Source organism: Streptomyces sp. NRRL F-2580 (genome assembly GCF_000720115.1).
Taxonomy (GTDB): Bacteria; Actinomycetota; Actinomycetes; order Streptomycetales; family Streptomycetaceae; genus Streptomyces.
Genome location: NZ_JOIR01000019.1, coordinates 1 through 57,671 on the forward strand (window position 1 = coordinate 1; position 57,671 = coordinate 57,671).

Below are 57,671 nucleotides of genomic sequence, written 5' to 3' on the forward strand. Positions count from 1 at the left end.
TCTCCGCCCCCCCGTCACGTTCGGCGCCCGAGGAGACGCCCCGGCGCCCGCCCGCCCCCGGCACAACCGGCCCCCACCCGACCCCGCACGAGCGGCGCAGCCAACCCGCGCAACCGGCCCCCGCCGACCCCGCCCGAGCGGCGCAGCCAAGCGGCCCGAGCGGCGCAGCCGACCGCAGCCGACCGCGGCCGACCCGGGGTCAGGACGGGGTGGGGCGGGGGGTGCCGGGGTGGAGGCGGGTCAGCCAGTTGCGGAGGGCGCCGCGCCGGACGCGGCCCCCCTCGTCGCGGGGCAGCGCGCCGACGATCTCCAACCGCGTCGGCAGGAAGGCCTCCGCGACGCCCAGCGCGACGAGGTGCACGCGCAGTTCGGCCGGCCCCGGCGGCCGGTCCAGGGCCGTCGGGACCACGACGGCGCAGGGCAGCTCCCCGTGCTCGGGATCGGTGTAGGCGACGACCGCCGCCTCCCGCACCCGGGGGTGCGCCAGCAGCCGCTCCTCCACCTCGGCGACCGGGACCATGAAGATGGCGCCGGTCCGCGTGCCGGCCCGGGCCAGGACCCGTATCCCGCCGTGCCGGTCGGCGGTCGCCAGGTCACCCGTGTCGAGCCAGCCGTCCCCCCGCTCCCAGGTGGCCACCGGCGCAGGGGCGCCGTGGCGCCAGGTGGCCAGGCAGACCGACGGGCCGCGCACCTCCAGCGGAGACATCGCGTCCGCGGCCGACACCTCCAGCCCCCGCAGCGGGTGGACGCCGTCTCCGCGGACGCCGTCACCGCCCTGCGGGGTGTCCACGGAGAGCGCGCCCATGCCGAGTTCCGGCGCCCCCCACACGGACAGCACGGGTACGCCGAACACCTCGCGGAGCTCGGCGGCGAGCGGCGCCGGGGTGCTGGTGCGGCCCCCCGACAGCACCAGCCGCAGCCGGTCCGTCTCCCGCGGGCGCCGGCGCTGCGCGGTGACCAGCTCGGAGAGGTAGGCCGGCTCCGCGTAGACCTGGTCGACCCCGGCCGTGGCCATCAGGTCCAGGCACCGGCCCGGATCCCACACGTCCTGGAAGACCCCCGTCCCGCCGACCGCCAGCGGCCAGCACACGGTGTAGAGCAGCGAGGCCAGCGAGGTGAGCGGCAGTGTGCTGAGGAAAACCTCGCCGGGCCGCCGCCCCGGGCCGTCGGGCCCGCTCTGGGCCGAGATGTTGGCGTACAGGGTGTTGGGGGAGTGCAGCACCGAGGTGTACGCGTCCCGCAGGCCCATGACGCTGATCAGCAGCGCGGGCCGGTCGGCCTGCCCGCCGCGCGGCCGGCTGCGCAGGCCCGCCTCGGTGCGCTCGTGGGCGGTGCGCCGGAAGTACGCGGCGAAATCGATCGCTCCGGTCGCCGCCGCGTCCCCCAGGACGACCCGGTGGCGCAGCCACGGCAGCCGCCCGGCGAGGTCCGCGAGGGCCTCGGCGTGCGCGAAGCCCTCCCAGACGTCCGGCACCACGCAGATCCGGGCCCGGGTGCCGTCCAGGATCCGGTGGAGCCCGTGGGCCCGTACCGTCGGCAGTACAGGAACGGCGACCGCGCCGACCCTCAGACAGGCGAGGGTGAGGGCCGCGGTCTCCCACCAGTTGGGCAGCTGGAAGGCGACCGGATCGCCGGGGGAGACCCCGAGCGAGGTCAGGGCGCCGGCGAACCGGTCGACGTACCGGGCGAGCTGGGCGTAGCTGAGGGTGACCCGGCGCAGGCCTTCGGGCCGGTGCGCGCGCTCCGAGATGATGGCGGGGCGCCCGGGCGCGCGGGCGGCCGTACGGTACAGGTCGTCGAGGAAGGTCTGCAGGCGCCACCAGCCGGCCCCCCGGAACCGGTCCGCGACCTCGGCGGGCGGGACCAGGTCCAGCGGCCGGGCCGGGGTGGGCCCGGGGCGCGTGCCCGCCGTGCCGTGCGCGGTGGAGCCGGTCAGGCCCATCGGCCCACCGCCCCGGCCACCTGCACGCGCGAACTGCACCCGAGGCGGCGCATCACGTGCCGGACGTGATTGACGACGGTCCACTCGGAGATGTCCAGCCTGGCGGCTATCTGACGGTTCGTCATGCCTTCGGAGACCAGCAGGGCCACCTGGACCTGCCGCGGGGTGAGCGACTGCGCCTCGGGGGCCGCCCCGCCCGCGGCGCGCCGCGAGGGCGCGGGCGCCGAAAGGGCCTCCGCCACCGCGGCGGGCACGGTCATCCGCACGCCCTCCGCCCAGGCCACGGCGAAGTCCGTCCAGCCGAGGCGCGCACTCAGCTCCGTACGGGCCCGCTCGGCCGCGGACCGCCACTCGTCCGGCACCTGCGCGCCCGTCTCGCCGCGCAGGGTGTCGGCCGCCGCCAGCAGCCGTACCGCACGCGGCTGCTGGGCGGGCGCGGTGCGGAGCAACAGCAGGGAGAACTCCTCCAGTACGCCCGGCAGTTCGGTCCGCTCGCCGAACGCCCCGTACAGCCGCAGGCTCTCCCGCAGCGCCCGGTCCGCCGCGTCCGACTCGTCGCCCTCCAGGGCGAGCGCGGCCGCGGTCCGCAGGGCGCCCGCGAGCCCCCGCCCGTCGCGGATCCGCCGGAACGTCTCCACGGACCGGTCCAGCAGCTCCCGCGCCCTGCGCCGGTCGCCCTCGGCGCGCAGGACGGCGGCGAGCGAGCCCGCCGCCTCGGCCGCGCCCCTAGTGACGCCCATCGACTCCAGCGCGGTGAGGGCGGTCACCAGGACCGCCCGCGCGCCCGCCGGATCGCCGGCCCGCAGCAGGGCCGCGCCGAGCCGGGCGGAGACGAGCGCGTTCTGCCGGCGGTCGCCGACGCCCTTGCCCAGGGCCAGCGCGTGCCGGTGGCGGCGGACGGCTTCCTGGGGATCGCCCAGGGCGAGCGCGAACACGCCGGACGTGTCGGCGAGCCGGGCCCGTACGGCCTCCGGCAGTGCCGGCCCGCCCGCCTCGGCGGTGTCGTCGCACCACTCCAGGCCCTCCCGCAGCCGCCCCTGCGCCAGCCACGGGAGGCGGCAGCCGAGCACCAGGGCGGCTGCCGTCTCGCTGTCGCCGCGCTCGCGCAGCCGCCGCAGGGCGCCGCTCACATTGGCGCCCTCGGCCGCCAGCTCCCGCAGCAACCGGTCCTGTCCGGTGCCCCGCAGTCCCGGCAGCGCGGCGGTGACCAGCAGCCGGTAGCGCTCCGCGTGCGCGTCGAGCGCCGCCTCCTCGCCGCCCGAATCCGCCAGCTCGGCGCGGCAGTGGGACCGTACGGGCTCGGGCACGGCCAGCCGCAGCTCCCCCTGCTCCTCGCCCACCACGGCGAGCAGCCCGCGGTCCAGCAGGGTCTCGACGGCCGCCTCGGCCGACAGCCCGGCCGCCGACAGGCCGAAGCCGGGCTCGTACACGGAGAGCCGGCCCAGCAGCGCGCGGGCGCCGTCGTCCAGGCCGCGGCAGCTCCACTCGGCGAGCGCGGCGAGCGAGCGGTGCCGTTCGGGCGCGTTCGCCGGGCCGCCGGACAGGACGGTAGTGCGGCCGCGCAGCCGCCCGGGCAGCAGGTGCGCGGGGAACAGCCGCAGCCGCCGCGCGGCGAGTTCGACGGCCAGCGGCAGGCCGTCCAGCAGCGTGCAGATCTCGGCGACGGCCCCGGCGTTCTCCAGGGTGAGGGCGAAGGAGGGGTCGGCCTCGCGGGCCCGGCGAACGAACAGCGCGACCGAGGCCGCCTCCTGCACCTCGTGCGGATCGGCGGCGCCGCCCACCGGTCCCCGCCGGGGCCCCGGCACGGGCAGCGGCGCCAGCGGCAGCAGCTGCTCCCCGTAGACCCCGAGCGGCTCCACGGCGGTGGCCAGCACCACCACCCGCGGATCGCCGGCGAGGGCCTCCACGGCCGCGGCGGCGGCCGGGCGCGCCTCGTGGTCGCAGCCGTCGAGCACGACCAGGATCCGGCCGGCCGGGCCGTGCGGGGCGGCCGAGCCGTGGGGGGCGGCCGGATCGTGCGGGCCTGACGGACCGTGCGGGCCTGACGGACCGTGCGGCTCCGGCAGGTCCGGGCGCGCGACCGCGGGGTCCGGGTGCTCCACGCGGGCGAACTCCCCGCCGATCTCCCGTACGACCTCCACGGCCAGCCGGCTCTTGCCCACACCGGCCCGCCCGGTCACCGTCACCAGCCGCACCGCCGGGTCCCGCAGCCGCTCCCGCAGCGCCGCGGCTTCGAGCTCACGGCCGACGAGCTCCGTCACCGGACCCAGCGGGTGCCTCACCGACTCCTGCCTCCCGCTCATGCGCCGACCCCGGCCGGATGGATCCGCCACAGCCCCGGACGGATCTCCACGGCACGCGTCGCCGCAGGACGGGAAGCGGAACCGGGACCCGAACCGGGACCGGAGTCCGCGCCCGGCCCGGACGGGGTGCTCAGCGCGCGCAGCGAGCGCAAGGCGTACACCTCCAGCCGGTGGTCGCGCAGCGCGCCCGCCAGCTCCAGGCACTCGCCGAACCAGGCCCGGGCGCCCTCCGGCCCGTCCTGCGCCAGCGCCAGCAGCGCCCGGGCGCGGCTCGCCTCGTACCGGCCCCGCGTGCGGCCGGGCTCCGACAGGGCGGCGAGAGCCGGCTCCAGCAGGGCGGCCGCCTCCGCCGACTCCCCGGCGTCCAGTCGCAGTTCGGCCAGTCCCACCAGGGCGCGCGCCGCCTCCTCCTCGTCGTCCGCCGCCCGGGCGAGGGCCAGCGCCCCGGAGAACAGCTCGTGGGCGCGCTCCACGCGCCGGAACTGCCAGGCGAGATCGCCGAGCGAGCGCAGCATCCGCGCCTGGGCCGAGCGGTCCGCGCACCGCTCGGCGGCGTCCAGGGCCAGCGTGTAGGCCGCCTCGCCCTCGTCCTGCACCCACGCGCCGGCCAGGGCGTCCGTCAGCCGCACCGTCAGCGCCCACAGCCCGGCCTCGTACGCGGTCCTGGCCAGGCGTACGAGCCCGCGCGCGCCGGAGTCCGGTGCGTGACCGGGCTCCGCGGCGGCGGCGACGTACGCCCGGCACACCCGCTCGGCCCCCGCACGCACCGCCCCGGGCGGCTCCTCCAGGGCCAGCCGTTCCACCGCCAGCAGCCGCAGCAGTTCCGGGAGGTGCCAGCCGTCCCGGTCCACCGCCACCAGCCGCTCGTCGGCCAGGGCCTCCAGAGCAGCCGAAGCCCGCGGCGCGGTCACGTCCAGCGCGGCGGCGGCCTGCACGGCGCCGAACCGGCCCGGCGGCAGCAGGGACAGCAGCCGGAAGGCCCGCCGCTGCTCGTCGGGGCACGCCGCGTACACCTCCAGCAGGCGGGCCCGTACGTCCACGTCGCCACTGCGCAGCGCGTCCAGGCGGCCGCTCTCGTCCCGCAGCCGTTCCGCCAGGGTGGCGGCCGACCAGTGCGGCCGGGCCGCGAGCTGCGCGGCGGCGGTCCGCACGGCGAGCGGCAGCCGTCCGCACAGTTCGGCGATCTCGGCGACCGTGCCCGGATCGGGGCCGGGGCCGGGATCGACGACGGGAGTGCCGCCGCGCGTCACCGCGCGGGTCCCGGCGCGGCCGGTGAACAGCCCGACGAGGCGCCTGGTCTCCTCGGGGCGCCATGGTCCGAGCACCATCGACCGCAGTCCGGGGAGCCCGGCGGGCACGCGGCGCGCGGTGAGCAGCACCACGGCGCCCCGCAGCGCGGGCAGCAGGGCCCGCACCTGGGTCTCGGAGGTGACCCCGTCCAGGACCAGCAGCACCCGGGGGGCCGCCGGGGGGCCGTCCGCCGGTCCGGCGGGCCCGCCGCTTCCGCGCAGCAGCCGGTCCAGGGCCTGCGCCCGCTCCGCCTGCGGCCCGTCCGCCGGCGCGTCGGTGGACTCCCGCAGGTCCACGAAGATCCGTCCTTCGGGGAAGGCGTCCGCCACTCGGTGCGCGGCCTCGACGGCGAGGGCCGTCTTGCCGGCGCCCGGCATGCCCGTCACGGCGACGCAGCCGCCCGCCGGGGCGCCGCGCAGCATCCGCTCCAGTGCGGTGAGTTCGTCGGCCCGGCCGGTGAAACAGGGGTCGGCGGCGGGCAGCGCGCCGAGCGCGGCGGACCAGCCGCCCGCGGCAGCCCCCGCGCCGGTACCCGACGCCTTCCCGCCGTACGCGACTTCGGCCCCGGCCCCGGCCCCGGCCCCGGCCGCCGCGCCGGCCGTGCCCGCGCCGTCGCGGTGCGCGGCCCGGCCCGGTCCGGCCGGCGCCACGCCGGCGCCCGCCTCCGTCCCGCCCGCCTCCGTCCCGCCCACGTCCGTCCCGGTCCCCGCGGGCCCGGTCCCGGTCCCGGCCCCGGGACCGGGCCCCGTCTTCGTCCCGGCCGCCGCCCTGGCCCGCGTCCCGGCGCCCGACCGCGACAGCGCGGGGTCGCCCTCCAGGATGCGCCGCTGGAGCCGGCTCGACCCCGGACCCGGCTCGATCCCGAGCTCCTCGACGAGGGTCTCGCGCAGCAGCGCGAACACCCGTAAGGCCTCGGCCTGCCGCCCGCACCGGTACAGCGCCACCATCAGATGGGTGTGGAACTCCTCGTGCATCCGGTGCTCGGCCACCAGCTCCTGGAGTTCGGCGACGAGTTCACGGTGCAGCCCCAGGTGGAGCTCGGCCCGGATGCGCTCGTCGAGCGCCGTCGTGCGCGCCTCCGCCAGGCGCACGGCCGTGCCCTCCAGGACGGGACCGTGCGGGGTGTCCGACAGCACCGGCCCCCGCCACAGTGCGAGCGCCCGCCGCTGCAGATCGGCCGCCGCGGCGAAGTCGGCCGTCTGCAAGGCCTGGTGGCCGCGCCGGGACAGCGCCTCGAAGGCCGCGCTGTCGACCGCGTCCGCGCCGACCCGCAGCAGATAGCCCGGACGGCGGGTGACCAGCGCCTCCCGGCCGTTCTCCGGATCGGCGCTCTGCAGGGTCTTGCGCAGGTGGGAGACGTACACCTGGAGCGTCGTCGTTGCGGTGCGCGGCGGCGCGTCCGGCCAGAGCTCGTCGATGAGGCTCTCCACCGACACGACCTCGTTGGCCCGGACCAGCAACGTGCCGAGGACGACCCGCAGTTTGGCGGCCTGCGGGGCGTACGAGGTCGCCTGGCCGGTGCCCGTGGGGCACGTACCGCCGGTGACCTCCAGCGGGCCCAGAATCCCGAAGCGCATGGTGCTCAGTAGTCCTGCACCACGGAGGTGCGGGCCTCGGCGACGGCCCGGCGGCGCTGCGTCAGCGTGAGCGTGACGGGAACGGTGGGCCGTCCCTCGTCGTCCCGCCCCAGCGGCCCGGCCACTGCCACGCAGCGCAGCGGCAGATCGCGCTCCGCCGGCCCGCGGAAGTGCACCTGGCAGGCGCCCAGCGTGCTGCGCGCGGGGTTGAGGCCGTGCGCGCGGCCCGAGGCGAGCAGCGAGGTCTGGCGCAGTGCCTCCATCAGGTGCAGACCGGAGTACTGGCCGTCCTCGCCGGTGAAGACGGGGCTGACCCGGGTGGAGAGCAGCCACGTGCTGAGCCGGCCGCGCGAGAGGTCGGTCGGCTCGCTGATCACGATGTTCTCGGGGGCGTAGCGGCCCGCCTCGGCGGAGTCGACCGGACGCAGCGGGCCGTCCGGGGCGTCGTCGAGCTCGGGCGCGGCCTGCAGGGCCTGCCGGGAGTGCTCCACGTGCTTGCGGTACAGCTTCGGCATGAGGAAGACCAGGCCGGCGGCGCCCGTCGCGCAGGGGCGGCCGTCGATGGTGACCTGGAGGTGGAAGTCGAGCCCGCGCGGCACCTCGGCCACCACGTTCGCCGGACGGGCCGTGATGTGGGTGGCCAGCGGGACGGGGCCGGCGGCGCCCGCGTCCGTGCGCCAGGCGGAGAGGTCGGTGAAGTCGAGGGCGAAGCGGTAGAAGAGGCCCGGCCGCTCGTCCGGCACGCCGAAGTAGCGGTGCCCGACGAACTCGCCGATCTCGCGCACCGTCTCGGTGGCGATCTGCAGGTCGTGGAAGTGCCCCGGGCCGTCGTTGAAGAGCGGGTGGGTGACGGGAGTCGCGCCGACGAGGGTGAAGTGCTCCTCACCCAGGCTGGGTGCGTCCAGGGCGTAGTACGCCCGGGTGGGCGGACGGTGGATCAGGTGCTGGGTGCCCGCGGTCGCGTGTCCATGGATGGTGGGGGGCGAGGTCGTGCCGTGGTCGACTGTCATGTCCCTCTCCTTCTCTGCCCGCCATGGTGGAGCGGTGGTGGACCGGGCGGCCACTCGGCGCCGGTGTCAGCAAGGTGCATGGCAGGAACTCGTCCCGCCCCGCACGCCCTCTGCGGGCCCCGGGCTTTAGTGACCTCCATGCGGCGGGACGCACTGTTCGTTCCGAGGCCCCGCCCCCCGGGACATCCCCCAGCCCTTCGGGCGGGGCCTTCGCACCGTCGCTCTCCCGCTCTCCCCGATCCCGGAAGGGACCCCCGATGGCCACCACGAGGTCCGCGCGCACCCCCCGCGCCGTACCGGACGCCGCGGAGCCGGCGGGAGCACCGGAGGCACCGACGGCGCCCGGCGCACCGGGACCGGCGGGAGCACCGGGCCCGTCCGCCCCCGCGGGACCGCCGCACCGGCCGCCGGCCGCCCTGCCCGCCCGGCTCCGGTTCGGCTACGCCTCCGGCTCCCTCGTCACCGGTACCTTCACCACCCTCCCGGGCCTGCTCCTGCTCCCGTACCTCACGGACACCCTGGGCGTGGGCGCCGCGTTGGCCGGCGCGATCGTCTTCGTCCCCAAGGCGTGGGACGCGCTGCTCAACCCGCTGGTCGGGCGGGCCAGCGACCGCACCCGTACCCGCTGGGGCGCCCGCCGCCCGTACGTCCTCGGCGGCGGCTTCGCGATGGCCCTGGCCTTCGCACTGACCTTCGCCGGCCCGCTGCCGGGCACCGCCGGCGCCTGGTTCACCGCGGCCGGCTACCTGCTCACCGCCACCGCTTTCGCCTTCTTCCAAGTGCCGTACGTCGCCATGCCCGCCGAGCTCGCCGACCGCGACCAGGACCGGATGCGGCTGGTCGGCGGGCGGGTCGCGGTCATCGGGGTGGCGGCCCTCGTCACCGGCGCCGCCGCACCCGCCCTCGTCGACGCCGGTGGCGGCGGCCTCGCCGGGCACCGCTGGGTCGGCCTGTTCGGCGCGGCGGTCATCGCCCTGGGCACGCTCTGGGTGTTCGCCGGCACCTCCGGCGCCGGCCGCGGCGCCCCCGTCCTGGAGAGCGAACCCAGCCTGCGCCGCCAGTTCGCCGCCGCCCGCGGCAACCCCGCCTTCACGGCGCTGCTGCGGTGCGCGGTCGTCCAGTCCGTCGCGACCGGGATCCTCCTCGCGGGCGCCCCGTACTTCGCCGACCACGTGCTGCACGACTCCGCCGGCGTCGGCCCCATGGTGGCCGCGTTCGTCGCTCCCAACCTGCTGACCCTCCCGCTCTGGTCACGGCTGCGCGGTCGCCGCGGACACGCCTTCGCCTCCGCCCTCTTCGCCACCGGCTGCCTGCTCTTCCTCGCGGCCCCGCTGCTGCCCCCGGCGGCGGTGCTCGTCACCATGGCGCTCGCGGGCACCGGCCACGCGGGCCAGCTGCTCTTCCTGTACGCGATGCTGCCGGACTGCATCGCCCGTGACTCCGCCCGCACCGAGCGCCGCCAGGCGGGCGTCCTGTCCGGCCTGTTCACCACGGGCGAGGGGCTGGGCGTCGCCCTCGGCCCCTTCCTCTACGGCCTCGTGCTCCAGTTCTCCGGCTACGTCCCCTCCGGCACCGGCCGCGCCGCCGAACAGAGCGCGACCGCCGAACTCGGCATGCTGGCAGGTTTCGCGCTGCTCCCGGCCCTGGCCACCGTGGCCGCCGTAGTCCTGCTGCGCGGCTACGGACGTCCGGGCCGCCGCCCCTACTGACCCCTCATCCGTCGCCGTACGGCCGAAACGGGTATGCGGGGCCCGGTGGGCGCAGGATGATGGGGCGATCATGACTCGCGGGCATCGGGGGATGGCGTGACGTACGCACAGGGGTGGGACGCGGCCCAGGTCGGTTTCGGTCCGGGGGCACGGGCCCTGATCGAGGAAGAGCTCCTGCCGGACCGGAGCGTCGTCGTCCGCACCGGTACGTACGTCGTCGACCCACCCTTCTTCGGCAACGGCGACATCGGCCGGGTGGCCGTCTGCGGCGCCGTCAACGAACTGGCCGTCACCGGCGCCGAACCCCGGCACATCGCCCTCGGCATCGTGCTGGAGGCCGGGCTCCCGCTGGAACTGGTGCGCAGGCTGACCGCCTCGGTACGCTCCGCCGCCGCCGAGGCCGGGGTCACGATCGCCGCCGTCGACACCCAGGTCGTCCGCGCCGGCGAGGCCGACCGGGTCTTCGTCACCGCTACCGCCTTCGGGGTGCTCGGCCCCGGCGCACCGGCCCTGGACCTCGACTCGGTCCGGCCGGGCGACCGCATCGTGGTGACCGGGCCGCTCGGCAGCCACGCCGCCCACCTGGTCTCCCTGCGCGACGGCCTCGGCTACGAGCACCACGTCCCCAGCGACTGCGCTCCCCTCGGCGGCATGCTGCGGGAGGTGGGCGCCGACCTCCACCACGCCCGCACCGTGGTCGCGGGAGGCCTCGCGGAGGTGCTGCGCCAGTGCGCCGCGGGCCGCGGCCTGACGCTGTGCGTCGACGAGGCCGCCCTGCCCGTACGGTACGAGGCCCGGGTGGCCCTCGGCGCCCGCGGCCTGGCCCCCCTGGACGCGGCCTGCGCGGGCTGCCTGTGCCTGTTCGTCCCGCCGGAGCACACCGGGCGGGTCCTGACGGCGCTGCGCGCCCACCCCCACGGCCGGCAGGCCGCCGTCGTCGGCGAGGTCACGGCCGACCCGATGGGCGACGTGGAGTTCCGGGCCCCCGACGGCCGCCTCCACACCCGCACCCTCCCGGCCGGCCCGGTCCCCGAGCGCCTCCTGTGAACCAGGGAGCGAAACCGGCCAAATCCTTGGCGGGGGCGGTGGGTTGATCCACACGTGGGGTGTCCCGTCGACGCATATGCTCGGCTCGTACGGACGTGCGTCCGCATGTCCGCATGTCCGCATGTCCGTATGTCTCGCGAACCGTAAGGGGACCGCGCCGTGAGCGTCCGCATCCAACCCTCCTCCCAGGTCGACGAGAGCGCCGAGCTCGGTGAGGGGACCACGATCTGGGATCTGGCGCAGATACGGGAGGAGGCCCGGCTCGGGCGCGGGTGCATCGTGGGGCGCGGGGCGTACGTCGGACCCGGCGTACGGATCGGGGACCACGTGAAGCTCCAGAACTACGCGCTCGTGTACGAGCCGGCCGAGCTCGGTGACGGGGTGTTCATCGGTCCGGCGGCCGTCCTCACCAACGACTTCTACCCGCGCGCCGTCGAACCCGACGGCCGGCTCAAGCGCGACGGCGACTGGGAGCCCGCCGGGGTCGTGGTCGCCGAGGGGGCCTCGCTGGGGGCCCGTTCGGTGTGCGTGGCCGGGGTGCGGGTCGGGCGCTGGGCGCTCGTGGCGGCCGGCGCGGTGGTGTCCAAGGACGTACCGGACTTCGCGCTCGTGGCGGGTGTGCCGGCGCGGCGAATCGGCTGGGTGGGCCGGGCGGGCGTCCGGCTGGTGGAGCGCGCGGACGAGCCCGGCGTATGGGAGTGCCCGCGCACCGGCGCGCTGCACGACGAGAAGGACGGCACGCTCCTGGAGCGAACCTGACGGAACGTCGGCAAACTGCGTCACCGGCATTTCCTCAAAACCGCAATCAACGAACATCCGTGGGCATACCTTGTCCCTGTATACGGGATCTGAGCACGCAACAGGCCGTGCTCAGTGGGGGGTTGTAACACGACGAGGGCATCGCCGGCAGTGTGACGGCGGGCGCGCACACCACGCGCCCACCCGCACTGCCGATCACGCATGCTCCAGTCCGGGGCATCGCTGGGGGGTCCAGACGCAGCCTTCGGACGGCTCGTGACGCCGGTGGGACGACACCGGCGGCACGGGCGTCGCCGTCACGCGCAATCCCCCTCCGAGGAACGATCAGAGGGGGTAGGTGTCTTGGTGCCGTACGGCTCGGACATACGGAGTGCGCTGAGCACCCGGGGCATCGGGGTGGGGACCCGATGACCAGCACACGATTAACAGCACTGGCCGGTGAGGACCTGCCGCTGCGCGCACTCGCCGAACGGCTGCTCGCGCTGGCCGAGGCGGGACTTCCCGCGATGTACCTGCCGGGCGCCGAGACCTTCGTGTTCACCAGGGCGGGAACGGTCTCGCCCGACGGCACCCGCCGCCTGGAGCAGCGGGGGACCAGCACCCGGTACGCGGCCATCACCGCGCTGGGCGCCCGGTTCCTGCCCGAGGACCGCCAGCGCGCCCTGTTCGGCGGGCGCTCCGCCGGGGAGTTCGCCGGCCTGCTCGTGGAGCGGCTGCCGGGGGTGGTGAACCTCGGCGACGCGGCACTCATCGCCTGGGCCGCCGCCGAGACCCGCCACCCGAAGCTGTCCGACGCCCTCGACCGGGTGGCGGTACTGGACGTGCCAGGGCGGCCGCAGTACACGGTCGAGGCGGCCTGGGTGCTCTCCGCCCTCGCCGCCGCGCGCGGCGCGGTGGACGTGGAGGCCCGCCTCGCGGCCGCCCGCACCCGCCTGCTGGCGGCCAGGACGGGCGACGGCCCGCTCTTCCCGCACGCCACCGGGCCGGGACTGGTCCCCGGATACCGCTCCCACGTGGCCTGCTTCGCCGACCAGACCTATCCGCTCCAGGCACTGGCCCGGCTGCACGCGAGCGGCGACGACCCGGAGGCCCTCGCGGCCGCCGACGCCTGCGCCGCCCGCATCTGCGCCCTGCAGGGCGACGGCGGACAGTGGTGGTGGCACTACGACGCCCGCCGCGGCGACGTGATCGAGGGCTACCCGGTCTACAGCGTGCACCAGCACGCCATGGCCCCGACCGCCCTGCTCGACCTGGCCGAGGCGGGCGGCACCGACTTCGGCGCGGCCGTCCGCAAGGGCCTGCGCTGGATGACCGACGTGCCCGAACTCGCCGGCCCCACCGGGAGCCCGCGGGAGCCGATGATCCGCGAGGACTACGGCGTCACCTGGCGCAAGGTCTACCGCGGGGACCCGAAGAAGGCCGTCCGCGCCGCCCGCGGGCTCACCACCCGGGTCGTGCCGGGCGCGCGCCTGGCCCCGCTGGACCGGATCTTCCGGCCCCTCGCGGTGGACCGCGAGTGCCGCCCGTACGAGTTCGGCTGGATGCTCTTCGCCTGGCTCGGGGGGCTGCCGAGATGACCCAGCGGCCCTTCCTCTTCGGGATCGCGCTCGATCCCCTGACCATGGACGAGACCGTGCAGCGCTGCCTCGACGCGGTGCGGCGCGGCGAACAGATCGAGATCGGCATGGTCAACGCCGCCAAGCTGGTCAACATGCGGCGCGACCCCCGTCTCGCCGCGGCGGTCGCCGGCTGCGACCTCGTCCTGGCCGACGGCCAGGCGGTGGTCTGGGCCGGCCGGGTCCTGGGCGTCCGGCTGCCCGAACGGGTCGCGGGCATCGACCTGTTCATGCGGCTGCTCGCCGCGGCCGAGGTGGCGGACATCCCCGTCTACCTGCTCGGCGCCGAACAGTCCGTGCTGGAGAAGATGCTCCGGCAGATCTCCGAACGCTTCCCGCGCCTGCGGGTGGCCGGGAGCCGCAACGGCTACTTCGACGACTCCGACCAGGAGCCGGTCGCCGACGCCGTCGCGGACAGCGGCGCCCGGATGCTGTTCCTCGGGATGACCTCGCCCAAGAAGGAGATCTTCACCGCGGGCTACGGCAAGCAGACCGGCGCCCACGTCGTCCACGGGGTCGGCGGCTCCTTCGACATCCTCGCCGGCATCACCAAGAGGGCCCCCCTGGTGTGGCAGCGGATGGGACTCGAATGGTTCTACCGCACCCTCCAGGAGCCGCGCCGTCTCGGCAAGCGCTACCTCACCACCAACGCTGCCTTCCTGGCCATGACGGTCCGGGAACTGATCCACCGCACACCGTCTGCCGGTTCCGCGAACAGGAGTCACTGATGCGCGTCGTCGTCGTGGGACAGGGATACGTCGGACTGCCGCTGGCCGTCCGGGCCGCCGAGGTCGGACACCAGGTGATCGGGTACGACGTGGACGCGCGGCGGGTCAAGAGCCTCGCCGCCGGCGAATCGTACGTGGAGGACGTCTCCTCCGAACGGCTGAACCGGGCGCTGGCCAACGGCACCTACCGCCCGAGCGAACTGGCCCGGGACTGCGGCGGCTTCGACGTCGCCGTGGTCACCGTGCCGACCCCCTTACAGGACGGCGCCCCCGACCTGCGCTACATCGAGGAGTCGGCCCACACCCTGGCCCGCTTCCTGCGCCCGGGCGCGACCGTCGTCCTGGAGTCCACCACCTACCCGGGCACCACCGAGGAGCTGTTCGCGCCGATCCTGGAGGACGGCTCCGGACTCACCGCGGGCGAGGACTTCCACCTCGGCTACAGCCCCGAGCGCATCGACCCGGGCAACACCGTCTGGGGCTTCCAGCAGACCCCCAAGGTGGTCTCCGGAGTCGACGCCCGTTCCCTCAAGGCCGTCGAGGCCTTCTACGGGGAACTCGTCGACACCACGGTCCCGGTCCGCTCGCCCAAGGAGGCAGAGCTGGCGAAACTGCTGGAGAACACCTTCCGGCACGTGAACATCGCGCTGGTCAACGAGATCGCGATGTTCGCCCGCCACCTCGACATCGACGTCTGGCAGGCCATCGAGGCGGCCTCCAGCAAGCCCTTCGGCTTCATGAAGTTCACCCCCGGCCCGGGCGTCGGCGGCCACTGCCTGCCGATCGACCCCTCCTACCTGAACTGGCGGGTGCAGCGCGAGCTCGGCCAGAACTTCCGCTTCGTCGAACTCGCCAACGACATCAACAACCACATGCCCGAGTACGTGACGCGCCGGGTGATCGACGCGCTCAACGCCAAACGCCGCTCGGTCAACGGCTCCAAGGTCCTGCTGCTGGGGCTCGCGTACAAGAAGAACACCGGCGACGCGCGGGAGTCGCCCGCCGTCCGCATCGCCCAGCTGCTCCTCGACATGGGGGCCAAGGTCCGCGCGGCCGACCCCCACGTGGTGGAGAGCATCAAGGTCGACGCCCGGCTCGTACGGGTCGAACCGACCCGCAAGGAGCTGGCCGCCGCCGACGTGGTCGTCCTGCTCACCGACCACGACTCCTTCGACTACGCGATGGTGACCGAGCACGCCTCCTTCGTCCTCGACTGCCGCAACCGGGTCTCCGGACCCACGGTGGAGGTGCTCTGAACCCCATGACCAGGATCGTCTGCGTGGCCGGGGCCCGGCCCAACTACATGAAGATCAAACCGGTGATGGACGCACTGGAGCGCCGCGGCGCCGAGGTGATCCTCGTCCACACCGGACAGCACTACGACGAGTCCATGAACGACGTGTTCTTCCGCGACCTCGGCATCCGCCCGCCCGACCGGTACCTGGGCGCCGGATCCGGCACCCACGCCCAGCAGACCGGGCGGGTGATGGCCGCCTTCGAGCCACTGCTCGACGAACTGGCCCCGGACGCGGTGGTGGTGGTCGGCGACATCAACTCCACCCTCGCCTGCGCCCTGGTCACCGCGAAGGCCGGCCCGCTGCTGGCCCACGTGGAGTCCGGGCTGCGCAGCCGGGACTGGAGCATGCCGGAGGAGGTCAACCGAGTCGCCACCGACCGGCTCAGCGACTACCTGCTGGCCCCCTCGCCCGATGCGGCGGCGAACCTGCGGGCGGAGGGCTACCGGGAGGACCAGATCCACGTCGTCGGCAACGTCATGATCGACACCCTCCTCGCCAATCTGGACCGGGCCCGGCAGTCGGACGTCCTGGACCGGTACGGACTCACCCGCGGCGGATACGGCCTGGTCACCCTGCACCGGCCGGCCAACGTCGACGACCCCGGCGCCCTGCGCGGCCTGCTCAAGGCCCTGGGCGAGATCGCCGACCGCTGCCCGCTGCTGCTGCCCGTGCACCCACGGGCCGCGGAGCGGCTGGCCGAACTGGGCGTGCCCGGCGGCATCCGGCTCGTACCGGCCGCCGGATACCTCGACTTCATCGCCCTGCAGGACTCCGCGCGCATGGTGCTCACCGACTCCGGCGGCGTCCAGGAGGAGACCACCGCCCTGGGCGTGCCCTGTGTGACCCTCCGGGAGAACACCGAGCGCCCCATCACCGTCGACGAGGGCACCAACGTGCTCGCGGGCACGGATCCGGAGCGCATCACGGCCACCGTGAACCGGGTGCTCGACCACCCGCCCGCCCCGCGCTGCCCCGCACTCTGGGACGGCCGGGCGAGCGAGCGCATCGCCGCGGTCCTGCTCGACGGCCCGCCCGCGCACACCCGGCCGCGCCCGACCGACCTCGTCCCGCGCGGCGCGGCCACCGATCGACAGCACGCGCTGTAAACGCAATGCGAAGGGGAAGACCATGGATCTCGCGGAGATCTGGCGGGTCATGCGCAGACGCTGGTACGTGCTGCTGCCCGGACTGCTGATCACGGCGGCGCTCACCGCCGCCGTGTACCTGCTGGTCCCGGTGGAGTACCGGTCGCAGAGCACGGTGACCCTGCTGAACTCGAAGAAGGCCACGGTGGCCTTCGACGGCAACCCCTTCCTGAGCACCCAGGCCTCGCTCACCGGGATGGCCGACGGCCTGGCCCGCAACCTCAACTCCGACGGCGCCAAGGCCGACCTCAAGGCCCTGGGCGTCACCGGAGTGCACGAAGCGAAGATCGCCGACAACGCGCTCGGCCCCTACATGTGGCTGAGCGTCGTCGGGACCGACCCGGCCGCCGTGCTGACGTCGGACGAGATCCTCACCACCTACGCGGAAAAGCGGCTGCTGGAGTTCCAGAGCCAGCAGTCGGTGGCACCCGACGCCATGATCCGGATGTCGACGATCGTGCCTCCCCAGAAGCCGGAGGCACAGACCAAGGCCAGGCTCCAGTTCCTGGTCATGGCGGGCGGGCTGGGCTTCGTACTCAGCCTGGTGGCCACCTTCTTCGTGGAGGCCCGCAAGCGGCAGCGGTCCTCGCCCGGCAGGCACCGGCCCGCCCCCGGCGAGGGCGGCGAGGCCGGCGGACCGGCCGCGGAGGACGCCGGTGACCCGACGGCCACCCTGCGCATGACCGTCGCCCACCCGGCCGGCTCCGGCGCGGCCGGCTCCCGTACGGGCGGATCGCCGTGACCGCCGCCGGAACCGACGCCGAGACCGCCCCGGCGGCGCCGTCGCTCGGGCGCAAGGTGGGCTCCGCCGCCCGGTGGAGCCTGATCAACACCGTGGTCATGCGCCTCGGCAACTTCGCGACCGGGATCATCCTGGCCCGCTTCTTCCTCGGGCCCGAGGCCTGGGGCGTGTACGGGATCGCGCAGACGGTGCTGCTGGTCCTGCTCTCCGCCAACGAACTCGGCGTCTCGCTCGCGATCGTCCGCTGGGAGGGCGACCCGCGCCGTTTCGCCCCGACCGTCCTCACCCTGAGCGCCCTGTCCAGCGGCCTGCTGTACGTGGTGCTGTTCGCGGTGGCCCCCGCGGTGGCCGGCGTACTCGGCTCGCCCGAGGCCTCCGGCGTCCTGCGGGTCATGTGCCTGTGCGTGGTCCTCGACGGCCTCTCCCAGGTGCCCGCCGGCTTCCTCACCCGGGAGTTCGCACAGGGCCGGCGGATGGCCGTCGACGGCCTCAACTTCGTCCTCAGCACCGCCGTGACCCTGCTGCTGGCCGTGGACGGCTGGGGCGCCATGAGCTTCGCCTGGGGCTCCGTCGTCGGCAACGTCGCCGCGCTCATCGGCTGCTGCCTCGCCGCGCCCGGCACCCTGAGGTTCGGCTGGGACCGGGAACAGGCGAAGGCACTGCTGCGGTTCGGGCTCCCGCTCGCCGGCGCCAGCATGCTCGCCCTCGGCGTGGTCAACGTGGACACCATGGTCGTCGGCTCCGCCCTGGACGCCCTGGCCCTGGGCTTCTACGTGCTCGCCTTCAACATCTCCGGCTGGCCCGTACGGATCATCTCCGAGGCGGCCCGCCGCGTCTCCTTCGCGGGCTTCTCCCGGCTGGCGGACTCCCCGCAGGCCCTGGCCGCCGGATTCGGCCGCGCCCTCGGCGTCGTGATGACGGGCACCGTCCCGCTCTGCGTCCTGCTCGCCGCCCTCGCCGGACCGCTCGTCGAGCTGATCTACGGCGCGCGCTGGCTGCCCGCCGCCCGCGCCCTGCCCTGGCTGATGGCGCTCGGTCTGGTCCGGATCGGCTGCGAGCTCGCCTACGACTGCCTGGTGGCCATCGGCCGGCGCCGCTCGCTCATCGGGGTCCAGGGACTGTGGCTCGTCCTCCTGCTCCCGGCCCTCGTGGTCGGCGCCCGCACCGGCGGGATCGTGGGGGTGGCCCAGGGACACGTCCTGGTCGCCGGGGCCGTCGTGGTTCCCGTCTTCCTCCTCGCCCTGCACCGCGGCGGCATCCGCCTGGGCACCGTCGCCCGCGCCTGCGCCTGGCCGTTCCTCGGCGGTGCGGTGATGACGGTGGTCGTCCTCGGCCTGGAGCGGTACCTCGGCGACGGGGTGCTCGCGCTCCTGGCGACCGGGACCGCCGGCACGCTCGTCTACGGCCTGTGCGTCCTGCCCAGCCGTTCGTTACTGCGGGGGCAAGCGGCGTGAGACGGCACCGAAGGCGTCTGGGAGCCTGGCTGCTCGCCGGGGTCGTGCTGGCCGTCGTACTGACCCTCTACCAGGCGGACCGCACCGGCGTGAGCGACCCCTCCGCCGCGCCGCCCGCCACACCGACCGCCGCACCCTCCGGTACGGCCGCCGCCGCGCCCACCGCCACGCCGAACCCCTCGGCCACACCCTCCCCGACGCCCCCACCGGGGACGGCCGAACCCTCGCCCTCCGGCTCCGGCGGCGCCGCTTCCTCCTCCTGCACCTCGCCCGGAGCCTGCGGATTCCCCGACGAGAACAGCACCGGCCCGCGGATCGCACTGGAGCGGCACGACACGGGCAACATGTCGGTCAAGAAGGACGGCACGGTCATCAAGGGCTGGGACATCCGCGGCTCGCTCGACGTCTACGCCAACGACGTCACCGTCATCGACAGCAGGATCACCTCCATCAACTGGTGGGGGATCAACCTGCGCCCCGGCTTCAGCGGACTGAAGGTCCTGCACACCACCATCACCGCCGTGCCGGGCAAGGGCCCCGACAACGGCGGGGTGAACTACGCCGTCTCCAACATGGGCGGCAGCTCCATCGAGGTCGGCTGGTGCGACATCTCGGTCTTCGGCAACGCCCTGTCCATGGGACAGGGGGACCTGCACGACAACTACGTGCACGACCTCGTCGCCTTCCGCAACCAGGGCGGCGAATGGCAGCACACCGACGCCGTCATCAGCGGCGGCGGCAACAAGGGCCGGCTGATCCTGCGCCACAACACCCTGCTGAACTCCACCCCGGTGGACCGGGGAGCCACCGCGGCCGTCGGCCTGTTCGCCGACACCGGGGTCGTCTCCTCCGTCGTCGTCGACGGCAACTGGCTGGCCGGGGGAGCGTACGCGCTCTACGGCGGCGGCCCGGGCGCCACCGGCATCCAGGTCACCGACAACGTCTTCTCCGCCCAGTACCACCCCGGAGCCGGAGCCTACGGCCCGGTCGCCGCCTGGAACGCGGGCGGCGCCGGGAACGTGTGGAAGGGCAACCGCATGTCCGACGGGCGGCCCGTCACCCCCGAACCACCCAGCTGAGGATTGAGAGTTCATGATGCGCCGGATCGCGCGGGCCCCCTGGGAGCTGCTCAAGCGGGCCTTCGGCTGGCTGGTGCTCTTCGAGGCCAGGAACAAGCTCCTGCTGGCCCCCTCCGCCCTGCGGCTGCGGCGCTTCGAGGACGCCGAGACCACCCGCCTCGCCGCCGTCCTGGGCCGCCCCCCGGCCGCCCTGGTCGCCACGGTGATCGCCACCCACCGGCGCCCCGAGGCGCTGCGCGCGGCGGTCCGCTCGGCGCTGGAGCAGACCGTCACCGACCAGGTGGTCATCGTCGTCGACGACGGCGCGGGCCTGCCCGAACTGCCCGAAGACCCACGGCTGTTCGCGGTGTCCCTGGCCCGCAACACGGCGACCGCCGGAGTCGTGCGCAACGTGGGGATCCGGCTGACCGGCTCGCGCTACGTGGCCTTCCTCGACGACGACAACCTGTGGGAGCCCGACCACCTGGAGCAGGCCCTGGCGGTCCTGGAAACCTCCGGCGGCCCCGACGCCGTCTACACGGCGCTGCGCCGGGTGCTGCCCGACGGCACCGAACGGGACGTCCTGTCGGTGCCCTTCGACCGCCGCCGCGCCGCCCACGAGGCCTTCCTGGACACCAATGCCTTCGTGGCGCGCCGCACCCGGTCCCTGTACTTCAGCCGGCTGCGGCGCACCCCCGAGGTGCTGCCCCGCGAGGACTGGGAGCTCGTCCGCCGCTACGCCCGCCGCCACGAGGTGCGCCACCTGCCCCGCCCCACCGTCCGCTACCTGGTCAACCCGGAGAGCTTCTACACCGCCTGGGACGGCCACACCCCCTAAGGCCCGGGGGTGGTGCGCAGCGCGGACGGGCTGGCCAGGGCGCGGGCGGCCGCCAGGCTGGCGGGGCGGCCGAGGACCGCCCGCGAGGACTCCCGCAGCAGGACCGCCGCCCGGAACACGGCCGTCGCCGCGGCCCCGTGCCGGCGCCCGTAGAGCCGCACCCGGTTGAGCGTCAGCAGGGTCCACAGGCGCGGCGAGACCTGCGAGTCCCCGCCGAGATGGGTGGCCGAGGCCGCCGGCTCCAGCCGCGTGACGAAACCGAGGTCCCGGGCCCGCAGGCAGTACTCCGTCTCCTCCGAGTACAGGAAGAAGGACTCGTCCCAGGCCCCGCAGGCGTCCAGGCACTCCCGGGACAGGGCCATCAGCGCGCCCGTGGCCCAGTCCGCGACCGTCGCCCGCTCGTACGCGGCCGGGTCGGTGACCAGCTCGCTCCAGCGCGGGAAGCGCCCCGCCCGGCGGTTGCCGATCACCGCCTCGCCGAGCGCCCGGGTCACGCGCGACTCGCGGCGCAGCGAGTGCAGCAGCGTGCGGCCGTCCTCCTCGCACAGCAGCGGGACGCTGATCCCGACCCGGCCGCCGCCGGGCGCCGCGGCGCCCAGCGCGTCCAGGAGCAGCGCGGCGCAGCCCCGCCGCATCCGGACGTCCGGATTGCACACCAGGGCCGCCCGGAAGCCGCCCTCCCACGCGGCGGCGGCCCCGAGGGCGGCGTTCACCCCGGCCGCGTACCCGGCGTTGCGGCCGGTCTGGACGACCGTCGCCTCCGGAGCCAGGGAGCCGATCAGGTCGACGGTGTCGTCGGCCGAGTCGTTGTCGGCGACGACCAGGCGCCAGTCGAGCCCGGCCATGCCCTCCGGCAGCGAGGCGAGGAACTCCGGCAGCACCGGAGCACTGTTCCAGGTGACGACGACGACGGCTACCGGACCGGAGCCGGCGCCGGCGCCGGGGAGGGGCTGAGGGGAGACGGGTCGGCGGGAAGACATGGGAACTCCACGGATCGGGGCTTCGGCGCCGCGCGCCGGATGAAGCCGAGGTAGCTGCCCCCGGCGGCGATCGTCAGGAAGAACATCCCGGCGAACATCGGGAAGCTGAGTGCGTCGAAGGTGGCGCTGACGACCAGGGCGACGACGGCGGAGGCGAAGAAGGCCTGCCCGAGCTCCCGGTCGGACTCGCCGACGGCCAGCCGGCGGATCGCCCCGCCCTGGTGGATGCCGGTGAAGAAGAGGAACAGGAGCGCGAACAGCCCCAGGAAGCCCATCTCGGCGAGGGTCAGCATGTACTGGTTGTCGGTGAAGAAGTACAGCTCGGGGATGAAGGTGCCCAGACCCCGCCCCACGAACGGGCGCTCGTCCAGGTAGGGGACGATCGCGCTGTACTTGACCGTACGGGCCTGGGTACTGCTGTCGGAGTTCGTCAGGAACGACGCGAACAGCGCGGTGATGGTGCCGATCAGCCCGGGGATGATCACCTTGAAGCAGGCCACCGCGCCCAGCAGCACGCCGATCGCGCTCCACCTGCGCTGCGGCTTCCAGCGCGGCACCATCACCAGGATCACGAGCAGCGCCCCGATGATCGAGGTGCGCGACACCGTCAGCGGCAGCGCCCCGCCCATCAGCACCACCGGCCCCCAGCGGCGCCACGCCCGCAGGTGCCGGCGTACCGGATCGAAGGCCTGCTGCACGGCGAAGGGCAGCAGCAGCGCCAGCATCCCGCCGAACTCCAGCGGCTGCGCCGTGGTGGACCGGGGTCGGGTGAACGCCCCGCGGTCCAGGGTCGTGATCTGCGGGACGCTCGACTGCAGCCCGGGGATGCCGATGCTGTCGGCGATGTTGGTCGCGGTGAAGAAGTCGTAGAACCCCACGGCGGCCACGATCGTCCCCATCACCACCGCCCGGCGCAGCAGTACGTCCAGGCGCGAGCGGTCCTGGATGCCCGCGGAGACCAGCACCACCAGCGACACCCACACCAGCAGGGCGATCAGCCCGCGGTCCGCGCCGAGCAGCTCCTTGCGCACGCTCCCGCGGCCCGCGTTCGCGATGTAGGAGGCCAGCACCGACACGGCCAGCAGCCACATGGCCACCCGCGGCAGCCGGGTCCCGGGCGCCGGCCGGATCCGGCCGGTGAGCCAGGTCGCCAGGTACCAGAACAGGGCCAGCAGGGCGAACACGTTGGCCGGGGTGCCCACCCCGCCCAGGCCCGGCAGCGTCAGGTTCGACGGGATGAAGAAGGCCAGCGCCAGATAGCCGGTGAGCAGCGCGGTGGCGTCCACGTGGCGGCCCCGGGTCCGGCGGCGGCCGGCCTTCCCGCGCGCGGCGGCCTCGGCCGCGCTCTCGCGCCTGCGGCGGCGGGCCGCCAGCAGGGCGTCGGCCACGAAGGAGAGGGTGAACCCGCCGCCGGCGCCGAGGATGAGGACCCCCAGCACCTGCTGGTAGCGGCTCTTGAGCTGCGGCACCGGGGTCTGCGGCAGCACCACGGGCGCGGTCTGCACGAAGTAGGCGGGCTGGACCTTGGCCGCCGCCTGGAGCGCGTTGAGCTGCTCACCGGCGAAGGCCGTCAGCGTGTTCGTCTCCTCCAGGACCCTTCCCCGGTCGGTGCCCGTGACCGTCATCGTCAGCAGCGGGCCCGAGGTGTTCGCGGCGAACCCGACCGTGTACGGATCGGTCACGCCCAGGCTGTGCAGATCGCGGGCGGCATCGGCCCCGGACAGCGTCCTGATCAGCACGTCCGCCGTCACGACCAGGCTGCCGCCCGCGTTGGATATGGGGTTGCCGAAGGCGGGCGGCAGCTGCGAGGCCGCGTTGGAGTCGAGCAGCGCCACCGAGCTCTGCGACTGGTACGCCACCGGCACCGACCGGTACAGGTGGAGCGCGGCCAGCACGCTGAGCAGGATCGCCGGCACGATCACGTACCAGCGACGGCGCAGCACCGCGCCCAGTTCACGAATGCTCACGAACACCCCTGCCGGGTAGCGGATTTGATGGCGGACCTACCCGGGCCCTGCAAGGATCGGTCATGAAGGAAAGGAACCCCGTGTCGCCTGGTGAGTTGGTCCGTGCGCTGCGTCGGCGCTGGTACGTCCTGGTCGTGGCGGTGCTGCTCGGGGCCGCCGGAGCGGCGGCGGTGCTGCGGCCCGAACCGGTCTACTTCAGCTCGGCGATCGTGGTGCTCAAGCCGCCGGTGACCAGCACCCAGCCGAACCAGCTCGCGAACCTCCAGCCGCCGCTCGCCGCCGTCTCGTACGGGGTGGTGCAACAGCTGGACTCGCCCGCCGGAGCGGCCGAGCTCACGGCCGAGGGGGTCACCGGCACCTACCGGATGACACCGCGCAACAGCGGCACCAGCGTCACCCCGCGGCACCTGATCCCCTCGCTCCAGATCCAGGTGGAGCACGCCGACCCCGCTGCGGCCGACGCCTCCGTACGGAAGATCATCGAGGTCTACACCCGGCACCTGAACGATCTCCAGACGCAGCAGAACATCCCGGCCGGGGCACGGATGAGCGTGGACCTGCTGGTGCAGCCGCACGCGGTCGCGCGGACCGGAGACCGGATGCGCGCCCTCGCCGGAGTGGCCCTGCTGGCGGCGGTCGGCGGCGTGGCGGCGACCCTGTGGACCGACCAGCTCCTGACACGCCGGAACCGGCGCCGGCGCGAGCGCGCCGACGCCGGTCCGCAGGACCCGCCGGGGGAACCGGTGGAGACGGGACATCAGATCCCTCGGCGCTTCCAGGACCGCCACCACAGCCACTCGCGCCCCCTGTCGGCCACGGCCGACAGCACCAGCGGCTGCAGGTAGGGCATGACGCGCACGCCGATGCGCCGACGCCTGCGCAGCGCCCGGTACTCGGCCAGCGAGGTGTAGCGGCCGGGCAGGCACTCGGCGGCGAACTCCACCAGTTCGTCCACGGGTACCACCGCCGTGCGCCCCCGGTCGTACGCCCGGTAGGCGCGCCGCAGTGCGTACCGGGCGAGCCGGGTGCGCGCAGCCAGCGCCAGCTGGTCGGCACCCGGCAGCAGGTCGGCGCACTTGTCGAGCACCGAGTCGAAGGCGACCAGGCGCTGGCGCAGGTCATCGAGCTGCCCACCGAAGTCCGTGGTGGACATGTTGTTGCCGTGGACCCGGTAGAAGGCCTGGTCGGCCCCCTGGACGTAGCCCACGTCGGCGTGGGCCGCGAGCCGCATCCACATCTCGATGTCACCGGCGTGCGGCAGCTCCGGATCGTAGCCGCCGACCTTGCGCTGGAGACCGGTGCGGACGACCACCTCGGGTGAGGTGATGCATCCGGTGCCCTCCCGGAACCGCCGGTCCAGCCACCACCGACCGGGGTAGACGACCGACCCCGTGCTGTGGGTGCGGGCCGCGGGCAGCGGGCCGCCGTGCCGGAAGCGCAGCGGCCGGCCGTAGGCGAAACCGGCCTCCGGATGCGCGTCGAGCAGGGCGGCGGCGCGCACCAGCGCCCCGGGGACCAGCCGGTCGTCGGCCGAGAGCAGGGCCACGTAGTCCCCGTCGGCCCACTCCAGCAGGCCCTCGTTGTAAGTGGCGATGTGACCCCGGTTCTGCTCGTGGACCCGGACCTCGATCCGCGGGTCGGCGGCCGCGAGGGCGCGCGCGACGTCCGCGGAGTCGTCGGGGGACGCGTCGTCGATGATCAGCACCCGGACGTCGACGCCCTCCTGCTCGTCCAGGACGCTCTTGACGCAGTCGGCCAGGAAGTGGCCGTACTTGTAGCAGGGGATCACCACGCTGACCGTGCTCACTGGCCGGCCACCTCCGTGGAGCCGTCCGACTGGAGGCCGTTCGGCGGGGTGGTGGTGAAGAGCGGGCCGACCCAGTAGTTCACGGAACCGAAGGTGTTCGTGGGGAACGTGGTGCTCGCGCCGTACTTGTAGAGGCCGTTGGCGCCGCCCGTTCCGTCGGCCGGTGCGACCAGCGGGTAGGAGCGGTGCGCTCCGGTGAAGTAGCCGCCGTCCACGGAGTAGTTGCCGTTCGGCGCGTGGTAGGAGGCCACGTACGAGGTGCCGGCCGTGACGGGCACCGGGGTGGCGAACTTGAGCTGCTGCCAGCCGGTCAGGGTCTCGCTGCCGAAGGTGCCGGTGGCGAGGAGCGCGCCGTCGGCGGCCCAGAGGCTGCCGGTGTGGCCGCCGGTGTTGCCGGGGCCCTTGTAGAAGGTGATACCGGTGACGTAGCCGTTCACCGCGGACTGGAAGCGGGTGCCCAGTTCCACGGAGTTGGCGTCGTCCACCACGTTGGTGGTGCTCGGCGTGGCGGTGTTCGGCCACAGGCCGCATGGGCAGTTGACGGCGGGCGGGTTGGGACTGGTGGTGAAGTTCCACGTGACCGGCGCGGTCATCGCGTTGCCCCACAGGTCGCTCGCCTGGACCGACAGGGTGTACGTCGAATTCAGGGCCAGTTCGCTGGAGGGCGTGAAGGTCGCGCTGTTGGCCGCGCCCATCACCTTCGTACCCGGGATGTTGGCGCCCCCGGCGTCCTTCAGCGTGAACACCAGGGTCTCGGAGTCGACGGCCGTGGAGAAGGTCGCCGTCGCCGAGGCCGTGATCTGGGTGCCGGTCGCCGCGGACTGCGGGGAGGTGGAGGTGACGGTGGGCGGTGTGGTGCTCGCGGCCGAGGTGTCCAGGACCGCGTCGACCCAGTAGTTGCTGCCGCTCGCCGCCGTGTTCGGGAAGCCGCCCGTCGCGCTGTAGCGGTAGACGCCGTTGCCGCCGTCGGTACCGCTCTTGAGCGCGGTCAGGGGGGCGAGACCCGCGGAGCCGGAGGCGAAGGTGTTGTCGAAGGAGTACCCGCCGTGCGGGGCGAAGTACGAGGCGATGTAGGTGGTGTTCGCCTTGACCGGCACCGGAGTGGCGAAGTTCAGCTGCTGCCAGCCCGAGGCCGTCTCGTTGGTGAAGGTGCCCGTGGCCAGGCGCTGACCGGTGGCGCTCCACAGGCTGCCGGTGTGCGTGCCCGTGTTGGCCGGGGACTTGTAGAAGCGGACTCCCGTGATCGAACCGGCCGCCGTGGTACGGACCTTCACGCCCAGCTCCACCGCGCTGCCGTCACCCGCGTTGACGGTCCCCGGTACCGCGGCCGCGGGCCAGACGGTGCAGGGGCACTGCTGGGGGCCGACGGTCAGCGGCACCGTGGTGACGGCGCCGATGTTGACGCTGTCGTCCACCGCGCGGACCTTGATCTGCACGGAGCCGGGAGCGGTCGGCGTCCAGGTGTAGCTCCAGGAGCCCACGCCGTTGGTCGCCTTCCAGGTGGTTCCGCCGTCCGTGGAGACCTCCACGCGGGCCACCACGCCGCCACCGCTGTCGGCCGCCGTGCCGGTGACGGTGACGGGCCGCAGGGCCGGCACGGTCGCGCCGGACGCGGGGCTCGTCACGGTGACGGTCGGCCCGGTGGCGTCGGTGGACGCGGTGGCCGGGACCAGGTCGCCCTGCAGACTCTTGGGCTGCACCCCCATGTCCGCGAAGACGTTGACGGTGGCCTGTTGCATCCGCTTGTCCTCGGTGACCACCGTGTCGTCCGGGTTGCCCGTCGGCATGTTGGTCAGACCCCACGACCACTGCACCGTGCCGGTGCCGAAGACCAGGGCGTGCGAGGTCTGGTCGCGGAAGGCCACCAGGCTGTGCGTCGCGGTGCCGTTCCCGTAGGTGTTGCCGTAGTCCAGCCGGTACTTGCCGTCCTCGATGTCCACGGTGGTGGACGACATCTTGATCTGCCCCGGCGGCCGCGCCGCGTCCTCGATGTCGGAGTCCCACTCGTAGCCGAGCGTTCCGGTCGGGAAGGTCGCGGTCTGCGAGGGCGTCAGGTTCGCGACGGTGGTGTTGCGCCACAGCCGCATCCTGGCGAACGCACCCGGCACGGTGATCGCGTCCGACCGGTAGCCGTTCACCGTGAACAGCGTTCCGGTCAGCTGGTTCTGGGGCTGGTACGGACGCCCGTTGGTGGCGCTGGCCGGGTCCATGAAGGTGCCCGTCCAGGTGCCGCTCGGGTCGGGGACGCCGTTGGGCACCGGGAAGGAGAGCTTGGTCTCCTTGTAGCAGACCAGGGTCCGGTGGGCGGTGTTGGCGCCGTCGATGCTCGGCGCCAGCCGGGTCTTCCAGAAGATCTCGTTCCCGGCGAAGTACGTCTGGTGCTGACCGGCGCGCCGGGCGTTCAGGGCGTTGGTGAACTGCTCCTGCGTCCAGTACTCGTCGTGCCCGGAGGACATGAACACCTTGTGGTTCTGCATGAGGGAGGCGCCGCGCACCGACATGTCGATCCCGGACATGTAGCTGAGGTCGTAGCCGTTGCGCTCCAGCCACGAGATCATCTGGTACTCGGAGCCGTAGATCCCGTTCTCCCCGCCGATGTCCATCGGCCGGTTGTAACTCACCTCGTACGCACGCCCGTCCGGTGCGGGACCGCCGCCGTCGTAGAGGTCCTGGCCGCCGTAGTTGTTGTACGCCTGCCAGGTCTGGTCGCTCGTCTGCACCAGGATGTCGGAGTGGCTGGAGTCGTTGCGGACGACGAACGGGTACGGCATCAGGCCGTTGCCGTCCGCCTGGTCGAAGTTGGCGATGTACAGGCCGGAGACGGCGTTGGACGGCACGCTCCACGTCGCCGTCACGGGCCAGTTGCCGCAGTCGACCAGGCCGGTCGAGGCCTTGGTCGTGCAGCTCTTCGGATTGCCGCCCTGGGCGAAGTTGGCCGGGTAGGTCTGGGCGGCCTGGGCCTCCGTCGACAGCAGCCGGGCGCCGTCGCCCCCGTAGTAGCCCAGCCGGTAGACCGAGACGCGGTAAGGGGAGGGGGACTGGACCTTGAACTGCACGGTGTCGCCGGCCTGGACGCTCATCTGGGCGCTGAAGCCCTTGATGTCGCCCCAGGCGCTGGGCGCGAACCACTCCGACATCGGCGTGCCCGGCTTGGAGTTCTCGCAGACGACGGCGTTCGACGTCGGACCGCAGGGGTCTGCGGCACCGGCCACCGAGGCCGGTGAGAGAACCGTGGCCACCAGGGCGGCGACCACGGTGAAAAGACCGTACCGGAACCGGAGCAGCCTTCTCCGCTTGTTCATCTGTACCTCATTTGTTTGCGTGAACCGGCAGGCGTCAGCGCAGGGCGCCGATGAGCGCGTCCACGACCCGCTGCTGCTGGGCGGCGGTGATCTGCGGGAAGAGGGGCAGGGAGAGCATCCGGTCCGCAGCCTCCTCGGCGTGCGGGAAGGCGCCGCGGCCGTGCCCGAGGTGGGCGAAGGCCGGGGTCAGGTGGACCGGGGCCGGGTAGTGCACGCCCGCGCCGATGCCCTCCGCGTTGAGCTTGCCGACGACGGCGTCGCGGTCCGCTCCGGCGACCCGTACGACGTACAGGTGCCACACGTGGACGTTGCCCTCCGCCGTGACCGGCAGGGTCACCCGGCCGGCCGCCGCGAGCTCGCCGAGGAGGCCGTCGTAGCGGACGGCCGCCGCCCGGCGGGCCGCGTTGCCCTCCGCCAGCCGGGCCAGCTTCGCCCGCAGCACCACGGCCTGCAGGCCGTCCAGCCGGCTGTTGAAACCGGCCACGTCGTGCCGGTACTTGGCGACGCCGCCGTGGTTGGCCAGGGCCCGGACCAGGTCCGCGCTCTCCTCGTCGTCGGTCACCACCGCGCCCGCGTCGCCGTACGCGCCCAGGTTCTTGCCCGGGTAGAAGCTGGTCGCGGCGATCCCGCCGCTGCCGGGGGAGCGCCCGTCACGGGTCGCACCCTGGCTCTGCGCGGCGTCCTCGACGATCCGCACGTGCGCCGGCAGCTGCGCGGTCAGCTCCGCGGTGGCGGCACACTGCCCGTAGAGGTGGACCGGGACCACCGCGCGGGTGGCCTTGCCGACCGCGTCCAGCGCGGCCCGCGGGTCCATCAGCAGCGTGTCGGGAAGGCAGTCGACCAGCACCGGCCGGGCACCGATCCGGGCGACGGCGCCGGCGGTGGCGATGAAGGTGTTCGCGGGCAGCACCACCTCGTCGCCCACCCCCACCCCACTGGCCCGCAGCGCCAGTTCGAGGGCGTCGGTGCCGTTGGCGACGCCCACGCAGTGCCCCACCCCGGCGAACTCGGCGTACTCGCGCTCGAACGCGCGGACCTCCTCGCCGCCGATGAACGCGGTGTTCGCGAGGACCCGGTCGAATCCGGCCCGTAATTCCCCGGCGACCTCGGCGTGCGCCGCCTTCAGGTCCACGAGCGGTATCTGGTTCATGCGACTGGGCTCTCCATCCGTGTCCCCGGCCGGCGGCCGGTCATCTCCCCATCGGTCCGCAGCTCGTCGAGCGCCGGGGCGTCCGCGGCGCGCAGCCGACGGGCCGGGCTCCCGGCCCACACCTCGCCGGCCGGCACGTCGGCCAGGACCGTGCTTCCCATACCGGTCAGCGACCAGGCGCCGACCGTCGTGTACTCGCGGACCAGCGAGCCCGCCCCCACATAGGCCCCCCGGCCCAGCCGCACCCCGCCGCCGAGGCGCACCCCCGAGGCGAGCGTGGCGAAGTCCCCGACCGCGTCGTCGTGGGTGAGGACCACCTGCGGCATCACCGCCACGTGCGACCCCACCCGGACGGCGGCCGTCAGCACGCAGTGCGCGAGGAGCACGGAGCCGGCGCCGAGCACCGAGGACCCCGACACCGCCGCCGTGGGGTGGACCACGGTCGCGTAGCGGTTCACGGGCAGCCCCAGCCGCCGCACGAGGCGGGCCCGTACGGCGTAGTCGCGCGGGCTGCCCACGCAGACCACCACCCGGGCGGACCGCAGCTCGTGCACCCGGTCGCTGCCGCCGAGGACCGGCACCCCGTCCACGTCCCGCCCCGCCAGGGCCGGGTCGTCGTCGAGGTGCCCGGCGAGCCGCCACCGCGGCGGGAGGCCCCGCGCCGCGTCGGCGGCGGCCACGTCCCGGACCGCCTGCGCGGTCTCCCGGGCGAACCCGCCCGCGCCGACGATCAGCAGGTCCTCGGTGTGCCGCGGCCCGTTCATCCGCCGGCCTGTTCCCGCAGCACCGTCACCACCCGGTCCTGCTCGGCTTCGGTCATGGTGTGGAACAGCGGCAGGATCAGCGAGTCGCGGCTGATCCGCTCGGTCACCGGCAGCGCCGCCGCCCCGTGCCCGGCGTACGCCGGCTCCAGGTGCGAGGCCATGATCCCGCGCCGGGCCGAGACACCCGCCTCGGAGAGCGCCGCGAGCAGCGCGTCCCGGCCGACCGGGAAGTCCTGGGCCGGCAGCACCCAGTACGACTGGAAGTTGCCCTGGCCGTGAGCCGGGTCCCGGACCGGGGTGATCCCCGGCACCTCGCGCAGCAGCTCCTCGTACCGGGCGGCCAGCGCCCGGCGCCGGGCGACGATCGCGTCCAGCTTGCCGAGCTGCACCAGGCCGACCGCGGCCTGGATGTCGGTCATCCGGTAGTTGTAGCCGACCTCCAGGTAGCTCTCCACGATCGGCTTGCTGCTCGCGTGCCGCTGCGCCGCGGACACGTTCATCCCGTGCTCGCGCAGCCGGCGCAGCCGCTCCGCCCATTGCGCGTCGTCCGTGGTCAGCATGCCGCCCTCGCCGGTGGTGATCACCTTGCGGGGGTGGAAGGACCAGGCGGCGAGCAGCGCGCCGTGGCCCACCGACTTGCCGCCGACCGTCGCGCCGATGCCGCAGGCGGCGTCCTCCACCAGGGCGAGGTCCCAGTCGGCGCACGCCGTCCGCAGCGCGTGCACGTCCGCGGGCACCCCGCCCTGGTGGACGGCGAGCACCGCCTTCGTACGGGGCGTGCGGACCGCGTCCACGGTGGCCGGGGTGAGGTTGCCGGTGGCCTCCTCGACGTCCGCGAACACCGGCCGCGCCCCCACGTAGCGGACCGCGTTGGCCGTGGCGATGAAGGACAGCGAGGGGACGATCACCTCGTCGCCCGGGCCCAGGTCCAATGCGACGAGGGCCAGGTGCAGGGCGGTCGTGCAGGAACTCACCGCGATGCCGTGCTCGGCGCCCACCCGCTCCGCGAAGGCCCGCTCGAACTCGGCGACCCGGGGGCCCTGGGCCACCCAGCCCGAGAGCACGGCGTCGGCCGCGGCCTTCGCCTCCTCCTCGCCCAGCCACGGCACCATGACCGGGATGCGGGCGGGCGGTACGGGATCCTGCGCGCTCATCGGCCGGCCTCCCCGGCCGCGGTGTCGGCCGCCGCCGCTGCCGCTGCCGCTGCCGCTGCCGCTGCCGCCGCGGCGTCGGCGGCGCGCTCGGCCCGCCACCAGTCCACCAGGTCCCGCAGCCCGCTGCGCAGGTCGATCCCGGCGGTGAAGCCGAGCCGCTCCGCGGCCTGCGCGGTGTCCGCGAGCCGGCGGGTCACGCCGTTCACGGCGCGGGCCGGACCGTGCTCCGGCACCAGGCCGTCCGCGCCCATCGCCTCCAGCAGGCCGTTCGCCAGCTCCAGCAGGCTGGTCTCGGTCCCGCTCGCGATGTTGAACACCTCGTCGGTCAGGTCCGATTCGGCGGCCAGCAGGTTGGCGCGCGCGATGTCCCGCACGTCGACGAAGTCCATGGTCTGGAGGCCGTCCCCGAGGATCAGCGGCGGCTCGCCCGAGGCGATGCGCTCCATCCAGCGGATCAGCACCTCGGTGTACAGCCCGTGGATGTCCATCCGCGGCCCGTACACGTTGAAGTAGCGCAGGGCGACGTAGTCCAGCCCGTACATGGAGTGGAAGCTGCGCAGCATCCCCTCGTTGAACGCCTTCGCGGCGCCGTAGAAGGTGTCGTTGTTGTACGGGTGGTGGCGCTCGGTGGTCGGGAACTGCTCGGCCAGCCCGTAGACCGAGGCCGAGGACGAGGCGATCACCTTGCCGACCCCGGCGGCGGCCGCCGCCTCCAGCACGTTGAACGTGCCGTCCACCATCACCTCGTTCGCCAGCCGCGGCTCCTCCGCGCACTGGGTGATCCGGATGGCCGCCAGGTGGAACACCAGCTCGGCGCCCTCCGTCACCTTGCGCACCGCGGCCAGGTCGCGGATGTCCCCCTCGACGACCTCCACCACGCCGCTCGGCAGGGCGCGGGCCAGGTTGGCGGTCCGCCCCCGCACGAAGTTGTCGAGCACCACGACCTCGCGTGCCCCGTTGTCCAGCAGCAGGTCCACCAGGTGCGAGCCGATGGTGCCCGCTCCGCCGGTGACCAGAATCCTCTTGCCTCGTACGCTGCTCAACGCCCTGCCCCCACTGAGTCGTTCATCGTCTTTCGTGTCACTGACCCGCGAATGGGTCAGCGACCGGTGCGCAGTCCGACGACCGCGCCCTTGAACTCCAGGCTCCGTGAGGCCGCTTCCAGGATGTCCAGCACCTTCAGGCCCGCCCGTCCGTCGGTCAGCGCCGGCCGCCCCGAGCCGATCGCCGCGGCGAACTCCTCGACCATGCTGCGCAGCGCCTCCTTCTCGCCGATGGCGGGCGCCACCATGTCGCCGGTCCGGTAGGAGACGAGCATGTCGCGGCGCTCGTCCGCGCCGATCTCCTGCGGGGTGCTCAGCTCCACGCCGCGGTCGAACACGGCCACGCGCTGGGAGGGGTTGAGGTCGTCCCACACCAGGGTGCGCTTGGACCCGCCGACCATGGTGGTGCGGACCTTCGTCGGGGACAGCCAGTTGACGTGCACGTGCGCGATGGCACCGGTGCTCAGCTGGAGGGTCAGATAGGCCACGCAGGACTGTCCGGCCCCGATCGGGTCGGCTCCGTGCGCGGCGACGGCGACGGGCCGGACGTGGTCCGGGAGGATGAAGTCGAGGACCGACAGGTCGTGCGGGGCCAGGTCCCACAGGACGTCGATGTCCTTCTGGACGAGCCCCAGGTTGATCCGTACCGAGTCGACGAAGTGGATCTCGCCGAGTTCGCCGGAGCGGACCATCTCCCGGATGCGGCCCACCGCCGGGGTGTAGCAGTACGTGTGGTCGCACATCAGCGTGAGTCCGCGTTCCTCGGCCTCGTTGACGAGCCGCAGCCCGTCCTCGTACGTGGCGGCGAGGGGCTTCTCCACCAGGACGTGCTTGCCGGCGCGCAGGGCGGCCAGGGCGACGTCCAGGTGCGTTCCGGCCGGGGTGGCCACGGCGACCGCGTCCACGGCCGGATCGGCGAGGACCGCCGCGTAGTCCGAGGTCGCCTGGACGGTGGAGTAGCCGCCGAGCACCTGCCGGGCCCGGTCGGCGTTCAGATCGCAGAGCCAGCGCAGCCGGAACTGCGGACTGGACTGGAAGTTGCGCACGAGATTGGGGCCCCAGTAGCCCGCACCGACCACGGCGACGCCTAACGGCTCCGCCGCACCGGCGGCCTTCGCGCCGGTGTCCTTCACAGTGTTGGGCTTCACAGCGTTCCCCTTCCTTCCACGCACGCCGACCGGCGTGCCGACGACTCATGGCCGGGGCGCGTGGGATGAAGGGGGAAAGCCGTCGAGGGCAGGCCGGACGCCTGCGCGACCCGTGCGTGACCTGCTCAACGGTGATGGCCCCCCACAACCGATGCTTTGCGTGTTCCGCGTACTACCCCCCGGCCGGCTGCATGTTCCCCCAGGCAGCCGAACCCGTACCTCCTGCCGAAACCGCTCGGCGCCGCTCAATCTAGTCCACCGGGCTTACCCCCGGGCAGAGTTGAAGGAATCGCCTGGCTCGGGTGTTCGACCGTGCATACTGCCCGGGTGACCAGCATCGTGATACCGGCCCACAACGAGGGCCGGGTCATCGGCCGGCTCCTGGACGCGCTCCTGGCCGACGCCGACGCCGACTCCGACCCCCGCACCGACCCCCCCGTCGGTACCCGCATCGGCACTCCCGCCGGCGCCGACGCGTCGGCGGACGGACCCGACATCGTCGTGGTGTGCAACGGCTGTACGGACGACACCGCCCGGGTGGCGGCCGCGCGCGGCTCCCGGGTGCGGGTCGTGGAGATCCCGACTCCCTCCAAACACACGGCACTGCGGGTCGGGGACGAGCACGCGCGGGGCTTCCCCCGCCTCTACGTGGACGCCGACGTCGTCGTCGGGGCCGCCGACGTCCGGGCCCTGACCGGCGCGCTCGCCGGGAGCCCCGGCCTGCTCGCCGCCGCCCCCGGCCGTGACATCCCGCTGTCCGGCTGCGCCTGGCCGGTCCGGGCGTACTACCGGGTGTGGCAGCGGCTCCCGGCCGTCCGCGAGGGCCTGTTCGGGCGGGGGGTCATCGCGGTGACCGAGCCGGGGCACGCGCGGATCGCCGCACTGCCCCCGCTGATGGCCGACGACCTGGCCGCGTCCCTCGCCTTCGGGCCGGGGGAGCGGTGCGTGGTCGAGGCGGCCCGGGTCGTCGTGCACCCGCCGCGCACCTGGTCCGACCTGGTGCGGCGGCGGATCCGCGCGGCGACCTCCTCCGCCGAGTTCGAGCGCTTCCAGGTCTCGCAACGGGCCGGTGCGGCCGCGCCGTCCGCCCGTACGGGCACGTCCGACCTGCGCGCCCTCCTCCGGGAGCAGCCGCGGCTCCTGCCCGGGGTGCTGGTCTTCGTGGTGGCCGCGCTCGCCGCCCGCAGGGGGTCCCGCAAGGCCATCCGGAACCAGGACTTCTCCACCTGGCTGCGGGACGAGAGCAGCCGGCAGAGCTGACCGGGGCGATCGGGGCGTCCGGCCGAACCGAGCCGTACGCCCCACCGTTGGCCCGTACAACCATTAGGGTTTCACCCGCACGTTCGAGTCACTCGGACCGTCGGCACCAGGAGCTCCAGAGCATGTACCTCGTGGACCGCTCCACGCCCCCGCCCTCGCCCTCGCCCGAGGACACGCAGACCGCGCCGGACGGCAGACGCTTACGGGCCCGCGCCGTCGGTCCGGCCGTGCTGGCCCTCGGCACGGTCAGCCTGATCACCGACGTCTCCTCGGAGATGGTCACGGCCGTCCTGCCCCTCTACCTGATCGCGGGGCTGGGCCTGAGCCCGCTCGGCTTCGGCGCGCTCGACGGCCTCTACAACGGAGTCAGCGCCCTGGTGCAGCTGACCGGCGGCCACCTCGCCGACCGGGTCCGCAACCACAAACTGATCGCCGGCATCGGCTACGGCCTCTCCGCCCTGTGCAAGCCGCTGTTGCTCTTCGCCCACGGCCTCGGACCGATCAGCGTGATCCTCGCGCTGGAACGCACCGGCAAGGGCCTGCGCACCGCCCCGCGCGACGCCATGATCTCCCTGTCCACCCCTGCGGACGCACAAGGCCGCGCCTTCGGCGTGCACCGGGCCATGGACACCACCGGGGCGCTGCTCGGCCCGCTCGCCGCGTTCCTCGTCCTGAGCGTCGCGGTCGACGGCTACGACGCGGTCTTCGGCGTCAGCGCATGCGTCGCGGTGCTCGGTGTCGTCGTGCTCGTGCTGTTCGTCCCGTCCGGCGGCGACGGGGCCCCGCCCCGGCGGGCCGGCGGCCACGGCGCGGCGGCCCGCCCGGACCCCGTACGGCTGCGCGACGCGGCGGCCCTGCTGCGGCTGCCCCGGCTGCGCGCCCTGGCGCTCTGCGCCGTGCTGCTGGGCCTCACCACTGTCAGCGACGCCTTCGTCTACCTGCTGTTGCAGCGCCGCACCGGCATCGGCGACCAGTGGTTCCCGCTCCTGCCGCTGGGCACGGCGGCGGTGTTCCTGCTGCTGGCCGTCCCCGCCGGGAGCCTCGCCGACCGGATCGGCCGGCGCACCGTGTTCCTGACCGGGCACGGCCTCCTGCTGGCCGGGTACGGGCTGCTGCTGTGGGCCCCCGACCGGCCGCCGCTGCCCTATCTCGTCCTCGCGCTGCACGGCATGTTCTACGCCGCCACCGACGGGGTGCTGCCCGCCGCCGTGGCCGCCACCGTCCCCGGGCGGCTGCGCGCCACCGGCCTGGCCGTGGTCGGCACCGGCCAGGCGCTCGCCCGCTTCGGCTGCTCGCTGGCCTTCGGCGGGGCGTGGAGCCTCTGGGGCACCGGCCCGGCGCTCGGCGCCGCGGCTGCCGGGCTGCTGTGCTGCGCGGCGGTCGCCGGATTCGTCCTGCGTCCCGAGGGGCCCGGCGGCGCCCCCGCCGACACGCCCGCCGACGCGCCCGTCCTTCCCGACCCGACCCGAAGCCCGTGAGGCCCCCCGTATGACGCTGTCGTTGTCACGCCGCCTGCTCGTCCTCGCGGTGGCGGTGCTGCTGCTCGGGGGCCTCGCCGCCGTGCTGGTGGTACGCGCCGCCGACCGCGCCGACCGGCCGGGGACGGGCGGCCCGGAGATCGCCGCGGGCGGCGTCACGCTCACCCGGCAGGGCGAACTGCTCCTCCTCAACAGCGGACAGGGCCCCCACCGCGGAGCCCTCGCCTCGGTCCCGGCCGGTGCGCCGCAGTCCGCGCGCACCGCCTCCGCCCTCGACTGCCAGCGCTTCCACGCCGCCGCGGGCACCGGCGTGTGCCTGCGCTCCTCCCCGGGCGCGCTCGCTCAGGACAACAAGGCCCTGATCGTCGACGCCGACCTGCGCACGGTGCGCAGCCTGCCGCTCGCGGGCACTCCGAGCCGCGCCCGCGTCTCGCCCAGCGGCCGGTTCGCCGCCTGGACCGTCTTCGTCTCGGGCGAGTCCTACGGCTCCGCGTTCTTCTCCACCCGGACCGCGATCCTGGACACGCGCACCGGGAAGCTCGAATCCAGCCTGGAGGAGTTCGCCCTCTCCATGGACGGCCGGGACTACCGCGCCCAGGACGTGAACTTCTGGGGCGTCACCTTCTCCAAGGACGACGACACCTTCTACGCCACCCTCGCCACCGCCGGCCGGACCCATCTGGTCAGGGGGTCGATCTCCCGCCGTACCGTCACCACCCTGGCGCAGAACGTCGAATGCCCGTCCCTGTCGCCGGACGAGACCCGCGTCGCGTACAAGAAGCGGGTGCGGCCCGGAGCCACGCTGTGGCGCGAACACGTCATGGACCTGGGTACGCTCCGCGAGCACGCGCTCGCCGAGAAGCGCAGCGTGGACGACCAGGCCGCCTGGCTCGACGACCGGACCCTCGCCTACGCCCTGCCCACCGACGGGGCCGCCGACAGCACGGACCTGTGGACCGTGCCCGCCGACGGCACCGGCGCCCCCCGGCTGCTGGCCTCCGGCGCCTCCTCCCCGTCCAGCCCGCGGTGACTGGCCCGCGCACGGGCCCGCGCACGGGCTCGTCACCCCGGGCCCGTCACCCCGGGCCCGTCACCCCGGGTCGGTCAGGCCCGGTCCACGAAGGTCCTGACCCGTTCGACGAGCGAGGCGTGGTCCCGGATCCACCCGTAGTGCCGGCTGCCCCGCACCCCGTCGCCGAGGACCAGCTCCCAGTGCGTCACCCGCGCGCTCGTGAGCTTGTCGCTGAGCCCCCGCACCCCGGCGGGCGGGGCCATGCCGTCGCCCTTGACGGTCACCGCGAGCACCGGCAGGTCCAGCTTGGCCAGCCAGGGCTCGAAGTCCACCGGGGAGGACGGCACGTCGTAGCGGCCCGTCCGGACCTGGGTGGCCATGTCCCGCAGGATCTGCGCGGAGTCGTTGCCCAGCACTCCGATGCGCCGGCCGGGGAAGTACCCGTACGCCGAGGAGAACGCGGCCACGAGCTGGAATCCCGCGAGCATCCCCAGACTCCGCGGGAACGGCCAGCCGCGGTAGTGGCAGGACGGGGCGCCCACCAGGACCGCGCCCGCGGCCATGTGCGGCTCCTGGCTGAGGTAGAGCGTGCCGAGCTGCCCCCCGAGGCTGTGCCCCAGGAGGTGGCGCGGCGCTCCCGGGAAGGCGTCGGCGACCGTGCGGAACAGCGCGGGGAAGTCGTACGCCACGATCTCGTGGTAGCCGTAGCGCACCCCGCGCCCCGGTCGGACGGAACTGGTCCCCTGCCCCCGCAGCTCACCGACGGCCACCTGGAACCCGGCCCCGGCGAGGGCTTCCGCCAGGGGGGTGTAGGAGACGGCCCTGGTGCCCATGGCGGGCATGCACACCAGCACGGGAGCCGACGGCTCGTCGGGCCTGCGGTACAGCCGGACGTCGGCCGTGGCGCCGTCGTCGGCGCGCACGGTCTCCGTGGTCACTTCTGTGGACGGAATTACAGGCCTCCCTCGCTCGTGGCCATCCTGCGCATCTCCCGGAACACGTTCAACAGCTGGATCTCGCTGGACCCTTCGAAGATCGTGAGGGCGCGCGCGTCGCGCCAGCGCTTCTCCACCCCGTAGTCGGCGGCGATGCCGCGCCAGCCGTACAGCTGCAGGATCTCGTTCGACGCGCGCACGGCCAGCTCCGTCGCGGCGTACTTCGCCATGGAGCTCTCCCTGCCGAACGGCAGCCCCTGATCGGCGAGGGCCGTGGCCTCCTCCAGGAGCCCCCGCGCCGCGCAGAGCTCCACGTACAGCCGCCCCAGGGTCAGCTGCACGTGGCTCAGGGTGTCCATGCGGTCGTCCGGGTACACCCGGCGCTCGCCCACCCACGTCAGCGCGTCCGTGAGCATGGCGGCCACGAGCCCGGTGCCGCACGCGGCCCCGCCGATGCGGATGGTCGCGAGGAGCTCGTTCAGCAGGAACTCGCCGTCGCCGGCCCGTCCGATCAGGCTGACCGGCTCCAGGGCCACGTCCCGGAAGGTGACCGAGGGCGTGGGAAGGCAGCGGAAGGCCGCCTTCTCGATGTCCTCGCTCACCGTCACACCAGGAGCATCGCGCGGGACGGCGAAGAACGACAGACCGCGTTTGCGGTTGTCCATCACCGTGTTGGCCAGGACGAGGAACACGTCGGCGACGGTCCCGTTGCCGGACATGCACTTGCCGCCGTTGAGCAGCCAGCCCGAGTCGGTCCGCACGGCGCGGGTGGTGGCCGCCAGCAGGTTCGAGCCGTTCTCGGGCTCGGTGAGCCCGAGCGCCGCGTACCCGTTGTCCTTCAGGAGCCGGGTGACGAAGAGCTCCTTCTGCTCCGGGGTGCCGGCGGCGACCACGGGATGCAGGGCTCCGCGGTTGAACACCAGCGTCCAGGTCATCCCGGGGCAGACCGCCGACAGCTCGGCGATGCCCTCGGCGAACTCGGTGTACGAGAGCCCGGCGCCGCCCAGTTCCTCGGGGAAGGCCGCGTTGAGGATGCCCTGCGCCGCCGCCCGTTCGTGGATCGGGACGGGGAACGTCCGCTCCTCGTCGTAGTGGCGTACGTGCGGTGCCATCACCTCAGCGGCAAACGTGCGGAATATCTGCTTCCACTCTGATCGACTGCGCGATTCTTCCACGACCATCCTAAGAAACGGTGATGACGAACTTGCCGATGTTGTCCCGGTTCCGGAGCCGGGTGATCGCCTGCGGGGCGTCCTCGAGAGCGAAGACCCCACCCACGGCGGGACGGAACACGCCCGCGTCGATCAGCTCGACGAGGCGGTCCATCAGGGGCCGGAGCCTGGACGGATCACGCGCCAGCGCACCGACGTTCACCGTGCAGAACGAGCGGCTGCTCATGAACAGGTCCCGGCCGTTCACGGCCAGGTCGAGCACTCCCGCCGCCCCGATCTCTATGAAGCGGCCCCCCGACCGCAGCAGGGCGAGGCCCTTGCCCACGGCGTCCCCGGAGAGGGAGTCGACGATGAGGTCGAGCCCCTGGTCGGGGGTGATCTCCCGGACCGCGTCGGCGAAGTCCGCCTCCGCGTAGTTGATCGGGTGCTGGACGCCCAGCGCCCGCAGGTGGTCCAGCTTGGCCTCGGTGCTCGCCGTACCGAACACGGTCGCGCCGTGGTGCAGCGCCAGCTGCACGCACGCCGTGCCCGTCGCCCCGGCCGCGGCCTGGACGAGCACCCGGTCGCCCGGGTCCACGCGCGCCTCGCGCTCCAGGCACGCGATGGCGGTGAGCCCGCTGATCAGCATGGCCACCGCGTCGGTGAAGGAGACACCGGCGGGCAGCGGAGCCACCGTGTACGCCTCCGTCGTCACGCGGGCCGCGTAACCCCCCTGCGGGGTGAGCGCGATGACCGCGTCGCCGGGCCGGACGTGCTCGACCGCGTCACCCACCGCGTGCACGACACCGGCCACCTCGTGCCCGGGGACGAACGGCGGGCTGGAGAGGAACGGGTGGAAGCCGGTGGAGGCCAGGACGTCGATGAAGTTGACGCCGATCGCGTGCACGTCGATGACGACCTCGCCCGGCGCGGGCTTGCGCACGGGCACGTCCTGCAGACGCATGTCGAGCCCGGACGGGGTCGCGACGACGGTGTAGCCGCGGACGGTGCTGTGGCGCTCCGCCTCGTCCAGTGTGATCTCCTGCGCGCTCGGCGCCACCTCGTGCCGGGAATCCTCCTCGGAATCCTCCTGGGGCTCCGCCGTCCCGAGCAGGCCGTCCAGATGGAGCCCGACGGCGTCCACCGTACGGTGGTTGAACATGAACGTCGCCGGCAGTTCGAGCCCGAAGTGGGCCCCGATCCTGCGGGTGATGGAGACGGCGAGCAGCGAGTCGACCCCCAGGCGGTCGAAGCGGACCGACGTGTCGATCTCGCCCGGCGAGCGGCGCAGCGCACGGGCCAGCTCCGCCCGCACGAACCCGGCCGCGGAGCCCGCCGCGCCCGCCGGCCGCGCCCCGGCCCGGGCCCGCGGCGCCCCGGCCCCGCCGGAGCCGCGGTTGAAGCGGGCCACCAGCCCGTCCGCGACCTCGTCGCGCACGTCCAGGACCGCCAGCTGCGGGTGGGAGCCGGCCAGGGCGAGCAGGAACGCGCGCGCCCCCTCGTCCGGGGACATCGGGTGCAGGCCCGATTCGATCAGCCGGCGCTGGTACTTGGGGTCCGCGACCATCCCCAGCTCCGCCCACGGGCCCCAGTTGACCGTACGTACCGGTGTGCGCCGGCCGCGCCCGGTGCCGGTCAGCGCGTCGAGCGTGGCGTTGCCCGCCGCGTAGGCGCCCTGGCCCGGCGTCACGAACAGGCTGGCCATGGAGGAGAACAGGACGATGAAGTCCAGGTCCTCCGAGGCCACCGTGTCGATGAGGATCCGGGCGCCGAGCTCCTTCGGCCGCATGATCGCGTGCATGCGCTCGGGCGGGGTGGACTCGATCAGCGCGTCGTCCAGGATGCCCGCGGTGTGGATCACGCCGTGCAGAGCGCCGAACTGACGCAGCGTCCGGTCCAGGGCGCCCCGTACGGCGGCCGCGTCGGTCACGTCGGCCTGGAGGTAGAGCAGCCGTCCGCCGGCGGCGTCGACCGCCTCCTCCAGTCGCGGGTCGACCTCCTCCCGGCGTCCGGTGAGCACCACCCGGGCCCCCGCCTCGCGGGCGAGGGTGACCGCGAGCGTCGAACCCAGGCCGCCCTGGCCGCCCGTGATCCAGTAGACGCCGCCGGGCCTGAGGTCCGCCGGGACGGAGCCGGGCTCCACCGGGGTCAGGGACGGGATCGTGCGCTCCCCGTGCCGGTACCGGACGAGGAACGCGTCCGCCGGTACGGCGAGTTCCGCGACGACGTCACGGGCGAGCTCGCGCGTCGCCAGCTCGTCCGCCTCGATCCGGATCGCCCGCCCGGACCAGGTCACCGTCTCCTGTTCGAGGGCGCGCAGCAGCGGGGGCAGCGCCACGTCGCTGCTCACCAGCGCGAGCTCGCGGCGGGGCGCCGACCCGGTCCGCGCGGCGCAGCGCAGCAGCGCGAGGAAGGCCTCGCGCTCCGGCTCGACGACGAGCAGGCGCGCGGCCGCCGGCTGCGCCTCCAGGAACGCCGTGCCGTCCTCGCCCTCGGGCAGCGGCAGGACGGTGCAGTCGGCGCCGTTCCCGCGCAGCTCCTCCACCAGCGGCGCGCACCGCTGCGCGTCCCGGGTCAGGAGGACGAGCTGACGGGGGCGTTCGCCCGGTTCGGCGGGCCGGGCCCGCGGGCGTTCGTCCACGGCGAAGAACCGCAGGGAGTGCCGGGTGCGCATCCGCTTCAGCGACACACCGGTGAACTGCGCGAGGACCCGGCCCTCGGGGTCGAGGACCGCGACGTCGCAGTCGAAGGTGTCCGCGTCCTCTTCCTCGTCGAGTTCGCCCCGCAGCCGTACGTGGGCCAGGGCCGGACCGGACCACGGCGCGAAGACGTCGACGCGGCGGTAGCCGAAGCCGACGAAGGTGCCGTTGGCGCCGGCGTCGAAGGAGAGCCCGGCGATCGACTGCATCGCCCCGTCCGCGACGTCCGCGGGAAGTGGGCGGCCCAGGGTCCGCGACGAGGGCGGCGCGAGCTCGGTGAGCAGCTCCTTCTCGCCCAGCCACATCCCGGTCACCATCCGCATGCTGTCCCCGTACGACAGACCGGAGGCCGCGAGGTGCTCGTACAGGGCCTGCGGCTCGACCGGCCGGGGGCAGCGCCGCCGGATCTCGGACAGGTCGGCCGCGGGCGGCACGGGTCCGGTGGCCGACCACGAGGCGGAGACGTGCTCCTCCCACGCCGCGCCCGGCTCGTCCGCCGCGCGGCTCTCCACGGAGAGGTACGGCTCGTCCCCCGCGCGCGTCCGCCGGGAGACCCGTACGTGCCGGGACTCGCCCTCGGCGACCGCCAGCGAGTTGGTCACCAGGACGTCGTCGAGCCCGTACCCGCCCACCGGACCGGGGTTGAGCTCCTTCAGCGCGGCGTCGAGCATCCACGCGGCGGGCGCGATCGCCCGCTCCTGCACGCGGTGGTCGCGGATCACCGGCAGCGAGCCGGTGACCAGCGTCCCCTCCGCCTGCGGGCCCGGCGGCTCGATCCAGTGCTCCTGGCGCTGCCAGGGGTAGGCGGGCAACCGCGTGCCGGCCCGGGGCGCGCCGCCGTGGAAGGCACGCCAGTCGATCTCGCACCCGGCCTCGAACAGCGCGGCGACCGCCTCGTAGGGGGCGCGGTCGTCCATGCGCCGCATCGCCGGTACGGCGGCCACGGGACGGTCCTCGTCCTCCAGGCACTCGGTCACCGAGACCGACAGCAGCGGGTGCGGGCTCAGCTCCAGGAACACGCGGTGGCCGGCCACCCCGGCGCCGCGGACGGCGTCGGCGAACAGCACCGGCTCGCGCAGATTGCGCCACCAGTACTGCGCGGTCAGCCCGTTCGTGTCGAAGCGCTCCCCGGTGAGGGAGGAGTGGAAAGCGATGCCCGCGGGACGCGGCGACAGCCCGGAGAGCTCCGAGAGGAGGTCCTCCCGCAGGTCCTCCAGCAGGGCGCAGTGTGAGGCCACGTCCACCTTGACCCGGCGGCTGAAGACGCCCTTGGCGTCCATGGCGGCGACGAACGCGTCGACGGCCCCGGTCTCCCCGGAGACGATCGTGGTGGCCGGACCGTTGTGCGCGGCGAGCGACAGGCGCTCCCCGTACGGCTCCAGGGCCTTGCGCACGTCCGACACGGGCAGCGACACCAGCGCCATGGCGCCCTGCCCCCGGTGGCGCATCATCAGGGCGCTGCGGCGGCAGATGATCCGCGCCGCGTCCTCCAGGCGCAGCGCGCCCGAGACGTGGGCGGCCGCGACCTCGCCCATGCTGTGGCCGATGACCGCTGCGGGCCGCACGCCCCAGGATTGGAAGACGGCGGCCAGACCCACCTGCATCGCGAAGACCGCCGGCTGGACGACGTCGATCCGCTCCAGCAGCGGGGCGGCGTCCTCCTGCGTCAGGACCTCGCGCAGCGACCACGTGACGTGGGGCGCGAACGCCTGCTCGCAGCGTGAGACGGCCAGGTCGAAGGCGGGCTCGGAGGCGAGCAGGGCCCGGCCCATCCCGAGCCACTGGGCGCCCTGCCCGGGGAACACGAAGACGACGCCCGCGTCGTCCGGCACGTGGCGCTCGGCCGTGAACTCCTCCCGCAGCCGGGCGAGGAGCTCGTCCTTGTCCTTGAAGGCGAACGCGGCGCGGAACTCCCGCCCCCGCGGCCCGCCGCGGCCCCGCAGCAGCGTCGCCGCGGCCGTTCCCCGGCTCAGCTCGTCGCCGCTCAGCCCGCCGGCCCACGCCGCGTGGTCCGCGGCCTGCGCGCGCAGGGCCGCCTCGGTGCCCGCGGACAGGGCCAGCAGCCCGACGGGGTGCTCCGCGACGGCCACCGGCTCCGCCTGCGGGGCGGGGCCGAGGACCGCGTGCGCGTTGGTGCCGCCGAAGCCGAAGGAGCTCACCCCGACCACGCCGACCTCGTCGGGGGACTCCCAGCGCCGCAGCGAGGACTGCACGCGCAGCCCGAGTCCGCCGAAGTCGATGTCCGGGTTCGGCTCTTCGCAGTGCAGGGAGGCCGGCAGGGCCTTGTGCTCGAAGCTCAGGGCCAGCTTGATCAGGCCGGCGATGCCGGCCGCCGCCTCCAGGTGCCCGACGTTCGTCTTCACCGAACCGATCGCGCACGGCCGGTCCGCGGCGCGCCCCCGGCCCAGTACGTTCCCCAGCGCGGCGGCCTCGATCTGGTCGCCGATGGCCGTCCCCGTACCGTGGGCCTCGACGTAGCCGACCTCGGACGGTGCGACGCCCGCCTGGGCGAGCGCCCGGCGTACGACGTCCTCCTGCGCCTGACGGCTGGGGGCCAACAGCCCGTTGGTCCGCCCGTCGGAGGTCACCGCCGAGCCGCGGATCACCGCCGAGACGCGGTCGCCGTCACGCAGCGCCTCGCTCAGCGGCTTCAGTACGACGACGCCCGCGCCCTCGCTGCGCACGTAGCCGTCCGCCTGCGCGGAGAAGGCCTTGCAGCGCCCGTCGGGCGCCATGACGCCCGAGGCGTCGAAGGCCTCGGTGATCGCCGGGCTCAGGATCACGTTGACCCCGCCGACGATGGCGACGCCGCACTCACCGCGCCGGATCGCGTCGCAGGCGAGGTGGACGGCGACGAGGGACGAGGAGCAGGCCGTGTCGACCGTCAGGCTCGGTCCGCGCAGGTCCAGTACGTAGGAGAGCCGGTTGGCGGCGACGCTGGAGGCCCCGCCGAGCAGGGAGTAGGCGTCCGCCGACGGCGCGTTCGACAGCGCGTCGCGGTAGTCCGAGCTGGAGATGCCGACGAAGACGCCGGTGGGCGAACCGGCCAGGCCGTACGGGTCGATCCCGGCGTCCTCGACGGCCTCCCAGGCGACCTCCAGCATGAGTCGCTGCTGCGGATCGATCTTGGCGGCCTCGTGTTCGCTGATGCCGAAGAAATCGAGGTCCAGGCCGCCGACGCGGTCGAGGAAGCCGCCGAGGCCGGCGCGGTCCGTGCCGCTGTTCCCGCGGCCCCAGCGGGAGAACCGCTCGTCGGGGATCCGTCCGATGGCGTCCACGCCGTGTTCGAGGAGGTCCCAGAAGGCCTCCGGGCCGTCGGCCCCGGGGAACCTGCACCCCATGCCGATGATCGCGATCGGTTCGCCGGGCCGCGGCCCGGCGGCCGCGCGGCTCGGCGCGCTGCGGGCGGCCCGGTCGGGCCGCGTGCCCTGGAGGTGGTCCAGGATCTCCCTGAGCGTGGGATGTTCGTACGCGACCGTCGGCGAGACCTTCCGGCCCAGGCGGGCGCCGATCTCACCGGCGAGCGCGACCGCGTCGATCGAGGACAGGCCGTACGCGGCCAGCGGTTCGTGGGCCGAGATGTCGTCGCCCGAACCCATGTGGGCCAGCTCGGCGATGCGCCGGCGCAGCCAGGTTTCCAGCTCCGTGTCCGTCATGTGCTTCCCCCTGTGGTTGTGCTGTCGTGCAAGTCAGCGCCTCGCGTTCCACGGATCGAGGCCGGCCAGGTACTCCTTCCGGGTCTCACCGCGCTGCAACTTCCCGCTCGACGTCTTGGGAAGGGTCCCGGCGGGCAGGAGGACGATGTCGCGCGCGGTCAGCCGGTGCTCCTGCATCACAGCGCGCCGTACGGCGTTCGCCACGCTCTCGGGCTCCGCCGCGTCCTTGCCGTCGGCGGCCTCCCGGCGGAGCTCGGCCGCGACCACGACCGTCTCTTCCCCGTCGCTCACCACGCCGAAGGCCGCCACGCATCCGGGGCGGATCGCGGGGTGCGCGCTCTCGGCGGTCCGCTCGATGTCGTGGGGGTAGTGGTTGCGGCCGCCCACGATGATGACGTCCTTGATGCGGCCGCAGACGAAGAGGCCGTCCTCGGTCTGGAAACCGAGGTCCCCCGTGCGCATGTACGGGCCTTCGCCGCTGTCGCCCAGCGTGGCCTCGAAGGCCTCGCGGCTGAGGTCGGGGCGCTGCCAGTAGCCGACGGCGACGCTCTCGCCCGCGACCCAGATCTCACCGACCTGTCCCGGAAGGCAGCGGATGTGCTTCTCCGGGTCGACGACGGCCACGTCCAGCGTCCGGCTGACGCCGCAGCTGACGAGCACGCGTGCGTCCGGACCGTCCTCCGGCACGATCTCCGCGAAACCGCGCTCCAGCTCGTTCTCGTCGAAGGAGCGGAACGTCCACGGCCGTGCGAGCGGAGCACCGCTCACCAGCAGCGTGCTCTCGGCGAGCCCGTACACCGGAATGATGGTTTCCGGACGGAACCCCGTGGAGGCGAAGGCCTCGGCGAACCGGATCATCGAATCCGCGCGGATCGGCTCGGCGCCGTTCGTCGCGACGGACCAGGAGGAGAGGTCCAGCGTCGCGCGGTCCTCGTCGGTCACTTTTCGCGTACACAGGTCGAACGCGAAATTGGGGGCCGCAGAAAGCGTCCCCCGGTACGTCGATATCGCGCGCAGCCAGCGCACCGGGCTCTGCAGGAACGCCACGGTGGGCATCAGAACGGAATGGATCCCCACCATCGCCGGCAGGATGATCATGGAGATGAGTCCCATGTCGTGATAAGGCGGCAGCCAGCCGACCACGACCGTGGACGAGTCGACCCCGAGCGACGTGCGGATGAGATCGATGTTGTGGGCCAGGTTGCGGTGGGTGACCATCACCCCCTTCGGCTGCCCGGTGGAACCCGAGGTGTACTGCAGGAATGCGAGGGAATCCGGATCCGGGGCCGCGGCGGACCATTCCGCTCCGTTTTCCTCCGGAATCGTGTCGACCGCCAGCCACGCCGTTCCCCGGATTTCCGGAATGGTGCGTGCCGTCGTCTCGATGAACGCCTGGATGTCAGCGGTGGTCAGCACGGCGGCGGGCTGGGCGTCCTCGGCGATGCCGGCCAGCCGCAGCAGTCCACGGGCGCGCTGCGCGGGGTGCGGGAGGTAGGCGGGAACCGCGACCACGCCCGCGTACAGGCACCCGAAGAAGGCGACGACGAAGTCCTGGCCGGGAGTGAACAGCAGGAGCGCCCGGGAGCCCGGCTCCACCTGTGCGCGCAGGTCCGCGGCGACGGCACGCGCCCTGGCGTCGAGCGCCGCGAAGGTGAGGGAGGGCTGCGCCTCCTCACCGTCGGGAAGGAAGGTGAAGAGCTCGTCCTGCGGAATGCGGGCGGCGTGCGCGTGCAGGGCGTCGACGACGGTGGCGTGGCGGATTTCGTCCAGGGCGGCGGGCAACGGCGATAATGATTCGTCAAGCATTCTCAGCCTCAATCAGTGCCGGAAGTTGATGCTCGCACCGGGTGCGGGCCGGTGGGCAAATGGCGAAAACGACACGCGACTCCAGGAGTGCGGTCGGCGCGAAATGCCCGTTCTTCGATCCGCCCGGGCGGAGTGCAGCAGAGAAAAAGTCAAGCCGGATATGGGGTACTGAGCAGTACTGGTCCAAACCTTAGGTGGGCCCGCGCTACCCGGTCAACTCGCATTGAATGGCCGGATGATGTCTGTGAATCGTGAGTGGGCCGTTGTTTTCGGCCATCCTCGAAAGGCCTCGAAGGACCGGTTCCGCACGCTGTCGTGGCTCCGAGCGGGGAGGACGACATCGGCGCCCGATGACCGTAGATGACGCTTGCTGAGCGAAAGTGACCGCTTGTGAGGAAGTCATCTCGCCAGTCTGGCGCGATATCTTCACAAAGAGTGGCCCTGTGCGTCCTGCTGGTGGCCACCTTCCTCGCGGTCCACCCGGCAGGCCTGGACTCCGCTGGCAGCACCTGGTGGGCGACGCGATGGGCGCGGTCGCCCTGCTGCTCCCGGCCCTGCTCAAGAACCCCGAGCGCCGCGCCGAACACGCGATCCAGCGCAAGCCCCACGCCATCGCCACCGCCCTCCTGGAGCAGCAGGAGGGGCGCGAGGCGAACGGCATCGAGGACCGTGGCCGGCGGACCGCCGCCCGCGTGCCCCGCGCCCGCGGGGCGAGCGGCACCCCCCACCCTCCCCGAGCGCGCCCCCTACGGCCGAGCGGCCGTCGTAAGGGGCGCTTTCGAGTGACATCGCCGCGCAGCTTCGGCCGCCGGGGCCGCGGAGTGCTCGACCATCTCAGGCGGCCGGTCATGTTCCGGTCACGCACGGCCGCTCCGGCCGGGCACCGCCGTACCGCGGCTCCGGGCCGCCGCTGGGAGATCACGTGTACGTCCTGCTCGTCGCGAGCGCGTTCAACAGCCTCACGCAGCGAGTCCACGCCGAGCTGCGCGACCACGGCCACCGCGTCGCGGTCGAACTCGCCCTGCCCGGCGCCTCCCTGCCCGGCGCCTCCCTGGCCGAAGCCGTACGCGGGCACCGGCCCGACCTCGTCATCGCCCCGATGCTGCGGACGGCCCTCCCCGAGGAGGTCTGGTCCGCCCACACCTGCCTGATCGTCCACCCGGGACCGGTCGGCGACCGCGGCCCCTCCTCCCTCGACCACGCGATCCAGGACGGGGAGACCCGATGGGGCGTCACGGTCCTGCAGGCCAACGCGGAGATGGACGCCGGCGACGTCTGGGCGAGCGTCGACTGCCCGGTGCCGCCCGTCGGCAAGAGCGATCTCTACCGCGGCGAGATCGCCGACGCGGCCCTGGAGGCCGTCCTCCTCGCGGTGGAACGCTTCGCCTCCGGCACCTACGTCCCACGGCCGCAGACCGGCGGCCGGGCCCGGCCCCTCCTGCGCCAGGAGGACCGCCGGATCGACTGGGCGGCGGATGGCACCGAACGGGTCCTGCGCGCGCTGCGCGCCGCCGACTCCCAGCCCGGCGTACGCGACGACCTGCTCGGCGGCGAGTGGTTCCTGCACGGAGGGCACCGCGAGGACCACCTGCGAGGCCGCCCCGGCGAGCTGCTGGCCACCCGCGCCGGCGCGGTCTGCCGGGCCACCGCGGACGGCGCCGTCTGGATCCCCGAGCTGCGCGCCCGCCGCCGGCCCGGCCGGCCGGCCGAGCCCAAACTGCCCGCGACCGTGGCCCTCTCGGACCGTCTGCCCCCGCTTCCCGAGGTGCCCGCGCCCCCGCACGCCGGCCCCCACCGCCGCACCTGGTCCGACATCGGCTACCACGAGGAGGGCCGGGCCGGCTTCCTGACCTTCTCCTTCCCCGGCGGCGCGATGAGCACCGCGCACTGCCGCCGCCTGCTGGACGCGTACCGGAGCGCCTGTACCCGCCCCACCTCCGTGCTGGTCCTGGGCGGCGGCCGTGACTTCTTCTCCAACGGCATCCACCTGGGCGTCATCGAGGCCGCCGCCGACCCGGCCGAGGAGTCCTGGGCCAACATCAACGCCATGGACGACTTCGTCGAGGCGGTCCTGACCACCACCGACCGCCTCGTGGTCGGCGCACTGGGCGGCAACGCCGCCGCCGGAGGGGTCGTGCTCGCCCTCGCGGCCGACGAGGTCTGGTGCCGCTCGGGCGTCGTCCTCAACCCGCACTACCGCCTGATGGGGCTGTACGGCTCCGAGTACTGGACGTACGTCCTGCCCCGCCGCGTCGGCCCCGGACTCGCGGAGCGCCTCACCGCCGAGGCCCAGCCGCTGAGCGCCGCCGCCGCGCACGGCCTGGGCCTGGTCGACCGTACGGTGCCCTGCGCGCCCGGAGAGTTCACCGGGGAGACGGAACGCCTCGCGGTCCGCCTCGCCGCCCTGCCCGCCACCACGGCCCGGATCGCCGCCAAGAAGGCCGCCCGCGAGCGCGACGAGGCGGACCGGCCGCTGGCCGCCTACCGCGAGGCCGAGCTGGCCCGCATGCACCGCACCTTCTTCGACCCGAAGGCCCCGTACCACGCCCTGCGCCGCGCCTTCGTGCGCAAGGAACGCGCGGTCGCCACCCCGCCCGTCACTGGACTGGCCGTACCAGACGAGGCGCCCGGACCGGCCTGCTGTTAGCAAGAAGGGTGAGGACGAGACAGGCCGCCTCTCCGCACCCCCTTCCCGACCCCCTCCCCGAGGAGGCATCCCATGGCCGCAGTGACGAAGGACCCGGTCGAAGACCCCCCGATCCACATCCTCTGGATCAACGCGGGACTGAGCTGCGACGGCGACTCCGTGTCGTTGACGGCCGCGATGCAGCCGAGCATCGAGGAGATCGTGACCGGCGTGCTGCCCGGTCTGCCCAAGATCGCCGTGCACTGGCCGCTGATCGACTTCGAATGCGGACCGGTCGGCGGCGCCGACACGTTCATCGAGTGGTTCTTCAAGGGCGAGCGGGGCGAGATCGACCCCTTCGTCCTGGTCGTCGAGGGGTCCATCCCCAACGAGAAGATCAAGCCCGAGGGCTACTGGTGCGGATTCGGCGACGATCCGGAGACCGGACAGCCCATCACCACCAGTGAGTGGATCGACCGGCTGGCCCCCAAGGCCCTCGCGGTCGTGGCCATCGGCACCTGCGCCACGTACGGCGGCATCCACGCCATGGAGGGCAACCCGACGGGCGCCATGGGCGTGCCCGACTACCTCGGCTGGGACTGGACCTCCAAGGCCGGCATCCCGATCGTGTGCGTACCGGGCTGCCCGATCCAGCCGGACAACTTCTCGGAGACCCTGACCTACCTGCTCTACCAGGCCGCCGGCTCGGCCCCGATGATCCCCCTCGACGACAAGCTGCGCCCGACCTGGCTCTTCGGGGCCACCGTCCACGAGGGCTGCGACCGCGCCGGCTACTACGAGCAGGGCCAGTTCGCCGAGACGTACGACTCCCCGCAGTGCCTGGTCAAGCTCGGCTGCTGGGGTCCCGTCGTCAAGTGCAACGTCCCCAAGCGCGGCTGGATGAACGGCATCGGCGGCTGCCCGAACGTCGGCGGCATCTGCATCGCCTGCACGATGCCCGGCTTCCCCGACAAGTTCATGCCGTTCATGGACGAACCCCCCGGCGCCAAGGTCTCCACCAAGGCCAGCGGTGCGTACGGGGCCCTGGTCCGCAAGCTCCGGTCGGTCACCGCCCACACCGTGGACGAGGAACCGAAGTGGAGGCACGGCGGCCGCAGCCTGACCACGGGCTACCGCCCGCCCTGGTGAGGTCCCGCTCCTCCCTCTCCCGAAGCGCACGCGCAGCAACTCCCGCTCCCCGCACCGAAGAAGGGTCACGGCAGACACGATGGCAGCGAACACGAAGGCGGCCGGCGACGGCAGCGGCCTGGTGGAGATGGCCTGGGATCCGATCACCCGGATCGTGGGCAGTCTCGGTATCCACACGAAGATCGACTTCAAGCAGAAGCGCGTCGCGGAGTGCTACAGCACCTCGTCGGTCTTCCGCGGCTACAGCGTCTTCATGCGGGGCAAGGACCCGCGCGACGCGCACTTCATCACCAGCCGCATCTGCGGGATCTGCGGTGACAACCACGCCACCTGTTCCGTGTACGCGCAGAACATGGCCTACGGGGTGAAGCCGCCCCACCTCGCCGAGTGGATCATCAACCTCGGCGAGTCGGCGGAGTACATGTTCGACCACAACATCTTCCAGGAGAACCTGGTCGGGGTCGACTACTGCGAGAAGATGGTCCGCGAGACCAACCCCGGTGTCCTGGAGCTCGCCGAGCGCACGCCGTCCCCGCACGCGGGGGAGCACGGCTACAAGACGATCGCCGACATCATGCGCTCCCTCAACCCCATCGAGGGCGAGTTCTACCGCGAGGCGCTCCAGGTCAGCCGCTACACGCGCGAGATGTTCTGCCTGATGGAGGGGCGCCACGTGCACCCCTCCACCCTCTACCCGGGCGGCGTCGGCACCATCGCCTCCGTCCAGCTCTTCACGGACTACATGAGCCGCCTCATGCGGTACTGCGAGTTCATGAAGAAGGTCGTCCCGCTCCACGACGACCTCTTCGACTTCTTCTACGAGGCCCTGCCCGGCTACGAGGAGGTCGGCCGCCGGCGCGTCCTGCTCGGCTGCTGGGGTGCCCTCAACGACCCCGAGTACTGCGACTTCACGTACGCCAACATGACCGACTGGGGACGGAAGATGTTCGTCACCCCGGGCGTGATCGTCGACGGCAAACTGGTCACCAACGACCTCACCGAGATCAACCTCGGCATCCGCATCCTGCTCGGCAGCTCGTACTACGACGACTGGCAGGGCCAGGAGCAGTTCGTCACCCAGGACCCGCTCGGCAACCCGGTCGACCCCCGCCACCCGTGGAACCAGCACACCATCCCGGCCCCGCAGAAGCGGAACTTCGACGACAAGTACAGCTGGGTGATGTCGCCCCGCTGGTTCGACGGCAAGGACCACCTCGCGCTCGACACCGGCGGCGGCCCCATCGCCCGCCTGTGGTCCACCGCCCTGTCCGGACTCGTCCACACCGACTACGTCCAGGCCACCGGCAACAGCGTCGTCATCACGCTGCCGCGCACGATGACCAAGCCCGAGACCCGCTTCGAGTGGAAGATCCCGAAGTGGAGCAACGCGCTGGAGCGCAACCGCGCCCGCACCTACTTCCAGGCGTACGCGGCCGCCATCGCCCTGCACTGCGCGGAGAAGGGCCTGGCGGAGGTCCGCGCCGGACGCACCCAGACCTGGGAGAAGTTCGAGGTCCCGGACGAGGGGCTCGGCGTCGGCTTCACCGAGGCCGTACGGGGCGTGCTCTCGCACCACATGGTGATCCGCGACGGCAAGATCGCCAACTACCACCCGTACCCGCCGACCCCGTGGAACGCGAGCACCCGCGACACCTTCGGCACCCCGGGCCCGTACGAGGACGCGGTCCAGAACACCCCGATCTTCGAGGAGAACACCCCGGAGAACTTCAAGGGCATCGACATCATGCGCACCGTGCGCAGCTTCGACCCCTGCCTGCCCTGCGGCGTCCACATGTACGTCGGCGGCGGCAAGACCGTGAAGACCATGCACGTGCCCACCGGCCTGAGCGGACTGGGCGGATGAGCGCGGTGCTGGACGCCGCCCAGGCGGGGCGCAGGGTCGAGGAGGTGCTCGACCGGATCGCCGCCACCGGCGACCGGGCGGCGTGCGCGGCCGCGGAAGAACTGGTGCGGGTCCTCATGGACTTCTACGGCGCCGGGCTCGCCCGGATCGTCGAGGGAGTGGGCAAGGGCCCGCTCGACGCGGTGCTCGACGACGAACTCGTGGCGAGCCTGCTCTCCCTGCACGGCCTGCACCCCGAGGACGCGCGCACCCGGATCGCCCGCGCCCTGGACTGCGTGGCCGACCCGGTGGAGCTGGTCGGCTTCGACGAGGGCACCGGCGTCCTGCGGTTGCGCCCCGGAGCCGCCTCCGGCGGCTGCGGCTGCGGCAGCGGCGGTCAGGACGCCGCCCGGCGGACCCTGGAGGACACCCTCGCCTGCTTCGCGCCCGAGGTGACGAGCGTGGAGATGGAACCCGCCGCGGCCCCGCCCCCCGCCCTCCTCCAGATCGGCACCCGGCCCCCCAGCCCGGCGCGGGTGTCGTGACCGGGCCCGGAATCCGTACGGACGGCCCGCGCGCCCCGCGCGGGCTGCGCAGGTTCGCGGGCCCGCGCCCGCCCCGGCCCGAGACCTGCGAACTGTGCGGGGTGATCGTGCCCGGGGAGTCCCACCGCCACTTGGTGGAGACCGAGAAGCGGACGCTGCTCTGCGCCTGCACCCCCTGCGCCCTGCTGTTCGACCGGCCGGGCACGGCCACCGGACGGATGCGGGCCGTCCCCGTGCGCTACCTCACCGACCCGGGCCACCGGCTCGACGACGGCGCGTGGGAACTCCTCCAGATCCCGGTCGGGGTCGCGTTCTTCTTCCGCAACGCCGCCCTCGACCGGCTCGTCGCCCTCTACCCGAGCCCGGCCGGAGCCACCGAGAGCGAACTCGCCCCGGAGACCTGGCAGACCGTACTGGGCACGGGCCGGCTCGCCGAGCTGCTCGAACCGGACGTGGAGGCGCTGCTGCTGCGCCGCTCGGAGGGCCGCACCGAGTGTTACCTGGTGCCCATCGACATCTGCTACGAGCTGGTGGGGCGGATGCGGCTGCTGTGGCAGGGCTTCGACGGCGGATCGGAGGCCCGGGCCGCGCTGCGCGAGTTCTTCGCGCAGGTGGAGCGCCGGGCCAGGGTCCTGGCGGAGGAAGGGGTCCGATGACCGCGATTCCATCGAGGCCCGCCGAGGCGGGGACGACGGCGACGGCGACGCCGGGGACGGCGGAGCTCGCCTTCGCCTGCACCGGCGTGCGGGCCGACCCCTACGCCGCCGGCCCCACCCTCGTCTTCCGGCTGCGCATCACCGCCGCCGGGGGAGCCCGCGTGCACGCCCTCGCCCTGCGCTGCCAGATCCGCATCGAACCGGCCCGGCGCGGCTACGGCCCCGCCGAGGCCGAGGGGCTGGCGGACCTGTTCGGGGAGCGCTCCCGGTGGGGGACCTCGCTCAAGCCCGTGCAGTTCGCCCAGGTCCAGGCCATGGTCCCGAGCTTCACCGGGGAGACCGAGACCGACCTGGTCGTGCCGTGCACCTACGACATGGACATCGCCGCGACCCGCTACTTCCAAGCCCTCGCGGACGGGGAGGTCCCGCTGCTGATGCTGTTCTCCGGCACCGCCTTCACCGGTGACGGCGGCTTCCGGGTCGAGCCGGTGCCCTGGGACCGCGAAGCCGCGTACCGGATGCCCGTGGCCGTGTGGCGCGAGATGGTCGAGCAGCACTTCCCCGGCTGCGGCTGGCTCCGGCTGCCCCACGACACCATGGACGAGCTGCTCGCCTTCCGCTCCCGCAACGCGCTCGCCTCGTGGGAGGCGACCGTACGGGCCCTGCTGGACGCGGCCGCCCCGCCGCCGCAGCCGCCCCCGCCGGGGGCGCCCCGGCCGGGTGCGGTCCTGCCCCGCCGAACCGGGAGGTCCGCCCCGTGACCGGTTCCCCGACCACGACGACCACCGCCGCCGAGTCCCGCTTCGCCGCCGCCCGGCAGGTGGCCGACGCCGTCCTCCTCGAGGGGTACGTGCTCTACCCGTACCGGGCCTCGGCGGCCAAGAACCGGCTGCGGTGGCAGTTCGGCGTGCTCGTCCCCCCGGCGTGGGGCCGCGCGCACGACGAGCACGCCTTCCAGCAGACCGAGATCCTGATGGAGCCGCGGGGCGGGGCGACGCTCGCCCTGGAGCTGCGGTTCCTGCGGGCGCAGCGGCGCACGGTCCAACAGGCCCTGGACGGCGGCCGATTCGAGGACGTGGCCGAGCTGCACCTGGACGACCGCGTGCTGGTCCCCTGGGACGAGGGCGTGGAGGAGCGGGTCGAACTGTCCGTCCCCGTCGCCGAGCTGGCGGCCGGGGAGGTGACCGTCCCCTTCCACCGCCCCGCCCGCGACGAGACCGAGACCGTCCTCGACGCCGACGGGCGGACGGTGGGCCGCCTGGTGCGGCGTACCGAGGAGGCCGACGGCCGCGTCCGGCTCCGGGCCACCGAACTCGACGGCGCCTACCGGGTGTTCAGACTCAGTGCGGTGGTGGAGAACACCAGCCCGTGGGCCCCGGCGGCCGGTTCCGGGAACGGCTCCGCCGACCGGGAGGCCGCCCTGCCGTACTCGCTGGTCGCCGCCCACCTCCTGCTGGGCCTCGACTCCGGCTCCTTCCTGTCCATGACCGACCCGCCCGAGTGGGCCCGGGAGGCGGTGGCGGCGTGCGTCAACCGCCACACCTGGCCGGTGCTCGCGGGCGAGCCCGGACGCGCCGACGTGGTCCTGTCCTCCCCGATCATCCTGGAGGACCACGCGGCCATCGCCCCCGAGAGCGCCGGCGCGATGTACGACGCCACCGAGATCGACGAGATTCTCGCCCTGCGCACGGCGGCCCTGACCGACCGGGAGAAGCGCGAGGCGCGCGGTACGGACGCCCGGGCGGCCGCCGTGATCGACCTCGCCGACTCCATGCCCCCCGAGGTACTGGACCGCCTGCACGGCGCCGTGCGCGCCCTGCGGGAGATCACCGGCCCGGACCAGCCGCCCCTTCTGACGGAACTCCCCTCCGAGGACACGGTGTTCAGCCCGGACACCCCCTGGTGGGACCCGGCACGGGCGGAGACCGCGGACCCGGCCCGTGACCGGATCACGATCGCCGGCGCCTCGGTCGGCCCCGGCAGCAGGGTCCTGCTCCGCCCCGGACTGCGGCGCACCGACGCCCAGGACCTGTTCCTCCAGGGCCGTGCCGCGTTGGTCGAGGCGGTCCTGCACGACGTCGACGGAGGGGTCCACCTCGCCGTCACCGTGGAGGACGACCCGGGCGCGGACATCCGCCGGGAGCAGGGCAGGTTCCTCTACTTCCAGCCCGACGAGGTCACCCCCCTGGAGGACGCGTGAGCGGCAGGGTCCTGATCGCGGGCATCGGCAACGTCTTCCTCGGCGACGACGGCTTCGGCGTCGAGACCGTACGGGCGCTGTCCGCGCACCCGCTGCCCGACGGGGTCGAGGCGGTGGACTTCGGCGTACGCGGGGTCCACCTCGCCTACCAGCTCCTCGACGGCTACGACACGCTCCTGCTCGTCGACGCCACCGCACGCGGCGGCGAGCCGGGCACGCTCTACCTCATCGAGGCCGACGGGAGCGAGGACCCGGGCGGCGCCGGCCCCGTGGGCGCGGCGCCCGGCGCGCCCGTCCTCGACGGCCACCACATGTCCCCCGACGCCGTCCTCGCGCTGCTCGGCACCCTGTGCGCCGGCACCGGCGCCACCCCGCCACGGCGCACGCTGGTCCTCGGCTGCGAACCGGCCTGCCTCGAAGAGGGCATCGGGCTCAGCGCGGCCGTGACCGCCGCCGTGCCGGAAGCCGTACGCATGGCCCTGGACCTGATCCGCACCCCGGCCCCCGACGAAGCCGGCGGCCTCCGCCGCGAACTGAGGAGAACCCCATGAAGAACGCCGTCATCGCAGGGGCCGCGGCCGCCGCCCTCGCCGCGGTCCTGGTCGTGGTCCTCCCCGACCTCAGGCGCTACCTGCGCATGCGCAGGATGTGACGCCGCTGCCCCAGCCGCGCCCGAATGGTGTACGGGGCGCGCCGCGCACCGGCGTGCCCGACCGTGACGACCCCGTCCCGCCGGTGTAATGAGCCCCGGCAGGACGGAGTCCCATGCACGAGATGTCCATCGCCATGGCCGTAGTGGGCCAGGTGGAAGAGGCGGCCCGGGC

The 57,671-nt window shown here is 73.7% G+C and carries 42 protein-coding genes (1 of these 42 running past the window's edge); 25 read left to right on the top strand and 17 right to left on the bottom strand.

Annotated features, from left to right (window positions below):
• Positions 1–199: 199 nt before the first annotated feature.
• Genes IF88_RS0121940 through IF88_RS0121955 form a run of 4 tightly spaced genes read right to left on the bottom strand, consistent with a single transcriptional unit; the run spans position 200 to position 8,122 of the window.
• A complete protein-coding gene (locus tag IF88_RS0121940) occupies positions 200–1,942 on the bottom strand; it encodes an AMP-binding protein (RefSeq protein WP_078893042.1) in 1,743 nt (580 codons plus the stop codon).
• On the bottom strand, positions 1,933–4,245 hold the full coding sequence (locus IF88_RS0121945; protein ID WP_030714979.1) for an ATP-binding protein: 2,313 nt from the start codon (positions 4,243–4,245) through the stop codon (positions 1,933–1,935). Before IF88_RS0121945 ends, IF88_RS0121940 begins: the two co-directional genes overlap by 10 nt.
• Positions 4,242–7,112: an AfsR/SARP family transcriptional regulator gene (locus IF88_RS42265; RefSeq protein WP_051837307.1), complete on the bottom strand. Its 2,871-nt coding sequence runs from the start codon at positions 7,110–7,112 to the stop codon at positions 4,242–4,244. The genes IF88_RS0121945 and IF88_RS42265 overlap by 4 nt, the downstream gene beginning before the upstream one ends.
• Positions 7,113–7,117: 5 nt before the next feature.
• Complete coding sequence (locus IF88_RS0121955) at positions 7,118–8,122, bottom strand: AfsA-related hotdog domain-containing protein (RefSeq protein ID WP_030714993.1); 1,005 nt, start codon at positions 8,120–8,122, stop codon at positions 7,118–7,120.
• Between the two features lie 257 nt (positions 8,123–8,379).
• On the opposite strand from IF88_RS0121955, the gene IF88_RS0121960 reads away from it, so the two are divergent.
• The 11 genes from IF88_RS0121960 (at position 8,380) to IF88_RS0122010 (ending at position 20,516) form a co-directional block, all read left to right on the top strand.
• The gene (locus tag IF88_RS0121960) at positions 8,380–9,831 is read left to right on the top strand and encodes an MFS transporter (RefSeq protein ID WP_158754501.1); all 1,452 of its coding nucleotides are present in this window, start codon (positions 8,380–8,382) and stop codon (positions 9,829–9,831) included.
• 96 nt (positions 9,832–9,927) lie between these two features.
• Positions 9,928–10,878: an AIR synthase-related protein gene (locus IF88_RS0121965; protein ID WP_030714999.1), complete on the top strand. Its 951-nt coding sequence runs from the start codon at positions 9,928–9,930 to the stop codon at positions 10,876–10,878.
• Between the two features lie 159 nt (positions 10,879–11,037).
• On the top strand, positions 11,038–11,637 hold the full coding sequence (locus IF88_RS0121970; RefSeq protein WP_030715001.1) for an acyltransferase: 600 nt from the start codon (positions 11,038–11,040) through the stop codon (positions 11,635–11,637).
• Positions 11,638–12,044: 407 nt separating this feature from the next.
• Entirely contained in the window at positions 12,045–13,214 is a 1,170-nt protein-coding gene (locus tag IF88_RS0121975) for a hypothetical protein (RefSeq protein WP_030715004.1), read from the top strand.
• Complete coding sequence (locus IF88_RS0121980; RefSeq protein WP_030715007.1) at positions 13,211–13,981, top strand: WecB/TagA/CpsF family glycosyltransferase; 771 nt, start codon at positions 13,211–13,213, stop codon at positions 13,979–13,981. Before IF88_RS0121975 ends, IF88_RS0121980 begins: the two co-directional genes overlap by 4 nt.
• Positions 13,981–15,237, top strand: coding sequence for a nucleotide sugar dehydrogenase (locus IF88_RS0121985; protein ID WP_030715010.1), 1,257 nt, complete (start codon positions 13,981–13,983; stop codon positions 15,235–15,237). The genes IF88_RS0121980 and IF88_RS0121985 overlap by 1 nt, the downstream gene beginning before the upstream one ends.
• Before the next feature lie 5 nt (positions 15,238–15,242).
• On the top strand, positions 15,243–16,385 hold the full coding sequence (gene wecB / locus IF88_RS0121990) for a non-hydrolyzing UDP-N-acetylglucosamine 2-epimerase (protein ID WP_030715013.1): 1,143 nt from the start codon (positions 15,243–15,245) through the stop codon (positions 16,383–16,385).
• 22 nt (positions 16,386–16,407) lie between these two features.
• Positions 16,408–17,166 (top strand): chain length determinant protein, encoded by a 759-nt coding sequence (locus IF88_RS0121995; RefSeq protein ID WP_199808110.1) that lies wholly within the window; start codon positions 16,408–16,410, stop codon positions 17,164–17,166.
• Positions 17,163–18,620 carry an oligosaccharide flippase family protein gene (locus IF88_RS0122000; RefSeq protein WP_234323639.1) on the top strand — a complete coding sequence of 486 codons (1,458 nt, stop codon included), beginning with the start codon at positions 17,163–17,165 and terminating at the stop codon, positions 18,618–18,620. The genes IF88_RS0121995 and IF88_RS0122000 overlap by 4 nt, the downstream gene beginning before the upstream one ends.
• Positions 18,617–19,699, top strand: coding sequence for a hypothetical protein (locus IF88_RS0122005; RefSeq protein ID WP_051837309.1), 1,083 nt, complete (start codon positions 18,617–18,619; stop codon positions 19,697–19,699). The genes IF88_RS0122000 and IF88_RS0122005 overlap by 4 nt, the downstream gene beginning before the upstream one ends.
• Before the next feature lie 13 nt (positions 19,700–19,712).
• Complete coding sequence (locus tag IF88_RS0122010) at positions 19,713–20,516, top strand: glycosyltransferase family 2 protein (protein WP_030715028.1); 804 nt, start codon at positions 19,713–19,715, stop codon at positions 20,514–20,516.
• Here the strand turns inward: IF88_RS0122010 and IF88_RS0122015 are convergent.
• Both IF88_RS0122015 and IF88_RS0122020 read right to left on the bottom strand, forming a co-directional pair.
• Complete coding sequence (locus IF88_RS0122015; protein ID WP_078893043.1) at positions 20,513–21,496, bottom strand: glycosyltransferase; 984 nt, start codon at positions 21,494–21,496, stop codon at positions 20,513–20,515. The two genes, IF88_RS0122010 and IF88_RS0122015, sit on opposite strands and share 4 nt — an antisense overlap.
• The gene (locus tag IF88_RS0122020; RefSeq protein ID WP_078893055.1) at positions 21,430–23,463 is read right to left on the bottom strand and encodes an O-antigen ligase family protein; all 2,034 of its coding nucleotides are present in this window, start codon (positions 23,461–23,463) and stop codon (positions 21,430–21,432) included. The genes IF88_RS0122015 and IF88_RS0122020 overlap by 67 nt, the downstream gene beginning before the upstream one ends.
• Before the next feature lie 62 nt (positions 23,464–23,525).
• On the opposite strand from IF88_RS0122020, the gene IF88_RS0122025 reads away from it, so the two are divergent.
• Complete coding sequence (locus IF88_RS0122025) at positions 23,526–24,308, top strand: hypothetical protein (protein WP_158754503.1); 783 nt, start codon at positions 23,526–23,528, stop codon at positions 24,306–24,308.
• On the opposite strand, the gene IF88_RS0122030 is transcribed toward IF88_RS0122025, so the two are convergent.
• Genes IF88_RS0122030 through IF88_RS0122060 form a run of 7 tightly spaced genes read right to left on the bottom strand, consistent with a single transcriptional unit; the run spans position 24,221 to position 33,831 of the window.
• Complete coding sequence (locus tag IF88_RS0122030) at positions 24,221–25,270, bottom strand: glycosyltransferase (RefSeq protein WP_030715045.1); 1,050 nt, start codon at positions 25,268–25,270, stop codon at positions 24,221–24,223. The genes IF88_RS0122025 and IF88_RS0122030 overlap by 88 nt on opposite strands.
• On the bottom strand, positions 25,267–28,572 hold the full coding sequence (locus IF88_RS0122035; RefSeq protein WP_051837311.1) for a DUF4082 domain-containing protein: 3,306 nt from the start codon (positions 28,570–28,572) through the stop codon (positions 25,267–25,269). The genes IF88_RS0122030 and IF88_RS0122035 overlap by 4 nt, the downstream gene beginning before the upstream one ends.
• A 34-nt stretch (positions 28,573–28,606) precedes the next feature.
• Positions 28,607–29,722, bottom strand: a complete 1,116-nt coding sequence (locus IF88_RS0122040) for a DegT/DnrJ/EryC1/StrS family aminotransferase (RefSeq protein ID WP_030715049.1) — start codon at positions 29,720–29,722, stop codon at positions 28,607–28,609.
• On the bottom strand, positions 29,719–30,486 hold the full coding sequence (locus IF88_RS0122045) for a NeuD/PglB/VioB family sugar acetyltransferase (RefSeq protein ID WP_051837319.1): 768 nt from the start codon (positions 30,484–30,486) through the stop codon (positions 29,719–29,721). The genes IF88_RS0122040 and IF88_RS0122045 overlap by 4 nt, the downstream gene beginning before the upstream one ends.
• Positions 30,483–31,640 carry a DegT/DnrJ/EryC1/StrS family aminotransferase gene (locus IF88_RS0122050; protein ID WP_030715053.1) on the bottom strand — a complete coding sequence of 386 codons (1,158 nt, stop codon included), beginning with the start codon at positions 31,638–31,640 and terminating at the stop codon, positions 30,483–30,485. The genes IF88_RS0122045 and IF88_RS0122050 overlap by 4 nt, the downstream gene beginning before the upstream one ends.
• On the bottom strand, positions 31,637–32,683 hold the full coding sequence (locus IF88_RS0122055) for an NAD-dependent epimerase/dehydratase family protein (protein ID WP_051837321.1): 1,047 nt from the start codon (positions 32,681–32,683) through the stop codon (positions 31,637–31,639). Before IF88_RS0122055 ends, IF88_RS0122050 begins: the two co-directional genes overlap by 4 nt.
• A 56-nt stretch (positions 32,684–32,739) precedes the next feature.
• Positions 32,740–33,831 carry a Gfo/Idh/MocA family protein gene (locus tag IF88_RS0122060; RefSeq protein WP_234323640.1) on the bottom strand — a complete coding sequence of 364 codons (1,092 nt, stop codon included), beginning with the start codon at positions 33,829–33,831 and terminating at the stop codon, positions 32,740–32,742.
• Positions 33,832–34,158: 327 nt separating this feature from the next.
• Here IF88_RS0122060 and IF88_RS0122065 point away from each other — a divergent pair, with 327 nt between their 5' ends.
• The 3 genes from IF88_RS0122065 to IF88_RS0122075 all read left to right on the top strand — a co-directional run bounded on the left by IF88_RS0122065 (position 34,159) and on the right by IF88_RS0122075 (position 37,599).
• A complete protein-coding gene (locus IF88_RS0122065; protein ID WP_037806626.1) occupies positions 34,159–35,091 on the top strand; it encodes a glycosyltransferase in 933 nt (310 codons plus the stop codon).
• 122 nt (positions 35,092–35,213) lie between these two features.
• A complete protein-coding gene (locus IF88_RS0122070; protein ID WP_051837323.1) occupies positions 35,214–36,569 on the top strand; it encodes an MFS transporter in 1,356 nt (451 codons plus the stop codon).
• Between the two features lie 10 nt (positions 36,570–36,579).
• Positions 36,580–37,599, top strand: a complete 1,020-nt coding sequence (locus IF88_RS0122075) for a hypothetical protein (protein WP_030715070.1) — start codon at positions 36,580–36,582, stop codon at positions 37,597–37,599.
• A gap of 74 nt (positions 37,600–37,673) precedes the next feature.
• Here IF88_RS0122075 and IF88_RS0122080 read toward each other — a convergent pair whose 3' ends face one another.
• The 4 genes from IF88_RS0122080 to IF88_RS0122095 are packed head-to-tail and all read right to left on the bottom strand — an operon-like array spanning position 37,674 to position 47,804.
• Positions 37,674–38,519 carry an alpha/beta fold hydrolase gene (locus tag IF88_RS0122080; RefSeq protein ID WP_030715073.1) on the bottom strand — a complete coding sequence of 282 codons (846 nt, stop codon included), beginning with the start codon at positions 38,517–38,519 and terminating at the stop codon, positions 37,674–37,676.
• A gap of 14 nt (positions 38,520–38,533) precedes the next feature.
• Entirely contained in the window at positions 38,534–39,697 is a 1,164-nt protein-coding gene (locus IF88_RS0122085) for an acyl-CoA dehydrogenase family protein (protein WP_078893044.1), read from the bottom strand.
• A 1-nt stretch (position 39,698) separates the two neighbouring features.
• Positions 39,699–46,022, bottom strand: coding sequence for a type I polyketide synthase (locus tag IF88_RS0122090; RefSeq protein WP_030715081.1), 6,324 nt, complete (start codon positions 46,020–46,022; stop codon positions 39,699–39,701).
• Between the two features lie 33 nt (positions 46,023–46,055).
• A complete protein-coding gene (locus IF88_RS0122095) occupies positions 46,056–47,804 on the bottom strand; it encodes a fatty acyl-AMP ligase (protein ID WP_030715083.1) in 1,749 nt (582 codons plus the stop codon).
• Positions 47,805–48,750: 946 nt separating this feature from the next.
• Between IF88_RS0122095 and IF88_RS0122100 the strand changes: the two genes are divergently transcribed.
• The 10 genes from IF88_RS0122100 to IF88_RS0122145 all read left to right on the top strand — a co-directional run.
• Positions 48,751–50,475 carry a hydrogenase maturation protein gene (locus IF88_RS0122100; protein WP_037806628.1) on the top strand — a complete coding sequence of 575 codons (1,725 nt, stop codon included), beginning with the start codon at positions 48,751–48,753 and terminating at the stop codon, positions 50,473–50,475.
• A 72-nt stretch (positions 50,476–50,547) separates the two neighbouring features.
• Positions 50,548–51,603, top strand: coding sequence for a hydrogenase expression protein HypE (locus IF88_RS0122105; RefSeq protein ID WP_030715089.1), 1,056 nt, complete (start codon positions 50,548–50,550; stop codon positions 51,601–51,603).
• 79 nt (positions 51,604–51,682) lie between these two features.
• Positions 51,683–53,467: a nickel-dependent hydrogenase large subunit gene (locus IF88_RS0122110; protein ID WP_030715092.1), complete on the top strand. Its 1,785-nt coding sequence runs from the start codon at positions 51,683–51,685 to the stop codon at positions 53,465–53,467.
• Complete coding sequence (locus IF88_RS0122115; protein ID WP_030715105.1) at positions 53,464–53,991, top strand: hypothetical protein; 528 nt, start codon at positions 53,464–53,466, stop codon at positions 53,989–53,991. The genes IF88_RS0122110 and IF88_RS0122115 overlap by 4 nt, the downstream gene beginning before the upstream one ends.
• The gene (locus tag IF88_RS0122120) at positions 53,988–54,647 is read left to right on the top strand and encodes a DUF5947 family protein (protein WP_234323641.1); all 660 of its coding nucleotides are present in this window, start codon (positions 53,988–53,990) and stop codon (positions 54,645–54,647) included. The genes IF88_RS0122115 and IF88_RS0122120 overlap by 4 nt, the downstream gene beginning before the upstream one ends.
• Positions 54,644–55,408: a DUF6084 family protein gene (locus IF88_RS0122125; protein WP_234323642.1), complete on the top strand. Its 765-nt coding sequence runs from the start codon at positions 54,644–54,646 to the stop codon at positions 55,406–55,408. The genes IF88_RS0122120 and IF88_RS0122125 overlap by 4 nt, the downstream gene beginning before the upstream one ends.
• Positions 55,405–56,847, top strand: a complete 1,443-nt coding sequence (locus IF88_RS0122130; protein ID WP_030715113.1) for a hypothetical protein — start codon at positions 55,405–55,407, stop codon at positions 56,845–56,847. The genes IF88_RS0122125 and IF88_RS0122130 overlap by 4 nt, the downstream gene beginning before the upstream one ends.
• Complete coding sequence (locus IF88_RS0122135) at positions 56,844–57,398, top strand: hydrogenase maturation protease (protein ID WP_051837328.1); 555 nt, start codon at positions 56,844–56,846, stop codon at positions 57,396–57,398. Before IF88_RS0122130 ends, IF88_RS0122135 begins: the two co-directional genes overlap by 4 nt.
• Positions 57,395–57,499: a DUF6893 family small protein gene (locus IF88_RS49615; RefSeq protein ID WP_420710994.1), complete on the top strand. Its 105-nt coding sequence runs from the start codon at positions 57,395–57,397 to the stop codon at positions 57,497–57,499. Before IF88_RS0122135 ends, IF88_RS49615 begins: the two co-directional genes overlap by 4 nt.
• A 113-nt stretch (positions 57,500–57,612) precedes the next feature.
• Positions 57,613–57,671, top strand: the 5' portion of a protein-coding gene (locus tag IF88_RS0122145; protein WP_030715119.1) for a hydrogenase maturation nickel metallochaperone HypA. Its footprint extends 337 nt past the window's final position; 59 of the gene's 396 nt are visible here — the first part of the coding sequence; its start codon is at positions 57,613–57,615; the stop codon falls past the right edge of the window.

What these genes read in the sequence shown, in the direction of transcription:
- IF88_RS0121940 (WP_078893042.1), bottom strand. Translation starts at nt 1,942, where the DNA reads ATGGGCCTGACCGGCTCCACCGCGCACGGCACGGCGGGCACGCGCCCC.
- IF88_RS49615 (WP_420710994.1), top strand. Translation starts at nt 57,395, where the DNA reads ATGAAGAACGCCGTCATCGCAGGGGCCGCGGCCGCCGCCCTCGCCGCG.
- IF88_RS0122090 (WP_030715081.1), bottom strand. Translation starts at nt 46,022, where the DNA reads ATGACGGACACGGAGCTGGAAACCTGGCTGCGCCGGCGCATCGCCGAG.
- IF88_RS0122045 (WP_051837319.1), bottom strand. Translation starts at nt 30,486, where the DNA reads ATGAACGGGCCGCGGCACACCGAGGACCTGCTGATCGTCGGCGCGGGC.
- IF88_RS0121995 (WP_199808110.1), top strand. Translation starts at nt 16,408, where the DNA reads ATGGATCTCGCGGAGATCTGGCGGGTCATGCGCAGACGCTGGTACGTG.
- IF88_RS0122050 (WP_030715053.1), bottom strand. Translation starts at nt 31,640, where the DNA reads ATGAGCGCGCAGGATCCCGTACCGCCCGCCCGCATCCCGGTCATGGTG.
- IF88_RS0122035 (WP_051837311.1), bottom strand. Translation starts at nt 28,572, where the DNA reads ATGAACAAGCGGAGAAGGCTGCTCCGGTTCCGGTACGGTCTTTTCACC.
- IF88_RS0122115 (WP_030715105.1), top strand. Translation starts at nt 53,464, where the DNA reads ATGAGCGCGGTGCTGGACGCCGCCCAGGCGGGGCGCAGGGTCGAGGAG.
- IF88_RS0122010 (WP_030715028.1), top strand. Translation starts at nt 19,713, where the DNA reads ATGATGCGCCGGATCGCGCGGGCCCCCTGGGAGCTGCTCAAGCGGGCC.
- IF88_RS0122085 (WP_078893044.1), bottom strand. Translation starts at nt 39,697, where the DNA reads ATGGTCGTGGAAGAATCGCGCAGTCGATCAGAGTGGAAGCAGATATTC.
- IF88_RS0122105 (WP_030715089.1), top strand. Translation starts at nt 50,548, where the DNA reads ATGGCCGCAGTGACGAAGGACCCGGTCGAAGACCCCCCGATCCACATC.
- IF88_RS0121955 (WP_030714993.1), bottom strand. Translation starts at nt 8,122, where the DNA reads ATGACAGTCGACCACGGCACGACCTCGCCCCCCACCATCCATGGACAC.
- IF88_RS0121945 (WP_030714979.1), bottom strand. Translation starts at nt 4,245, where the DNA reads ATGAGCGGGAGGCAGGAGTCGGTGAGGCACCCGCTGGGTCCGGTGACG.
- IF88_RS0121975 (WP_030715004.1), top strand. Translation starts at nt 12,045, where the DNA reads ATGACCAGCACACGATTAACAGCACTGGCCGGTGAGGACCTGCCGCTG.
- IF88_RS42265 (WP_051837307.1), bottom strand. Translation starts at nt 7,112, where the DNA reads ATGCGCTTCGGGATTCTGGGCCCGCTGGAGGTCACCGGCGGTACGTGC.
- IF88_RS0122110 (WP_030715092.1), top strand. Translation starts at nt 51,683, where the DNA reads ATGGCAGCGAACACGAAGGCGGCCGGCGACGGCAGCGGCCTGGTGGAG.
- IF88_RS0122040 (WP_030715049.1), bottom strand. Translation starts at nt 29,722, where the DNA reads ATGAACCAGATACCGCTCGTGGACCTGAAGGCGGCGCACGCCGAGGTC.
- IF88_RS0121985 (WP_030715010.1), top strand. Translation starts at nt 13,981, where the DNA reads ATGCGCGTCGTCGTCGTGGGACAGGGATACGTCGGACTGCCGCTGGCC.
- IF88_RS0121980 (WP_030715007.1), top strand. Translation starts at nt 13,211, where the DNA reads ATGACCCAGCGGCCCTTCCTCTTCGGGATCGCGCTCGATCCCCTGACC.
- IF88_RS0122070 (WP_051837323.1), top strand. Translation starts at nt 35,214, where the DNA reads ATGTACCTCGTGGACCGCTCCACGCCCCCGCCCTCGCCCTCGCCCGAG.
- IF88_RS0122025 (WP_158754503.1), top strand. Translation starts at nt 23,526, where the DNA reads ATGAAGGAAAGGAACCCCGTGTCGCCTGGTGAGTTGGTCCGTGCGCTG.
- wecB (WP_030715013.1), top strand. Translation starts at nt 15,243, where the DNA reads ATGACCAGGATCGTCTGCGTGGCCGGGGCCCGGCCCAACTACATGAAG.
- IF88_RS0122015 (WP_078893043.1), bottom strand. Translation starts at nt 21,496, where the DNA reads ATGTCTTCCCGCCGACCCGTCTCCCCTCAGCCCCTCCCCGGCGCCGGC.
- IF88_RS0122125 (WP_234323642.1), top strand. Translation starts at nt 54,644, where the DNA reads ATGACCGCGATTCCATCGAGGCCCGCCGAGGCGGGGACGACGGCGACG.
- IF88_RS0121960 (WP_158754501.1), top strand. Translation starts at nt 8,380, where the DNA reads ATGGCCACCACGAGGTCCGCGCGCACCCCCCGCGCCGTACCGGACGCC.
- IF88_RS0122075 (WP_030715070.1), top strand. Translation starts at nt 36,580, where the DNA reads ATGACGCTGTCGTTGTCACGCCGCCTGCTCGTCCTCGCGGTGGCGGTG.